This window comes from Nitratireductor basaltis, from assembly GCF_000733725.1.
GTDB lineage: Bacteria > Pseudomonadota > Alphaproteobacteria > Rhizobiales > Rhizobiaceae > Chelativorans > Chelativorans basaltis.
The window spans coordinates 682117-739326 of the sequence record NZ_JMQM01000001.1; the positions used below are offsets into that span (position 1 = coordinate 682117).

Below are 57210 nucleotides of genomic sequence, written 5' to 3' on the forward strand. Positions count from 1 at the left end.
CTTCACGGTCATCATGCTGCAGTTTCCCTGGCTTCTGACGGGCGTGGTCATAGTGGAAGTGATGTTCCGCTACCAGGGCTTCGGCTTCACGCTGGTGGAGGCCGCAGGCAACAATGATATCGACCTCTTGTTGAGCTGCTCGCTGGTCTCGGTCTTCGTCGTGCTTTCCACGCAGCTCATATCGGATGTCGGATATGCTCTGCTCAATCCGCGCATCCGCGTTCAGTGAGGGAGGGACATCATGATCGAGTTCATCTCCCCGCTTGAAATCGTGATGGGCGTGTTGTGGCGCTTCTGGCCGGTGTGGCTGTCGCTGGCGCTCGTGCTTTTCCTCAGCCTGCGTTTCAGGGACAGGCTCGGGCTTTATGGTCACCTGTTCGATACGGGCGTTGGTGTGGCCGGTGTCATGATCTGCCTGTTCTGGCTGTTCACGGCGATATTCGCCGACATCGTGGCACCCTTCGATCCGTTGAAGCAGATCGCGGTACTGAAGAGCGCGCTTCCCGGTGCCATCGATCCGGAGAGCGGGCAGGCCTTTCTGTTCGGCGGTGACCGGCTTGCGCGCGACGTGTTCTCGCGCATGATCTATGGCAGCCAGATCGTGCTGGTCATTGCGCCTGCCGCGACCATGTTCGCGCTAATGGTTGGCACCACGCTCGGGCTTCCGGCTGGCTATTATGGCGGACGGGTCGATGCGGTCCTGTCGTTTCTGGCAAACCTGGTGCTGGCCTTCCCGGTCATTCTGCTTTTCTATCTTCTGGTGACGCCGGGCATCCGCGAGACCTCGATACCGCAATGGCTGGCCGGGTTCTTCTTCATCTTCCCGATCATCCTGTTCTGCACGCTTTTCTATACGCGCTTCAATGAGAGGCGCGGGCTTCTGGCGCTGCAGATCGGGCTGACGCTTCTGATCGGCGGCTGGATCTATATTGGCCTCGTATTCAATGCCGATCCCTTCGGCATCATCTCGATCACGCCCAACCAGTTGAACATATTCGTGGCAGTGGTGTTCGCCTCTGCACCGGGTGTCTTCCGTATCGTGCGTGGCCTCGTCATGGACATCAAGACGCGCGACTATGTTGCCGCAGCCCAGACCCGTGGCGAAGGCCCGTGGTACATCATGCTCTGGGAAGTGCTGCCGAATGCCCGCGGGCCGCTCATCGTGGATGCGTGTCTGCGCATTGGCTATACGACCATCCTCCTTGGGACACTTGGCTATTTCGGCCTCGGCCTTGCGCCTGAGAGCCCCGACTGGGGGACGGGCATCAAGGAATCGAGCCGCCTCTTGCGCGCCTATATCCATCCCGCATTGCCACCGGTCTTCGCGCTCATGAGCTTTGTTTTGGGGCTCAATCTGCTGGCTGATGCGCTGCGCGAGCAGTCCCTGAAGGATTGAGGCGATGACGCGCCATGCTCCACTCCGACCATCCAGGCAATTCACCCACAAGGGGGAAGATCTGCCTGGAGCAAGCGTTGGGCCAAGACTACCGAACCTGAAAGCTACGCCATGAACGAAGCCATCAGTACGACCCAAGGCAATCAGCCGATCCTGGAAATCGAGAACCTCTCGGTCTCCTTCTTCACGCGTGCCGGCGAAGTGCCGGCGGTGATGGATTTTTCGGCAAAGGTCATGCCGGGCGAGGCCATGGGCATTGTCGGTGAATCGGGCTGCGGCAAGTCCACCGTCTCCCTCGCCATCATGCGCGACCTTTCCAATGTCGGGAAGATCGTCGGCGGGCGGATCAAGTTCATGGGCCGCGACATGGCGGAGATGAGCGAGGAGGAGCTTCGCCAGATCCGCGGCAACAAGATTGCCATGATCTATCAGGAGCCGATGGCCAGCCTCAATCCGGCGATGAAGATCGGTCGCCAGCTCATGGAAGTCCCGCTTCTGCACGAGAGTGTTTCGAAGGAAGAGGCGTGGAACCGGGCGCTGGAGATGGTGGAATCGGTGCGCCTGCCGGACCCCGAGCGCATCATGAAATCCTATCCGCACCAGCTTTCGGGCGGACAGCAGCAGCGTATCGTCATTGCGATGGCGCTGTTGTCGAAGCCTGCATTGCTGCTGCTGGACGAGCCCACGACGGCACTCGACGTGACAGTTGAAGCGGGCATTGTCGAACTGGTGAAGGGACTGGGCAAGAAATACGGCACGTCGATGATCTTCGTGTCGCACAATCTCGGTCTCATCCTGGAAACCTGCGACCGCATTACCGTGATGTATTCCGGCGAGGCAGTGGAGACAGGGCGTATAAAGGACGTGTTCGACCGGATGCGCCATCCCTATACGCAGGGGCTTTTCCGCTCCATCCCGCTGCCGGGAGCCGACAAGAACTCGCGGCCCCTGATTGCCATTCCCGGCCAGCTTCCGCTGCCGCATGAGCGCCCGGAGGGCTGCAATTTCGGGCCACGCTGCCAACATTTCGTGCCGGGCGTGTGTGATGCGGCAGAGATACCTATGGTGGATGTCAGCGGACATGAAGGCCACCGCTCTCGCTGCGTGCGCTTCGACGAGATCGACTGGGATGCGCTGCCGGAAGGGGCGATGGCTGAGAAGGAACCCGTCCAGCCCGGCAAGCCGGTGCTCAAGATTGACAGCCTGAAGAAGCACTACGAAGTCGCGGCCAATGCCATTTTCGGCGGAGCCGAGACGCGGGTGGTGAAGGCCAACGAGCATATCAGCTTCGAGGCACGCGAGTCCGAAACCGTTGCGATTGTAGGCGAGTCCGGTTGCGGAAAGTCGACGCTCGCCAAGGTGTTGTTGGGTCTGGAGACCGCAACAGACGGCAAGGTGGTCTTCACGGACGAGCCTATCCAGGATCTTGCCGTGGAAGAGCGGGACACGGAAACGGTTTCTGGCATCCAGATGGTGTTCCAGAACCCGTTCGACACGCTCAACCCCAGCCATTCGGTTGGTTCGCAGATCATGCGAACGCTGGAGAAGTTCAAGATCGGCAAAACGGTCGAAGACCGCAAGACGCGGATGCTTGAGCTGCTGGATCTGGTGAAGCTGCCACGCGCCTTTGCCGACCGCATGCCGCGTCAGCTTTCGGGTGGGCAGAAACAGCGCATCGGTGTTGCGCGTGCGTTTGCGGGCAATGCGAAGGTTGTGGTGGCGGACGAGCCGGTTTCCGCGCTCGATGTTTCGGTGCAGGCTGCCGTCACCGAGCTTCTGATGGACATTCAGCGCAAGAACAAGACGACGCTGCTTTTCATCAGCCATGACCTGTCGGTGGTGCGGTACCTCGCGGATCGCGTGGTGGTCATGTATCTCGGCCATATCGTGGAGCAGGGCACGACCGACCAGATCTTCGCGCCGCCCTATCACCCGTATACTGAAGCGCTTCTGTCCGCGATCCCGATCGCCGATACCTCGGTGCGCAAGAAGCATATCGTTCTGGAGGGCGATATCCCTTCGGCCATGAATCCGCCCACGGGCTGCCCGTTCCAGACGCGCTGCCCCTACAAGCATCTGGTGCCGGACAAGCTCTGCGAGAAAGAACTTCCGCCATTCAAGACGCTTGGCGGCGGACATCGCAGTCTGTGCTGGCTGGAGGACGATGTGCTGGATGCGATGGAACCGGTCATCAGCTTCGATGCCAAGTCACCCTTGAATGATGATGCGGGACGCAGCCGGGAAAGTGGGGCAGCGGGTGAAGTTGCGCCAGACGGAGGAGTCGTTGAACCTGAGAAAGCGGCAGGCGAAGTGCCGGGCGCTGCAAGTGCGGTGCCGGGCACCTCTTCGCCGAAGGTCGTGCAGAAAGAAGCCGGTGAGGGGCGCGGAGCTGCCTCGACAGAGGTCCCTCCGGGCACGATCGCCAAGAAAAAGCGCGGTGGAGGTGCCGGTGCAAAGGCGCGCAGGAGCGCGCAGAACCGACCACTCGAGCGCGCAAGCACCCCTGAAGAAGCTCGACGCGCCATTGGCGCAAGGCCTGACAAGGAGGCGGGCGACGAGGGCAAGATGCCTTCCGGTATCGCAAAGCCTGCTGACCCTGATGACCTGAAGCGAATTTCGGGCATCGGGCCGAAGATCGAGGCGATGCTCAATGATCTGGGTATCTATCGCTACGCGCAGATAGCCGAATGGGGTGCGCAGGAGCGTGACTGGGTCGACAGCTATCTGCGCTTCAAGGGACGCATCGACCGAGAGGGATGGGTGGAACAGGCGCGGCGACTGGATGGCCAGCGGAGCGCTGATTGAGTGATACCGAAATGCGGCAGAATGGCCCGGCCCGTGGCCATCTTGCTGCCACGTGAATCAGTCTAGCTTCTTCTTTTAAAGAAGGAGCATTTCAGCATGTCTGTAAAAGCAGGCGCATTATTCATTTCACTCAGCGCCATCATCCTCTCGCTTGTAAACACGCTGCCTACCGCCGCACAGGAACCCGTCGAAGCAACGCGCACGGTCAATCTGCGGAACGGCCCGGGCCTGCGTTTTGACGTGATCGACCGTGTCGGGCGCGGCGACAGAATGCAGCGTTTTCGCTGCTCCCGGGATGGGCAATGGTGTGTTGTCCGCTACCGACGTCAGCAGGGATGGGTCTCTTCGCGCTTCATAAGGCAGGCTTCTGCCGGCGGTGCACGCCGTGGCGAGGTCTGTTTTTTCGAGCATGCGCAGTTCAAGGGCCGGTCCCATTGCGCAGGCGTTGGCGAAGAGGCTGGCGCGCTCCGCGGCTTTCTGAACAACAGGATTTCATCGATCCGCATCCGGGGCAACGCCAAGGCCACGGTATGCACAAGGCGAAACTGGGGTGGACGCTGCAGAACCTTCGACGCCAGTGTTTCGCAACTTCCCCGCGGTCAGGCTGACCGCATTTCCTCCTTTCGCGTGACACGCGCCGGGGGACAGCAGGGCGGCAACCGACCCAACCCCGGCTTCGGCTCGGGCGGGCAACATGGGGACAACAAGCCCGGCCCCGGCTTCGGCTCGGGCGGCCAGCATGGAGGCAACGAGCCCGGCCCCGGCTTCGGCTCGGGCGGTCAGCATGGTGGCAACAAGCCCGGCCCCGGTTTTGGCTCGGGCGGGCAACATGGCGGCAACCAGCAGAGACAGGTCTGCTTCTACGAGCACATCAATTATGGCGGCGACCAGTTTTGCATGAGGCGTGGCCAGAAAACGGCCGAACTCGACCGCCGCTGGAATGACCGCATCTCCTCAATCCGGGTGCCGCGTGGTTCGCGAGTACGGGTGTGCCAGCACAAGAATTTCGGTGGTTGGTGCGATACCTATACGGGCAATGTGCCGGTCATCGGCCAAGGCCTCCCGCTTGGCGGCGGGCGAAATGACAATGTCACCTCCATCGAGGTGCTGCGCTGACCAGTTTCAGCACGGATGCCTGATTGTCCGGCGGCACTTTCTCCGGCAGTTCCTTGCACTATCTTCAAGGAACTGCCGGAGGAATGGCGTTGGACAGTTTCGATAAAACAGATGTGGCGGTAGTGGTTGGCGCCTCGGGTGCCATAGGCGCAGCAATCTCCGAAAGGCTTGAAGGGCATTTTAAGACGGTTCTTCGGCTGTCGCGCAGCTCACGACCTCAACTCGATCTCGCTGACGAAGCTACGATAGCGGAAGCTGCCGATCATGCTGCCGGATACGGGGACCTCCGTCTCGTGGTCGACGCCACCGGCTTTCTTCATCAGGGCGAGATCAAGCCGGAAAAGAGCCTGCGCGCCCTGTCGGTGGAGGGTATGGAGGCGAATTTCAGAGTCAATGCAATGGGTCCGGCGCTTTTGATGAAGCACTTCCTCAGGCGCATGCCGCGGGAGGGAAAGGTCGTCTTTGCCACGCTGTCGGCCAAGGTCGGCTCGATCGGCGACAACCGGCTGGGCGGCTGGTACAGCTATCGCGCATCGAAAGCCGCGCTGAACCAGTTCGTGCGCACGGCAGCAATCGAGTGGAGCCGAACGCACCGGCAGAGCATTTGCGTGGCGCTGCATCCGGGCACCGTGGAGAGTGGGTTATCCGGCCCCTTCGCCAAGAGCGGATTGACTATACAACAGCCCGACGAAAGCGCGGCGGCGATACTTGCGCTGATCGATCGGTTAACCCCGGAAGATACAGGCAGTTTCCTCGACCGCAGTGGTGAGCGCCTGCCCTGGTAGGAGAGGCGCCCGTTGCCGGGTCAGGCTTCCAGTTCTGCCGTCTCCAGCACCGAATGCAAGAGCACGTCAGCGCCTGCCTGCGCCCATTCCTTGTCGATCTCCTCGGCCTCGTTGTGGGACAGGCCGCCGACACAGGGGCACATGATCATTGCGGTGGGAGCGACGCGGTTTATGTAGCAGGCATCGTGTCCCGCCCCGGAGACGATATCCATGTGGCTGTAGCTCAGGCGCTTTGCAGCCTTGCGTACCGTTTCCACCAGCTTCTCGTCGAAGGCGACAGGATCGAAATGATTGACCATCTCGATCTCGTGGTCGATTCCCAGCGCATCGCAGATCGTTTCCGTGCCGGCACGGATGCGCTTGTCCATCTGGTCGAGGATGCGCTTGTCGGGAGATCGGATGTCGATGGTGCAGACCGTGCGGCCGGGGATGATGTTCGGCGAGTTTGGATAGACTTCCACATGGCCGATGGCGCCGACGGCGTCCGGCTGGAAATCCATTGCGATCTCGTGGACCAGCTCGGTCAGACGGGCAAGGCCCAGACCCGCATTGCGGCGCTTGTACATGGGCGTGGAGCCCGTGTGGCTTTCACGGCCCGTCAGCGTGACCTTCAGCCATTTCAGGCCCTGACCATGAGTGACGACGCCGATATCGGTGAACTCGTCTTCAAGGATCGGGCCCTGCTCGATGTGAAGTTCGTAATAGGCATGCATCTTGCGCTCGCCGGTCTTTTCCTCACCTTTCCAGCCGATGCGCTCAAGCTCGTCGCCGAAGCGCTTGCCTTGCGCATCGGTGCGGTCATAGGCCCATTCCCGGTCGTGAAGGCCGGCGAAGACGCCGGAGGAGAGCATTGCGGGTGCGAAGCGAGAGCCTTCCTCATTGGTCCAGTTGACGACGACAATGGGGTGCTTCGTCTTCACGCCGAGATCATTCAGCGTGCGGACCACTTCAAGGCCGCCCAAGACGCCCAGAACGCCGTCATATTTTCCACCGGTCGGCTGGGTGTCGAGATGTGAGCCGACATAGACGGGCAGGGCGTCGGGATCTGTACCCTCGCGGCGGGCGATCATGTTGCCCATGTCATCCACGCTCATTGAAAGGCCGGCTTCCTCGCACCACTTTGCGAAGAGCGCGCGGCCTTCCGCATCCTCATCGGTAAGGGTCTGGCGGTTGTTGCCGCCCGCGATGCCGGGTCCGATCTTTGCCATCTCCATGAGAGAGTCCCACAGACGGTCGGCATTGATCTTCATGTTCTCGCCCGGTGCGGCCATGCTGTTGTCCAATCCTATTTCAGTTCCACTTCGACGAAGGTCATCGGTGCATCGCCCGCATTTATGACGTTATGCTCCACGCCTTCAGCCCTGCGATAACTGAAGCCTGCCTCCATATCCACACGGTTCGTGTTCCCACCGGGCAGTTCCAGAAGAAGAGAGCAGGGTGTGACGGTCGTGATGACGTAATCCATGCCATGGACATGCCATCCCGTTTCCGCGCCTGGCTCGAAGTCCCAGCGGGTGACGCGCACCCGCTCGTCATCAACCTCGACCCGGTGCGTTGCCTTCGGCCGCTCCATCAATCGATTTCCGCCAGAACGGAACGGATGCAGTCCACTATGCGGTCGATCTGCTCGTGCTCGACGATGAGCGGCGGGGAAAGCGCGATGATGTCGCCGGTGGTGCGGATGAGTACGCCTTCTTCAAATGCCTTCAGGAAAGCGGTGAAGGCGCGCTTGGTGGGCTGACCGGCCATCGGCTCCAGTTCGATCGCGCCGACAAGACCGATGTTGCGAATGTCGATGACGTGGCGCGCGTCTTTCAAGGAATGCAGGGCATCTTCCCAGTAGTGCGCCAGTTCCGCGCCGCGGGTGAGAAGACCTTCTTCCTGATAGGTTTCAAGCGTGGCAATGCCCGCTGCACAGGCAATCGGATTGCCTGAATAGGTGTAGCCGTGGAAGAACTCGATCAGATGCTCGGGTCCTTTCATGAAGGCATCGTGGATCTCCTTCTTCACGAAAACCGCCCCCATCGGGATGACGCCGTTCGTCACGCCCTTGGCTGTGGTCATGATATCCGGGATCACGTCGAAATAATCGGCGGCGAAGGGCGTTCCGAGGCGGCCGAAGCCGGTGATGACCTCGTCGAAGATCAGGAGAATGCCGTGCTTGTCGCATATATTGCGCAGGCGCTTCAAATAACCCTTGGGCGGGATCAGCACACCGGTTGAACCTGCCACCGGCTCGACAATGACGGCTGCGATCGTCGAGGCGTCGTGGAGCGTGACGATACGCTCAAGCGCGTCTGCCAGATCTTCGCCCGTTTCCGGTTCACCGCGGGTGAAGGAGTTATGCTCCGGCAGGTGGGTGTGGGGCAGATGATCGACGCCTGTCAGAAGCGTGCCGAACATCTTGCGGTTGGCGACAATGCCGCCAACCGAAATGCCGCCGAAATTGACGCCGTGATAGCCGCGTTCGCGACCGATCAGGCGGAAGCGGGAGCCATCACCTTTCGCGCGATGATAGGCAAGCGCGATCTTGAGAGCGGTCTCGACCGATTCCGAGCCGGAATTGGTGTAAAAGACATGGTCCATGCCTTGCGGTGCGATTGCTGCAAGTTTGGATGCGAATTCGAAGGCGATGGGGTGGCCCATCTGAAAGGCCGGCGCGTAGTCGAGCTCGGCGGCCTGGCGCTGGATGGCTTCCGTGATCTTCGGTCGGCAGTGGCCGGCATTGACGCACCACAGGCCCGAAGTCGCATCGAGCACCTCGCGACCGTCATCGGTCGTATAGTGCATGTCCTTCGCCGAGACGAACATGCGTGGTGCCTGCTTGAACTGCCGATTGGCCGTAAACGGCATCCAGAATGCATTGAGGTCGTTCGGCTTGGAGGCTGGCCGGTTCAGCATCGTATGACTCCCATCATGTTCCCCACGGGACTTCAGGCGCTTGTGTGCGCTGCCTTTAAGTCCGTTGTGCCAGTTTGGCTATGGGGTGCACCTTAGGCAATGGGAAAGAATGCTTCGCGCGCCAATCTGGACCTGTAAATTGGTCCAGTGATTTTGGCCAATCCGTTCGGTTCGAGCAGTGAGAGCCTACAGCCGGTATAGGGGTGACAGGCGGCAGGCATGGGGACCTGCCGCCTGCAATTGGTGATGGGGCCGGATTAGCGTGCACGGTAGAAAGTCGGCTCCGGGCGATCATTGCTGTCGCTGACGGCAAAACCGCTGGCCGCAGAAAAGCCAACCGGAGCGCGGCGGCTGGTACCGACGCTGGCCGTGTTGATGGAGCGGTCGACCATCATGATGCCAATGGCACGGTTAGAACCCGGACCGGAATTCGGCTCGCTCGGCTGGAAGCTGTGAGCGGATGCTGCCTGAATTACGGCCATGGCGAAGAGCGTGGTGAGTGCGATCTTTTTCACTGAAAAATCTCCTGAAAAATCAGTATTTTATCTAAAAATATATACATCTATTACGCGGTGATAATCCGCAGGGCGCAACTTACCTATGCCCACAGTAATGGCAACTCACAATCCATCACGAGAAGTTGTGTTACGCGATTAAATTGTCGCAGTACCGCGTGAGAGCATGGGCATGTGCAGGGCCATCAACGGAGAAAACGACAGAGAGAAAAATCGTGATGCCGCCTGCCACTGTCGTGTCACTTGGCTCGGGTAGGTTCAGCCCATGAACCAAAAACTATCGAAGCTTAAATCGCCCAATATGGGCGTTTCCATCGCGCTCGGCGTCGCGCTGGGCGCGCTGCTCGGAATAATCCTCGAAAATACGCCGGTTGGTATCGCCATCGGCATTGCCGTCGGCGCTGCGAGCGGCGCGGTCTTTTCAAGCCGACGCAACTGATGTTGCGGGGCACAAGCCCCGCACTGGCTTCCCGCTCAACGCTTCTCGCGTATATCGGTGAGGGTCTTCACCGGTGTGATCGCTTCCGGATCAAGCTGGATCTCGATGATCGCAGGCTTGCCGCTTTCGCGTGCGCGCTTGAATGCATCCGGGAACTGCGCGGTCTCTGTCACGGTCTCGCCATGCCCGCCATAAGCGCGAGCAAGGGCGGCGAAGTCCGGGTTCCTGAGATCCGTCCCTGACACGCGGCCGGGATATTCGCGCTCCTGATGCATGCGGATCGTGCCATAGATGCCGTTGTTGACCACAAATACGATGATCGGCAGGTCGTATTGCACGGCAGTGGCGAACTCCTGGCCGTTCATCATGAAGCAGCCGTCGCCGGCGAACGCGATCACGTCACGCTCGGGAAAGCGCAGCTTGGCGGAGACCGCGGCCGGCACTCCATAACCCATCGAACCAGAGGTGGGTGCGCCCTGGGTTGCGAAGCGGCGGAAGCGGTGGAAGCGGTGAATCCAGGTGGCGTAGTTGCCCGCACCATTGGTGAAGATCGCGTCATCCGAAAGCACGTCTTCAAGATGCTGCATGATGGGTCCCATCTGGACCGCACCTGGGCCGGAGGCTGGCGGCGTGGACCAGTCGAGATAATTCGCGTGCAATTCTTCCGTGCGCGGCTCCCAAGAGGGCACTGCGTGCGGTTTCGTCCTGGCGAATTCGGTCGCGAAGGCCGCGGGCGTTGAGTGGATCGCCAGATCGGGTCTGTAGACGCGGCCAAGCTCCTCGGCATCGGCATGGACATGCACGAGCGTCTGGTCCGGATAAGGGCTTTTGAGAAGCGTGTAGTCGGAGGACGGCATTTCGCCGAAGCGTCCACCGATCAGCAGCACGAGATCGCTTTCCTTGATCGCTGTGGCGAGCTTCGGGTTCGGACCGATGCCCACATCGCCCGCATAGCAGGGGTGGAGATGGTCAAAGAGCATCTGTCGGCGGAAGGAGCAGCCGACGGGCAGGGCCCATTCTTCGGCTGCGCGTTGAAATGCGGAGACGGAGGCCTCATCCCAGCGCGTGCCGCCGAGAATGGCGAAGGGGCGTTTCGCATTGTTCAGAAGTTCTGAGAGCTTTTCCATCTCCACGTGGCCCGGCCGGGTTGTCACTGGCGTGAAGCGGCGCGGAGCCGGCGCATCTGCTTCAGCTGTGAGCATGTCTTCCGGCAGGGAAATGACGACCGGTCCGGGTCGGCCTGAGGTTGCCACGGCAAAGGCGCGTGTGACGATTTCGGGCACCCGCGCCGGGTCATCGATCTCCGTCGCCCACTTGGCGATGGGACCGAAAAAAGCGCGGTAATCGACTTCCTGGAAGGCTTCGCGCTCGCGGGCGTGACTTGCGACCTGTCCGATGAACAGGATCATCGGGATGGAATCCTGCATCGCGATGTGGACGCCTGCAGAAGCGTTGGTGGCACCAGGGCCGCGTGTGACGAAGCAGATGCCGGGCTTGCCGGTCAGGCGGCCCTCGCAATCGGCCATCATGGCAGCGCCACCTTCCTGGCGGCAGACAACCGTCTTGATTTCAGAATCATGCAGCGCGTCAAGCACTGCGAGATAGCTTTCGCCGGGCACGCAGAAGATGCGGTCAATGCCATTGGCCTCCAACGCATCAACAATCAGCTGACCACCGGTCCTCATTCGCTTGCCTCCCCGATTTCGCGCAGGATTTCTTCCGTGTGCTCGCCCAGGCGCGGGCTTGGCCGTTCATAGGAAAGCGGCGTGCCGGACATGACCATCGGCGCGCGAACCGAAGGCAGCTTGTTGCCGTGCCCATCATCAAGCTCTAGCTTCATGCCGCGCGCCTTGGCCTGCGGATCATCGAAGGCTTCGGCAATGGTGTTGATGGGGCTTGCGGGCACCGCATTCACTTCAAGCTCTGCCAACAGCTTCTTCTTTTCCCAGGCTGCCAGGCGCTTTTCGATGACCTTGCGCAGAGCCTCGCGATTGGTGACGCGGGCGGGATTGGTTGAAAAACGGGGATCGTTGGCGAGATCCGAAAGATCCACCACCTTGCAGAAACGCTGGAACTGGCCGTCATTGCCGACCGCCAAAATGATATGGCCGTCCTTCACGGGAAGTACTTCATAGGGCGCGATGTTCAGGTGGGCATTGCCCATCTGCGCCGGTGCCTCGCCCGAGACCAGATAGTTCAGGTTCTGATTGCCCAGGGCCGCGATCTGCGAATCCAGAAGCGCCATGTCGATATGCTGGCCTTCGCCCGTCTTTTCCGCATGGCGAAGTGCTGCCTGTATGGCGATGACCGAATAAAGGCCCGTGAAGATGTCGCTGACGGCCACACCGACCTTCTGCGGCTCGCCGCCCGGGGCGCCGGTGATCGACATGAGGCCGGACATACCCTGGATGATGAAGTCGTAGCCCGCACGCGCAGCATAGGGGCCGGTCTGGCCGAAGCCGGTGATCGAGCAATAGACGAGCTTCGGATTGATCGCCTTCAGGCTCTCATAGTCGAGGCCGTATTTCTTCAATCCGTCGAGCTTGAAGTTCTCGATCAGGATATCGGCGGTTGCGATCAGCTTTTTCAGACGCGCACAATCCTTCTCACGGGAAAAGTCGAGCGTGATGGAGCGCTTGCCTCGATTGGCGGCGTGATAGTAGGCGGCGGAAAGGTTCTCGCCGTCCTGTCCCATGACGAAGGGAGGTCCCCATTTGCGGGTGTCGTCGCCACCAGCCGGGTTTTCCACCTTGATGACATCTGCGCCGAGATCGGCAAGGAGCTGGCCGGCCCATGGGCCTGCCAGAATGCGTGCGAGTTCGATAACGCGAACGCCTTTCAGTGGTGCTTCTGCCATTTCTGTCTGTTGAACCTGTAGAGACATGATCTGGATGGCTGGGGTAGCAGATGCGTGGTTGCCTCGCCAGTGCGCAGGCGGTTGGGCTGTTGCGCCTCAGCGGCAGGCTTGCTTGGCCCAGGCAATGAAATCTCCGGTCGCCTCGTCGCGGTTGATCTCGTTCAGCGTCTCGTGGCGGGTGTCGGGATAGAAACGAGATTCGATGTTGGAGAAGCCTTCGTCTTGAAGTCTTGCCGCAAGCTTGCGGGTAACCTTCGCATTGGAGGTGGAAGGGTCGGCCTCGCCGCCTATGATCTGGAGCGGCAGATCGCGTGGAACACTCTCAAAGGCATCTTTGTCGGCGATGGCCAGGTTGATGTCGAAAATGTCGCGCCACATGGAGACGCTTGGAAGCCAGCCGGACAGCGGATCCATGATGTATTTGTCAACTTCTTCCCGGTCGCGTGACAGCCAGTCCGATGCAGTGCGGTTCTCATCCGTTGCGCGCGACCAGCTCGCGAATGTAAGGGCAGGCATGAGGCGCGAAGGAACATCGCTGCCCAGCCGGAAACGCTCCCAGCCAAGCACCAGTTTCGCCACTCGTGCTGCAAGATGGGGCACGATGGGCGCATTCCAGATCGCGGCCGCTTTCACCGAGCTGGGGAAGCGGGTGAGGTGGTAGAGGGCGAGTTGCCCGCCCATCGAATGGCCGAACATAATGACCGGGAGGCTCGGATGCTCCTTCTTGATGTGTTGATGTACCGCACGCATGTCGTCGCTGACTTTTAACGGTCCATCTTCGGCTGCAAACACGCCCTGCTCGGCATCGGGTGCGGTTGTGTGGCCGTGACCGCGATGGTCATGTGCGTAAACATGAAAGCCCGCATCGGCGAGACTGGCGGCGAAACGGGCGTAACGGCCAGAATGCTCGGAAAGCCCGTGATTGACGTGGACAACAGCCAGTTCAGCACTTCTTGCATTCATGATGTTCAGATGCAGCCTGGCGCCCGTCGGAGAGGGAAGGGTGGTCTCGGTGTCGAAGGCCAATCGAACTCTCCTGTGAACCTATAGCTTGCGCATTGCTCCGCCGGCGCCTTTCGCCTACATACGCGGGCAATCTTTCCCACGATCATGGAGTGCGACGAGCCACATGGCACGCCAATTCATCTACCACATGGCCGGACTGAACAAGGCCTATGGCGCCAAGAAGGTGCTGGATAACATCCATCTGTCCTTCTACCCGGATGCGAAGATCGGCATTCTGGGCCCCAATGGTGCGGGCAAGTCGACCGTGCTGCGCATCATGGCGGGTCTCGACAAGGAATATACGGGCGAGGCGTGGCTCGCGGAGGGTGCGACCTGTGGCTATCTTCCACAGGAGCCGCAGCTCGATGAATCGCTCGACGTGATGGGCAATGTGATGGAAGGCGTGGCTGACAAGAAGACCATTCTCGACCGTTACAACGAGCTCATGATGAACTACTCCGACGAGACCGCGGAGGAGGCGAGTGCGCTTCAGGACAAGATCGACAGCCAGAATCTGTGGGATCTGGACAGCCAGGTCGAAATGGCGATGGAAGCCCTGCGCTGCCCCCCGGCAGATGCGGATGTCACGAAGCTTTCGGGTGGTGAGAAGCGCCGTGTCGCGCTCTGCCAGCTTCTGCTGCGCCAGCCCGACCTTCTGCTTCTCGATGAGCCCACCAACCATCTTGATGCCGAGACCACCGCATGGCTTGAGAAGCATCTGCGGGAATATCCCGGCGCGGTGATGATCATCACCCATGATCGCTACTTCCTCGACAATGTCACAGGCTGGATCCTCGAACTCGATCGCGGCCGCGGCATTCCTTATGAGGGGAACTACACCGCCTATCTGGAGAAGAAGGCCAAGCGCATGGAGCAGGAAGGCCGGGAGGAGGCATCGCGCCTCAAGGCTCTTTCACGCGAGCGCGAATGGATTTCGGCGAGCCCGAAGGCGCGCCAGGCCAAGTCGAAAGCGCGTATCCGCGCCTATGACGAGCTGGTGCAGGCAGCAAGCGACCGCCGCCCGGGCGACGCGCAGATCATCATTCCGGCTGGCGAACGACTTGGCAATGTGGTGATCGAGGCCGAAGGTCTGACCAAGGGTTATGGCGACCGCCTGCTGGTCGACGATTTGACCTTCAAGCTCCCTCCAGGCGGCATTGTCGGCGTGATCGGTGCCAACGGTGCGGGCAAGACCACCCTGTTCCGGATGATCACGGGACAGGAAAAGCCCGATGGCGGAGAGATCCGCATCGGCGAAACGGTCAAACTCGGCTATGTGGACCAGAGCCGCGATTCGCTCGACCCGAACAAGACGGTCTGGGAAGAGATTTCCGGGGGCAATGACGTTCTCAAGCTCGGCAAGCACGAGGTGAACTCGCGCGCCTACTGCTCTTCCTTCAACTTCAAGGGCGGGGACCAGCAGCAGAAGGTGGGCACACTTTCTGGCGGCCAGCGCAACCGTGTTCACATGGCCAAGCTGCTAAAAGAAGGCTCCAACGTTCTTCTGCTCGACGAACCGACCAACGACCTCGATACCGAAACGCTGGCAGCACTCGAAGACGCGCTGGAGAACTATGCCGGTTGCGCCGTTATCATCTCGCACGATCGCATGTTCCTCGACCGTCTAGCCACGCATATGCTTGCCTTCGAAGGTGACAGCCACGTTGAATGGTTCGAGGGCAATTTCGAGGATTACGAGAAAGACAAGATCCGCCGCCTGGGGCCGGAAAGCGTCAATCCGAAACGAGTGACCTACAAGCCACTCACGCGGTGACAATCTTCAGCCGGCAATTTTTTGTTGCCGGCTGAAACCTTTCGCGCGGCAGTGCGTTCAGGCTCAGTTGGGGCGAAAGTTATGTGGGGAACCAAGTGACGGTAGATTTCGAGCTTCTGTTTCAGGAGCTCTCCAGTCCATACATGGTTCTTGATAGGCAGCTGTGCTTTGTCACGGCGAACAAAGCTTATGAGCGTGCCACCAACCGAAGCTGTGACGAGCTCGTGGGCCGTAATGTTTTCGACCTCTTCCCCAACGAAGGCGAAAGCGGCCAGCGGCTGAAAGCTTCCTTCAAACGTGTGTTAGAGACAGGCGAGCAGGATACGCTTGCCTATATTCCCTATGACATTCCCCGTCCTGAAAGCGAGGGCGGCGGGATGGAGCAACGCTACTGGACGGCCGTGCACACGCCGCTTGCAGATGACAACGGAGCTGTCGAGTTCATCGTGCAGAACACGGTGGATGTGACGGATCTGGTCCGGTTGCGGCAAGCGGCACATCTCCCCTTCCGCCTGGATGAAGTGCGTCTTCTGGAACGCGCGCGCGAGGCGGAACGGCAGCACCAGGACCTCCATGCCGAGAGCGAGAATTTCCGCCGTCTGTTCCAGCAAGCGCCGAGCCTGATTGCGGTGCTCTCGGGACCCGACCATGTGTTCACCTTCGCAAATGACGCCTATATGCGGCTCATCGGTGAGCGGGCCATCCTCGGCAAGCCGCTGACCGAAGCCCTTCCCGAAATCGAGGGACAGGGATATGTCGAACTCCTGGACAAGGTCTACCGGACGGGAAAAGCCGTAAGTGGCGAAGCTGGCAGGGCGCTTCTCCAGACCGAGGACGAGGAGAAGCCGCGCGAAGTTTTCTTCGATTTCACCTACGATCCGATCCGCGACGAAGACGGCAATATCTCGGGCGTTTTTGTCCAGGGCATGGACCGCACGGAAGCGGTGCGCACGCAGAAACGCCAGCGGCTCTTGCTGGATGAACTCAATCATCGTGTGAAGAACACGCTCGCCACCGTGCAGTCCATAGCTTCCCAGACCATGCGCACCGCGCGCGACCTGACTTCCGCGCGTGAGGATCTCGAATCCCGTATCATCGCACTCTCCAACGCCCACAACATCCTGAGCGTTCAGGAATGGGCCAATGCCGAGCTAAGCGCGCTGGTGAATCAGGAACTGATTGCCTATGGACCCGAGCGCTATGTCTGCAAGGGGAGTTGGGTCGTTCTTAACCCAAAAACGGCAATCGCTCTTGCACTCGTCTTGCACGAGATCACGACCAATGCTGCCAAATACGGAGCCCTTAGCACGGCGGAAGGCTGTGTCAGGATCGAGTGGAAAGTCGATCTCAAGAGCGGGCAACTTGTCATAACCTGGCAGGAGGAAAGCGGGCCTGTCGTGAAGCAGCCCGACTACAAGGGTTTCGGCAGCCGTATGATCCACCGCGTCGTGGAGGGTGAACTGGATGGTGAATTCCAGGCGCAATTCGATAGTGGCGGCTATTCCTGTCGCATAGCAATTCCATATGAGGTGGCCGTTCAATGATCGTCGTCAATGCTGAGACAGCCCCGCAGGACCTGAATGATATCCGAGTGCTCGTCGTGGAAGACGAGGCGCTGGTGGCCATGAATCTGGAAATGATGCTTGAAGACTTCGGCTGTGCAGTGATTGGCCCTGCCATGCGCTTCGACAAGGCCAAGGAGCTTCTGGAGAATGGCGTTGATGCGGATGTCGCCATACTCGACGTGAATGTCGGTGGCACTCCGGTCTTCCCGCTGGCCGAACTTCTGGTGCAGCAGAACATTCCGATGGTCTTTGCCACGGGTTACGACCGGTCGGGCATTCCAGAGGAATGGCATCACCGCCCCATTCTGCAGAAGCCATATACGGCTGATGACGTTCAGCGGGGGATCAGCCAGGCACTGGCAAACGCTGCTGCTGCCAAATAATCACGAATATGCACAGGCTGACGCAAAACTGTTACCAATTGAGACGCGACAAGTAGCCTCTTCGCATTTTCATTGGCGGTAAGGCATAGTATTCCGTTGATACAAGCAGAATTGGCTGCCACGGCAGTCCAGTGCAACCAATCATCGGAAAAGTGCAATGTTACGTCGACCAGGTGACAGCGATATGAGCATACCCGCTGTGTCGTCCCGGTCGGACGTCCGGACGCGCACCGCCATTGCCGGTATTGGCGTCTCAATCCCGCAAACCGCGATCAGCAATGATGAGCTTGTTGCCAGCTACAATGCCTGGGCGGGGAAGGAAAATGCCCGCCGTGCGGCACGCGGTGAGGAACCGGTGCGCGAGTCCAGCAGTGACTTCATCCAGCACGCTTCCGGCATCCTCAACAGACATGTCTATGAGCGCGACGGCATTCTGGACCCGGAGCGGATGGCCCCCTACATTCCCGCTCGCAGCGACGAGGAATTGTCGGTGCTGGCAGAGTTCGGTCTATCGGCAGCAAGGCGCGCACTGGGTGATGCCGGCACGAAGGCCGAGGATATCGACCTCATCATCTGCTCGAATTCACATCCGCAGCGGCCCTATCCGGCGCTGGCCATCGAGATCCAGCAGGCGCTCGGTGCGCGTGGTGCGGCCTTTGACATGGGGCTTGGCTGTTCATCCGCGCTGGCCGCCTTGCATGTGGCAACCAATCTCGTGCGCTCTGGCGCACATCGGCGCATCCTCGTCGTGGTGCCCGAGCTCGTCACCAGCCATCTCGACTTCCGCGACCGACAGACCCATTTCATTTTTGGCGATGCGGCTGTTGCATTCATGGTGGAAGCTCTTGGCGAACGTGAAGAGCGCGCAGGGCGTTTCGAGATCATAGGCACCAGTCTCTGGACGCAATTCTCAAGCAATATCCGCACCAATTTCGGTCATCTCAGTCGGCTGGCGCAGGATGATCCTTCCGTGCTCAACATGGAAGGCAATCTGATCAAGCAGGTAGGCAACAAGGTCTTCAAGGAAGTCACCGTTGCCGGACATCAGTTCATCGTCGATTTTCTTGCCGGTTTCGATCATACGCCCCAGACCATGCGCCGTTTCTGGCTGCATCAGGCGAATGCACGGATGAATGCGATGATCCTGAAGCTCGCCTTCGGCGAAGAGGTCGGTTCCGACCGTGCGCCAATGGTTCTCGATCGCCTGGGCAACACGGCTGCGGCAGGTGCGGTCATCGCGCTTGAAGAAAATCACCGCGACATGAAGACAGGCGAATACGGCCTGCTGTGCGCATTCGGTGCAGGTTATTCCATCGGTGGCGCGCTCTTGCGCATGATGTGAGGGCGGATCAGTCCACCTCTTCCTCTGCTTCCAGAAGACGTGTCGCGCGCCAGCGGGTGAGCACCTCGTTGATGTCATCTATGACAAAGAAGCGGGCCGCGTCGCGGTCGTAGCCTTCCGACAGCAGGGCGTCATAGTCGGTGTGGTTGTGGCGAATATGCGTGACCGCAGCGAGCCAGACGGCAATTGATGGCGGCAGAGTGCGCAGCTTCCTGTCATTCGCGGCAGCGCGTATCTGTTCCATGTCCGCGAAGGGACCCTGCGGGAGCAGGGCGGTCAGCGCCTTCGCCACCGCGCGCTGTCGTCCGGTCGTTGGTGGCATGGGCATCTCCTCGGGGTTTATGGGCAATCCAAGGCTGCCATTGGAAGTGTGGCTTGCCAAGCTCCTCCATTCGATATAAACATATCTTTATATCTTTCTTGGAGAGGCTGATGCTTTCACGCCCCACGATACAGTTCGAGACGATGGTTGAGACGTTGAAGGCTGCTGCGGAGCCAAGCCGCCTGCGCATCCTCGTGCTCCTGTCGCATACCGACCTGACCGTATCCGATCTCACCGAGATCCTGAATCAGTCGCAGCCGCGTGTCTCACGCCATCTGAAGCTGCTGCTCGAAGCCGATATGATCCTGCGTTACCAGGAAGGGTCGTGGGCCTTCTTTCGCCTGTCCGAGAGTGAAGCAGCACGCGATTTCATCGAGGCGGTGGTTGGCAAGGTCGATCAGGCGGATGCGGTCATCGAGCGCGATCTGGAGCGTCTGGAAGCCATCAAGCGGCGCAGGCAGGAGCGTGCGGCAGAGTATTTTGCCCATAATGCGGCCAGTTGGGACGAAATCCGATCGCTGCATGTGCCCGATGTGGCGGTAGAGCAGGCGCTTCTTGAACTGATCGGTGACGAGCCCTTCCAGTCCATGGCCGATCTGGGTACCGGTACCGGTCGCTTGCTGGAGCTTTTTGCACCTCTATATCGGCGCGGCGTGGGCGTTGACCTTTCACGGGAAATGCTGGCAGTGGCGCGCGCCAATCTGGAAAAGGCCGACATACTTCATGCACAGGTGCGGCTGGGCGACGTTTATGCGCCACCGGTGGAGCGCGACGCCCATGATCTCGTGACCCTCCACCAGGTTCTGCATTATCTCGACGATCCGGCACAGGTGGTCGGCGAGGCGGCCAAGCTGCTGCGTCCGGCCGGACGGCTCGTGATCGTGGATTTTGCTACGCATGACCTTGAATTTCTTCGCGAGGAACACGCGCATCTGCGCCTTGGCTTCTCCGACCGCCAGATCCGCGACTGGGTGGAGGAAGCGGGCCTTGTGCTGACGGAGACGCGCAGCTTCGCACCTGAAACGAATGGAGACGCAGGTCTGACGGTCAAATTGTGGATCGCGCAGGACCAGCGTCTTCTCATTGCCGATACTGAACTGTCCGCTGCGGCGGGAACGGAGATTGCCTGATGGCTCAACATGCCAAGCCCCTTGATCCGGAGCATCGCGCTCCGCTCAAAGTTTCTTTCGAATTCTTCCCGCCGAAGTCGGAAGAGATGGAGCGACGCCTGTGGGACACGGTGCAGAAGCTGGTGCCGCTTCGGCCACACTTCGTTTCCGTCACCTACGGTGCGGGTGGCTCCACGCGCGAGCGTACCTCGCGCGCAATCGAGCGCATTCTCGATGAAACCCCGCTGACACCTGCAGCACATCTGACATGTGTGGATGCCAGCCGCGAGGAAGTGGATGCCGTCATCCGGGACTTCCTGTCCATGGGTGTGAAGCGTTTCGTTTCGCTGCGTGGCGACCCGGCAGCGGGTATCGGATCGGCTTACGAGCCGCACCCCGACGGTTACGCGAATGGGGCTGAACTCGCAGGTGCGCTGGCGCGGCTGGGGGCAGAGGATATCTCCGTCTCGGCCTATCCGGAAAAACATCCCGAAAGTGCCGATTGGGATGCCGATATCGATATGCTGAAGCGCAAGGTGGACAACGGTGCCACGCGCGCGATCACGCAGTTCTTTTTCGATAATGACCTGTTTGAGGCCTATCTGGAGCGGGTTCGCGCCGCTGGCATACAGATTCCGGTGGTGCCGGGCATTCTTCCCGTACACAATTTCACGCAGATGACCCGGTTTGCGGGGCAGTGCGGTGCGAGTGTGCCCAATTGGCTGGCCGACCGGTTTGCCGGGCTCGACAAGGACCCGGTTACGCATCAGCTGGTGGCGGCTGCAGTGGCAGCGGAACAGGTGCTCGATCTCGTGCAGCGCGGGGTGCAGGACTTCCACTTCTACACGATGAACCGCGCTGATCTTCCCTTCGCCATCTGCCATCTGCTTGGCATTCGTGCAGAAGCGCAGCCTGCAGCAGCTTAGGGAATATCGGGAGACGGGAACGAAAAAGGCCGGGGTCGCCATGCCCCGGCCTTCCGTTTGTCTGGTGCTGGTTGTTGTTTCTTCTTCTCTCAGCAGATCAGGGAAGAACACCGATCACGAGTGCCCCGATGACTGCGAATGCAGCACATACGGCAAGCGCGTTCAGTGGTCGTATCAGTCCCATGGCATAGCCTCCTCTGCAGACTGGCTACGGATTCTATGGGCTTTGACGAAAATGAAAAGCGGATTTTATGCTGCGGTGCGACAGGTTTGTGAAAAAACTGTTACCGTTTGAAGGCTTCCACGTTGATTTTATTGGTAGAGTTTTTTCTCGTTCACAAACCGTAAATCCTGGTCGCGGGTTCTAGAAGCCGAACTTTCGGGCAAGCCTTCCGTCAATGGTGAGCAAGCCCAGAACAATGACGGCCATGCCGACGATCTCGAAGCTCTCGAGCCGCTCGCCGAGGAATATCGCGCCGAGAAGAATCGCCGTGGCAGGAACTATGAGGGTCACGAGGGACGTGTTTGTTGCGCCCGCCGAAGCCAGCACCTGAAAGTAGATGATATACGCGAATGCGGTCGCGACTACGGCCAGCATGAAGATGGCAGCCCATGCGCCTGCGCTTGCGCTGAACATGCCGTCGATATCGAAGAAGATCAGCACCAGCGGGATGGTGACGAGGCTTGAACCGGTCAACTGGCCGGTTGCGACGACGGGCGCGGGGATGTCCTTGAAGCGGCGGGCGAAGATGAAGCCGAGCCCATAGGAGATCGCTGCGGCTATGAGGCACAGCTTGGCCCAGATCGGGCCGCCGAGGCCGGCGAAGAGGCCGGGGCCGATCATGAAAGCCGTGCCCGTGATGCCAAGCATGATGCCCACAAGGCGCAGGCCACCAAGCTTTTCGTCGCTGGTCAGCATGTTTGCCAGAATGGCAGTCCAAAAAGGGGTGGTCGCGTTGAGGACTGCCGAAAGCCCGGCGCCAAGCTCCGTCTGGCCAAGAAATATCAGCGTGAACGGGATCACATTGTTCAGTATCGAAAGCGTCAGAAAGCTGCCGGCGCGATCAAGGGCCGGTCGAAAGCTGATATTGCGCATCAGCAGATAGAACTGCAGCAGTGTGGCCGCGATCACGACCCGGAACATCACCAGCACGAGCGGCGGCACTTCCTGTACGGCGATGCGCGCGCAGAAGAATGACCCTCCCCAGATGATACCGAGCATGAGGATCAGGGACCAATCCCTGAACGAGATCTGTCGCGAAAGTGCTGCTTGCGCGGGCTGCATGAATATCGGCTCCTGAACGAAACCAACACATAGGCTTGAGCCTTCAAGCCTTCCACCCGAAAAGAATTCTGGCCCAACAGGCTGTTTCCGGTGAACGATCACGCCACTTGCTGTTTCTTCCCGGGACAAGGCGCATTAGCCTTGCGGAAACTCTGGAGGATACTTCATGCAGCGATTCGCCACTGCCCGGGACGCAGCACTTGAGATGCGGCCTGACGAGCCAGTGTACTGCTTTCGCCCGGACGTCTTGAAGCGGGATGCGCAGAATTTCGTTTCAATGTTCCCCGGCAAGACGGCCTACGCGGTCAAGACCAATGGCGAGAGGCTGGTGCTCAAGACATTGGCGGAAGCGGGCATTGACGCCTTTGACGTCGCTTCGCCTGCGGAATTCGCAGCCGTACGCGATGTCGCACCCAATGCCGAGATGCTCTACATGCATCCGATCAAGGCGCAGTCGGACATACGTCTGGCCCTGGAGGAATACGGCATTCGCGTGATCGCGGTCGATCATGAAGACGAGATCACCAAGCTGACCCGCGTTGTCCGCGCGCTCGACATCGATCCGGGGACGCTGACGATCTATGTGCGCATCCAGACCAAGGGCCATGCCGCCTACGAGCTCTCCAAGAAGTTCGGTGCCGGGCCCGCCAATGCCGTTGAACTGATCAAGCGGCTGTCGCGCTATGGCTTCAAGGTGGGGCTGTGCTTCCATGTCGGCAGCCAGATCGAGGATCCCGATACCTATGAACGCGCGCTCGCCTCTGCTGATTGGGTGAGGAGCAGGGCAGGGGTGGAACTGGCGGGGCTCGATGTCGGTGGCGGATTTCCTGCCGAATATGGTCACGATCCGAACCGCAAGAAACCTGAGATGCCCTCGCTGGACGAACTGATGGCACGGCTGCGCGGCGATATCGAGGAATGGGGCTTCAACGAACTGCCGCTGGTCGCCGAACCCGGCCGTGTCATTGTCGCGCGTGCCTTTTCGCTCATCGTGCGCGTCTTGCTTCGCAAGGGTCGCCGCATCTACATCAATGACGGCATCTGGGCGTCGCTTTCGGATTCCTGGACCGGCAAGATCACGCTTCCCGCGCGCTTCATTCCCGACCCGGCCATTCGCAACCGCAATGGCAGCCAGGACAAGCTTCTACCATTCAAGGTGTGCGGAGCGACCTGCGATTCCGTCGATATCCTGTCGCGTCCATTCTGGCTTCCGGAGACCGTGGATACGGGTGACTGGATCGAGATCGGCCATATCGGCGCCTATTCGCTTTCGCTGCGCACGCGCTTCAACGGTTTTTATCCCGATACCTTTGTCGAGGTGGACACGCCATTCGATGCCGGAACGGCGCCGGAAAGTTTCGCCAGCCTCGAGACGATGGCGGACTGAGGAAGAGTGCAGGGCGCACCGGATGCTCGATGCGCCCGATCTCGAGATCAAAGATTGGACAGAAGCGTCGGGGTCGGCCAGCCATCGGCGGGCAACCCGAGGCGAAGCTGCTCCTCGCGCACTGCGGTGCGCGTTCCAAGGCCCAGAATGCCGTCGATTTCGCCGACATCGTGGCCGCGGTCGGCAAGCTTGCGCTGGAGAAGTTTCATGGCCTCCGGGGCCAGGCCTTCTTCAGGGTTGCCTGCATCGAAATCCGGGGCGCCTGAATAGCGCGTTGCCAGATGTGCCGCGGTCAGCGTGTAGACGAGCGACTTGTTCCATTCGAGATAGATGTCGAAATTGTCGTAGACCATGAAGGCCACGCCCTTGTGCCCCATGGGCAAGAGGATCGAGGCCTGGAGACCGTCGGCGGGGAGAGGGCTTCCGTCCCGCTGGGTGACGCCCATTGCCGCCCACTCCGAGCGTGGCAGCTTGGTGTTGCGGCCCGTCTGCGCCCAGGGCAGGTCGGCAGGCAGCTTCACCTCTTCAAGCCATGGCTCGCCTGCCTTCCAGCCAAGCTCGCTGATCGCGCGGGCGGCTGTGAGAATGGCGTCGGGAGATGAGGCCTTCAGGTCGACCTTGCCATCGCCGTCGCCGTCCATGCCCTTGTGCAGATAGTCGCTTGGCAGCATCTGCATCTGGCCGATCTCGCCTGCCCATGCGCCCTGTACATCAGGGGAAACGGTGCCCTGGTCGATGAGCTGGAGAAGCGCGATCAATTCCGGGCGGAACAGCTCGGGCCTGCGGCAGTCATGGGAAAGTGTTGCCAGTGCATCCAGCGTGTTGAAGTCGCCCTGCACGGCGCCGAAATCGGTTTCCAGCGCCCAAAAGGCTGCGATGACCGGACCCGGTACGCCGAATTCGCTTTCGCCGCGGGCGAACACGTCTGCGTATTTTTCGAGATTGCGCTTGCCGTTCTGCAGGCGGTTTTCGCTGATCAGGCGGTTGGCGAAATCGCGGAATGTCATGTTGAAGACGCTCTGCGAGCGGTCACGGTCGAGCACACGCTGGGAGATGGAGGCGCCTGAGAGAGCGGAAAGACCTTCCTGGCCGACGCCCATGCTTGCAGCCTCCTGTGCCACGCCCTCGCGCCATGCGGCGAAGTCGCCACCGCAGGCTTGGGCAAATGCCGTTGAAGGAATGGCTGCAGTGAGCGCGATGGCTGCAATCGTCGTCTTCATTCTCATACGTACATCCTTTTCTTCAGACTTCAGCTCGCGTGAGCCTTCAGCCAATCCCGCCAGGCTTTCGCACTGCCGTTGAACACATTGATATCGGCATCACCCCTGATGCCCGGCAGGATGCCGGTGCCGGTATATTGCCAGAAGACGAAGGGATGCCCGCCATATTTGTCATCAGGATGACCGGCTACCGAGCGCAGCCAGAAAGGATAGCCCTTGAAGCGCCAGAGGCCGTTGTCATCGAAGAAATCAACCGAGGTATAGATGATCGGCCGCTTGCCGTAATGGCGTTCGATGGCGTCGAGGAAGATCTTCATCTCGGAGCGGACGGTGTCGGCCGGGGGTCTGAGCTTGCAGGTGGGAGAGGTGTGGTTCCACTCCATGTCGAGAACGGGCGGCAGGGCGGAACGGTCCTTGGGCACATGGCGGATGAACCATTGCGCCTGTTCGATTGCCGGACGGCAGAAATAGTAGAAGTGATAGGCACCGCGGGGAATGCCTGCGCGCGCTGCACCTGACCAATGGTCGCGGAACTTGTCATCGACGCGGTCACCGCCCTCGGTCGCCTTGATGAAGGCGAAGGAAATGCCGGCATTGCGCAATTGGGCCCAGTCGACTTCCGGCTGGTATTTGGAAACATCCGTACCATGAACCGGATAACTGGCAGGCGTGCGGCCGTTCCATTCATGGGGATCGCGGTCTCCGTAGCGGAGGCCCTGGCTGGTGGGAGTAGTTGCGGCTTGTGGCGCGATGTCGGCCAGATCGTAGCTGATGCTGGAGCAGCCTGTGACAAGGGCGAGCATTGTCGAGAGGAAAAGAATGCGCATTGATGCTCCAAAGGACTTGGCGAATCATCATCAGGATTTCACGCGACATGGATAGGCTATGCCTGCGCCGTCGTCACGGGTAGGTTGTGCGGCAGGGTGCTGCGGGATGAAGGATATTTGATGCGATTTATTTTGCGCGCGCTGAAGTGGATTGCGCTTCTTATTGTCGTTGCCGCGCTGGGCGGCGCTTTCTGGCTTTATCTTTATCCACCCGCATTAATCCGTATGGGCTCCAATTATGCAGCCAAGATCGTCTGCTCCAATGTCTTTCTTGGCGGTCGCGAGCCGCAGGAGGTTCTGCGCACGGATGTGCAGGCGCCCGGCCATCCTTTGCTCGAGCTCATGCAGGTGCAGGTCTATCCGCAGGATGCGACGGTGCGAACAGGTCTTTATGGCGTGATCGGTGATGGACTTGCAGTGTACCGCGGCGGGACGGGCTGTGCTGCTGCACCAGACGGTCTTTCATCAATACCTGAAACGGTATCGCCCCACAGCCCGGCATCGCGCAACACGCTGGAGCTTTGGCCGGACGGTCTGCGCATTGATGTTTCGCAGAATCAGGATCTGGCGAAGATTCTCGACGACATCAAGCTTACCGGGCCCGGCATGAGAGCGGTGGTCGTGGTGAAGGACGGGCGCATCATCGGCGAGCGGTATGGTCCCGGTGTGGTGAATTTCGAACAGCCTCTGCTCGGCTGGTCCATGACCAAGACGGTGACGGCTGCGATTATCGGTGCTGCCGTTGGCGAGGGGTTGCTGTCGGTCGATGACCGCAACCTGTTGCCGGAATGGTCGAAGGACGATCGTGCGAATATCACGGTCGCTGATCTTCTCGGCATGGAGAGCGGTCTGGAGTTCAACGAGGACTATGGCGACGTAACCGATGTCACGCGCATGATGTATCTCGAAGGGGACATGGCCGCATATGCCGCAGCCAAGCCCTTGCAAGCCATGCCCGGTGAGCGCTTTTCCTATTCGAGTGGTACAACGGTGCTTCTTTCGCGCATCTGGCAAAACAGCTTCGATGACGAGAAGACGGCGCTGGAGTTCCCTCGCAAGGTCTTGTTCGATCCTCTCGGAATGGACAGTGCTGTTCTTGAAACCGATCTTTCCGGCACATTTGCCGGCTCGTCCTATCTCTATGCCAATGCGCGAGACTGGGCGCGGTTCGGGCTGCTGCTTGCCCAGGAAGGTGAATGGCAGGGGCAGCGCATTTTGCCGGAGGGCTGGGTGGACTATATGCGCACACCCACCGAAGCGTCGGGCGGCGAATATGGCCGTCACGTCTGGCTGCACGGGCCGCGGGCAAACCTGCCTCCCACGGCGGATCCCGACCAAGGCTTCGATCTGCCTGAGGATGCGTTCTGGCTGCTTGGGCATGACGGTCAGACGATGACCATCATTCCCTCGGAGGGGCTCGTCATATTGCGGATGGGGCTGACGCCGTCGAAACTTGGCTATCGTCCGCAGGCGCTGGTTGAAGCGATTGTGAAGGCTGTCAGGCAGACGGAAGAGTGATGCGGGCCAGTACGGCGTAGCCGCGGAAAAGTGATTCAAATGAGAGTCTTGCGCCGCGGCTCTCGCATTCCGATTCAAGAAATTCACGCAGCGATTCACGCGGGGTGACGTGGAACGCAGACAGCCAGCGGTGAAGCAGCCAGCGGAAGGCGCGGGGCAGGTGTTCCTGAGAGCCGAAATCCACGATGTGCAGTGTGCCGCCGGGTTCAAGAACGTCCAACCCTTGGGTGACAGCCTGCTTCCAGGGCGGGATCATCGAGATGGCGTAGGAAAGGAAAACGCAGTCGAATCTGGCGCGACCGAACAGCGCCTGCGGGTCAAAATGCGTGGCATCACCTTCGGCCAGCTGGACGATGTCGTCGATGTGATCGCGTGCCAGTCTTCTGGCTGCCGTCTCCAGCATGGCCTTCGAGATGTCCAGGCCATGGAAACGGGCGCCGGGATAGCGGGCAGCCGCCAATGCCAGGTTGCGGCCCGTTCCGCAGCCAAGTTCCAGCACTGCAGAGCCGTTCGGCAGTGCCAGTTCCCGGATCAACCTGTCGCGGCCCAAGAGGTAGAATTTGCGGGTCGCGTCGTAGATGTGACGCTGACGGCCGTAGACGCCGTCCATCAGACGCTGATGTGTGGCGCTCTCCCCAACGAGGCTCATGCGTCTTTCTTCACGTAAAGATGGAAGCCGCCATAGATGGCGGAGCGGTCGCGCGCGGAGAATTCGCGTGAGCGAACGAAATCATAATGCCACTGGTCGAGCAGGGCAGGTGAGACGCGGCCGGGCAACAGGGTTGGCTGCGCGGCGGTGCGGAATATGACGCGAGCGCCGGGTGCCGCGGTGCGTGTGATCTGAAACCAGAGAGCATTCAGCTGTTCGTCGCTCATCCAGTCCTGCGCGTCGAGAAGGACGAAACGGTCGACACTTGCATCTGCCTTGTTCGTCAACAGGTCGACGAAGTTGACGTGATGGATGCGAGCGCAATCGGCATTGGCGCGGATAGTCGCGAAATTTTCAGGCTCGAGATAGGCGGGTAGCGCTGCTTCACCGGTTTTGGGATAGCGGCGCGCGAAGGCCTGCCAAGCGAAGTAGTTCTCACGCAGCGGGAAGTGGCAGGCAAGCTTTTCCAGCCGCGTGCACAAAACTTCCGCCATGCTGGCACCATCGCTGACAAGCGCATCATATTGCGCCGGTGGAATGCCAAGGCCGAAAAGCGACGCCTTGCGCGAGGTGGCCCAGCGTATGAGCGGCTTGTCGAAGAGCGGGCGCAGATTGTCCTCGAAGAAGCGCCGCTGTTCGCGCAGGCTTCTGGTCTGCATGATGCCCGCGGGATCGACACCGTGCAGCTTGGCCAAGCGGTGGCCGCTGGCGATAAAGAAGCCAAGCAGCCCCTTGTGGTAGAAATTGCGGGTGAAGGCATCGACGCGGCGACGGCCAAACAGGTCACGCTTTTCCCAATAGCGGCGCGATTTCGCATCCAGAACGGGCGCAATGAAGCGGTCATAGGCTGCCGCGTTGGATTTGTGGCCATCTTCACCAAAGAAGCGCTGTATATCGGCCGGCGATGGCAGGGTGCGGAATGCTGCAAGTTTTAGGCGGTTCAGCGCCACATGGGCGGCGTTGAGGTCGACAACATCCACCTGGCCCGGCATGCGGGTCAGATAGGCCAGCATGTTGCAGCCACCGGATGCGATCGTGACCACGCGGTGGCCTTGCGCCAGCTCCATCGCATCCATGTCCACATCCGGATCTTCCCAGATCTGCGGATAGACGAGGCCGGAGAATAGGAGGGCGAATAGCCGTTCGGAGATGCCGGCCTTGGAAAGAGCGCGGTTCTGGTAGACCGCCTTCTTGATATGCCTGTGCGACGACAGGCCGATATCGGCTGAAAGATCCGTCATGGCTCACGCTCCCATGCTTTTCATGAAGCAGTAGCGTGGCTGCGTGACAGGCCTTTGAACGCTATGTGACCATGTGTGACGGTTCTGTGGAGGGCAATGCCAAGCTATCCACATTGACAAAAATTGCCAATGCGCTTTTGATGTTTGCAATGACGTAGCAGGTGAAGCCATGGCGACTATGAATGTGAGTCTTCCCAGCGAGATGGCCGAGTTTGTTGAGCACGAGGTTTCGCGTGGCGGATACAGCTCGTCCAGCGAAGTCGTTCGCGAGGCGTTGCGGTTGTTGCAGCATGATAAAGCCCAGCAGGCGGAAAAGCTGGCCATTTTGCGACGTGAGCTCGGAGCCGGTGTTGAGGCCGCGCGGGAAGGGCGGCTGTCTGAAAAATCGGTGGGAGAGGTTCTGGACGATGTGCTGCGTGAAGCCTCCGAAGGATGAGGGCTGAACTCACCGATCTCGCGGAACGCGATATCCGGCATATTCTGCGCAGCACGATCAAGCTCTTTGGTCCGAAACAGGTTCGCGCCTATGCGGCTGTGATCGAGCGCGGCATCGCAATGGTCGCGGAAGAGCCGGAACGACCGGTCTCTGCCGCATGCGACGAGCTTGTGCCGGGTGTTCGCCGATTGAACCTTGAACACGCCGCAAAGCGTCGTGGTGGCGCTTCACACTGCCTCTACTATATCAGAGGCCGGCTAAAGGATGGTTCAGAAGGAATCATCGTTGTCAGGGTGCTGCATGAGCGCATGGAGCCGCGTCATCGACTCGTTCGACGGCTCTAGTCTCGGAAGCAGCAGAGACCGATACTTTTGCGTCATCGCACTCTCTTGACGAATAAGGGCGACCCGTGGGCCGCCCTCCTCGAAACTCATCTTTCAGTGCATCAGGCCTTGCCGTAGCCGCCGGCCGTTGGTGTTGTCACGATCACGGCCTCGCCTGCGTCGATTACCGTCTGGTCGCAACCCTTCAGCGTTTCGACCTTGCCGTCCTTGCGACGCACTTCCGTTTTGCCGAACTGGCCGTCGCCACCGCCTTCCACGCCGCGCGGGGGCACCGTGCGGTGGGAGGAGAGGATGGCGCATTCCATCTTTTCCAGAAAGCGAATGGTGCGCTTCGTGCCGTCGCCCGCACTCCATTTGCCCTTGCCGCCGGAGCCTTTGCGAATGTGAAAGTCTTCGAGCAGGACCGGGAAACGCAGTTCCAGAATTTCAGGGTCCGTCAGGCGGGAATTCGTCATGTGGACATGAACGCCGGACGTGCCGTTGAAGCCGTGGCCATCATTCATCACGCCTGCAGGCGAGCCTGAGCACAGCGTTTCGTAATACTGGTAGGTCTCGTTGCCGAAGGTCAGATTGTTCATCGTGCCCTGGCTGTTGGACAGCGCCTTCATGGCGCCGAACAGCGCGTTGGTGACGTGCTGCGAGGTTTCCACGTTACCGGCAACAACGGCTGCCGGATAGGAGGGACGCAGCATGCAATCCTCGGGGATGATGATGTTGATGGGCCGCAGGCAGCCCGCATTCATCGGGATCGACCCTTCAACCATCACGCGGAAGGCATAAAGGACTGCCGCACGGGTGACGGGTTCGGGCGCGTTGAAGTTGTTCTTCATCACGGGCGAGGTGCCCGTGAAGTCGACGGTCGCCTCACCCTTCTGGTTGTCGACGGTGATCTTCACCTTGATGACCTGGCCGCTGTCGGTCGGATATTCATATTCCGACTGCTCGGGCAGGCGCTGGAGAACACGGCGAACGCTTTCGGCTGCATTGTCCTGCACATGGCCCATATAGGCCTGCACCACATCCAGTCCGAAATTCGTCACCATCTTGCGCAGCTCGGCGACGCCTTTCTCGTTGGCCGCGATCTGGGCCTTGAGGTCGGCGATGTTCTGATGCGGATTTCTGGCCGGGTAGGGGTGGTTGGTCAGAAGCTCGTGAAGCTCCTTCTCGCGGAAGCGGCCGCGCTCGACGAGCCGGAAGTTGTCAAACAGAACACCTTCCTCATCGACATTGGTCGCCAGCGGCGTCATGGAGCCGGGTGCCGTGCCGCCGACATCGGCATGATGGCCGCGTGAGGCGGTGTAGAAGAGGATCTCCTTGCCTTCATCGTCGAAGACCGGTGTCACGATCGTGATGTCGGGCAGATGGGTTCCGCCGTTGTAAGGAGCGTTCAGCGCGAACACGTCGCCGGGGTGGATGTCACCCTCGTTCAGGCGGATGATGGTTTCTACCGAGCGGTCCATGGAGCCCAGATGCACCGGCATGTGTGGCGCATTGGCGACCAGGGCACCATCCTTGTCGAAGACGGCACAGGAGAAGTCGAGGCGCTCCTTGATGTTCACCGAATAGGCGGTGTTTTGCAGCGTCACGCCCATTTGCTCGGCGATGGACATGAAGAGGTTGTTGAAGACCTCCAGCATGACCGGGTCGGCTTCGGTGCCAAGTGCTGCCTGGCGCGGCTTCTTTTCCACGCGGCGCAGGAGGACATGGTCACGTTCGGTGATCTCGGCCTGCCAGCCCGGTTCCACGACGATGGTCTGGTTCTTCTCGATCACGAGAGCCGGGCCTTTCATCCGGTCGCCCGGCTTCAGGTCATCGCGGCGATAGACGCTCGCGTCATGCCACTTGCCCTCGCAAAACATCCTGCGTGTTTGGGAAGCGTCAGCCTCATTGTCATTGATGGCGAGCTTCGGCTCCTCCGGTCCTGCTTCACGGGCATCCACGCCTTCGACATTGACGGCTTCCACCACCATCGGCTTGTCGTCGTAGACAAATCCGAACTGTGCCCTGTGCGCCTGTTCGAATGCCTTCTTCGTGTTTGCGACCGATTTGTCGTCAAAGGGCACTGAAAGGGTTGTGTCCGTGCCGTCGTAGCGGACTTCCAGGCGCACGCGCCACTCCGTGGCATCTTCCGCGATGCCCTGATCGGCCAGTTCCTGCATGACTTCGGCGCGCAGGTCCTCGACCTGTGCTTCGATGGCGCCGACTGTTTCATCGGCCAGCGGCTTGATGAGGGCTTTCTGACGCGATGCGGAGACGGTGGCCAGGCCGATGCCATAGGCGGAAAGCAGGCCGGAGAGCGGGTGGATCAACACCGACTCCATGCCGAGTGCATCGGCAACGAGGCAGGCATGCTGGCCGCCCGCACCGCCGAAGCAGTTGAGTAGATAGCGGGTGACGTCATAGCCGCGCTGCACGGATATCTTCTTGACCGCGTTAGCCATGTTCTCCACCGCAATGGTGATGAAACCCTCGGCGACATCCTCCGCGCTGCGGCCAACCTTGGCTGCAAGCTCCTCGAAGCGCTGGCGCACCGTGTCGACATCAAGCGACTGGTCCTGGTCGGGACCAAAGATGGATGGGAAGAAATCCGGCTGGAGCTTGCCCAGCATCACGTTGGCGTCGGTCACGGCAAGCGGGCCACCACGGCGATAGCAGGCGGGGCCGGGATTGGCACCGGCAGAATCCGGGCCGACCTTCAGGCGCCCGTCCTCGTAATGGAGGACGGAACCGCCACCGGCGGCGACCGTGTGAATGCGCATCATGGGCGCGCGGATGCGAACACCGGCAACCTCGGTGTCGAAGGCGCGCTCATATTCGCTTTCGTAATGGGCCACATCGGTGGAGGTGCCGCCCATGTCAAAGCCGATCACCTTGTCGAAGCCCGCGAGGCGGGCCGTCTCCACCATGCCGACAACACCGCCGGCCGGACCGGAGAGGATCGCATCCTTGCCCTGGAACTTGTCGGCTGCCGTCAATCCGCCCGAGGACATCATGAATTTCAGCTTGGTCCCCTCTTTGGCATCGGGCGTGATACCCAGTTCGCCAGCGACGCGCTGCACGTAGCGTGAGAGGATGGGTGAGAGATAAGCATCGACAACGGCCGTGTCGCCGCGACCCACAAGCTTGATGAGGGGTGAGGTCTCGTGGCTGGCGGAAATCTGCCCGAAGCCCAGTTCGCGGCAGAGTTCGGCTGCCTTCTTCTCATGCTCGGGATGCTTCCACGCATGCATGAAAACCACCGCAACAGCATCGATACCATCGGCCTTGGCCGCTTCTATGTCGCCGCGGACGGTGTCGAGGTCGAGTTCCGTCTCGACGGTTCCGTCCACGCGCACACGCTCCGGAACCTCGATGACACGCTCATAAAGCTGTTCGGGAAGGATGATCTCCTTGGCGAAGATGTCTGGTCGCGCCTGATAGGCAATCTTGAGAGCGTCGCGAAAACCCTTTGTGATCAAAAGCGCTACCCGGTCACCCTTGCGCTCCAGAAGCGCGTTGGTGGCGACCGTCGTGCCCATCTTGACCTCGCCGATGCGCTCGGAAGGCATGGGTTCACCCTTCTTTGCGCCGAGCAGGTCCCGTATTCCCTGAATGCCCGCATCCTTGTAGGCTTCAGGGTTCTCGGAGAGGAGTTTGCGCGCATGCAGCGCACCATCGGGGTCGCGACCGATCACATCGGTAAATGTGCCGCCGCGGTCGATCCAGAAATCCCACTTGGTGTTGCTCATAATCGTGCTCCCTCGAATTGTCTTTGCCAAATGGAAATCACGCCTTCTGCAAAACGTCAATAATTTGTTGACATTTTATCGAGGTGTGAAAAAGTACAACTATAGCGACGAGAACAGATAACGGCCGTCGCAGAACGAAAATGGGAGAATTCAATGAAGCATATCACTGCATCAGCCATTCTTGCTGCCGCCATCGGCATGGCCAGCTCAGCGCATGCCCAGACCAAGTGGGACATGCCGGTGCCCTACGGAGACACGAATTTCCACACGATGAACGTGATGGAGTTCGCGGAGGATGTGAAGGAAGCGACAGGCGGCGAGTTGGACATTACCGTTCACTCAAACGGTTCCCTGTTCAAGCATCCCGATATCAAGAACGCGGTTCGTCAGGGTTTGGCACAGGCCGGTGAGGTTCTGGCCTCGCGTCTGTCCAACGAAAGCCCGATTTACGAGATCGATTCCGTACCCTTCCTTGCTACCAGCTATGAGGATGCAAAGAAGCTCTATGATGCGTCCAAGGATGCACTGGCTTCCAAGCTGGAAGAGCAGGGGCTTGTCCTGCTTTATTCCGTGCCGTGGCCGCCGCAGGGCCTTTACGTCAACAAGGAAGTCAATTCCGTTGACGACCTGAAGGGCATGAAGATGCGTGCCTATAATGCGTCGACCGAGCGGCTTGCACAGCTTGCTGGCGGCCTGCCCACACAGGTTGAGGTGCCGGACCTTCCAACTGCATTCGCAACCGGTCGTGTGGAAGCGATGATGACGTCCCCATCGACGGGCGCGAACACGCAGGTCTGGGATTTCCTCAGCCACTATTATGATGTGCAGGCATGGTTGCCGCGCAACATTGTCTTTGTGAACAAGCGCGCCTTTGATGCGCTTTCGCCGGAAGCACAGGACGCGGTGATGAAGGCCGCTGCCGAGGCGGAAACGCGTGGCTGGGAAGCTTCGGAGAAGGAAACTGCCGAAAAGACCCAGGTCCTGAAGGACAATGGCGTGACTGTCGCTCCGCCCAGCGATGAGCTGCGGTCCGGACTTGTTGCCATCGGTGAAACGCTTGCCGACGAATGGGCCGAAAATGCCGGTGACGAGGGCAAGAAGATCCTCGACGCCTACAAGAACTGATCGTTCAAACTGGACCCGGCTGCGGTTCCCGCTTCATTGCTGAAGTAGGGTGTCTCGTGGCCGGGCCATTGCCCGCCCGATGGCGGACTGTCGGCAGCTTTCTCACCGGATATTTCGATGCGTCACTTTCTTGATGGCCTCTATCGTGTGGCCGAATGGATGGCCATGGGCGCCTTGTGCGCCGTCGCGCTCCTCGTCTTCGCCCAGGTCGGCGGGCGGGTGTTCGACAGCCTTCTCACCTTTGCCGGAGGCAGCCCTTACGGCTTCCTCGTTCCCTCGCTTGCCGAAATCGCCGGGTTCCTGCTGGTGGGTGCCTCCTTCCTGGCATTGGCAGGATCGTTCAGAGCGGGCTCCCATATCAGGGTGACGCTGGCCCTCATGAATTTGCCCGAGCCGGTGCGCCGGGCAAGTGAAACCGCGGCACTTGCTGCAGCCACTTTCCTTGCGGGCCTGCTCGCCTGGTACACGACGATGCTCGCCTGGGACTCCTATGTCTATGGCGAGAAATCCTTCGGGATCATTGCCGTGCCGCTCAGCCTGCCTCAGGGGGTGATGGCGCTGGGCGCGATCATATTCGCCGTTGCTACCGCCGACGACCTGATCGCTACGCTGCGCGGCGGGCGACCCACAAGCATTGCGAAGGAAGAAGAAGGCGCGGGGGAAGTGGCATGAATGAGCTGGCAACAACCGCGACACTGCTCGGTGTCTTCGTCCTTGTTCTTCTTGCTGGCGGACTTTGGGTCGCGCTGGCACTGATGGCCGTGGGCCTCGCGACCATCTTCCTGATGGTTTCCGTTCCGCCCGGTGCGGTCATGGCGACCACGATCTGGGGATCGGTGAATTCATGGGATCTGGCCGCTCTGCCCATGTTCATCTGGATGGGCGAAATACTCTTTCGCACGAAGCTTGCCGAAGACATGTTCACCGGCCTTGCGCCATGGATGCGCCGCGTGCCGGGCAGGCTGTTCCATGTGAATGTTCTGGGTTGCGCCATCTTTGCGGCCGTCTCCGGCTCTTCTGCAGCAACGACTGCCACGATCGGGCGCATGTCGCTGCCCGAATTGAAGCGGCGCGGCTATGACGAGCGGATGGCGATCGGAACGCTGGCCGGATCGGGAACGCTGGGCCTGCTCATTCCTCCGTCAATCATCCTGATCGTCTATGGAGCTGCGACCGAGCAGTCCATTGCCCGGCTATTCATCGCCGGCATCATGCCCGGCATCATGCTGGCCGTGCTCTTCATGGGCTATTGTGCGATCTGGGCGCTGGTGCAGCGTGACCGCATGCCCGTACCCGATGAACGGGTCCCGTATATGACGCGGCTCTGGCAGACGCGACGGCTGTTCCCGATCCTGGCGCTGATTGCCGGCGTGATCGGGTCCATCTATGGCGGCTTTGCCTCGCCGACAGAGGCCGCGGTTGTCGGTGTGGTACTTTCGCTGGTGCTTTCGGCCTTCAGTGGCACATTGACCCGAGAAAGTTTCATGGATGCGCTGCGGCAGGCCACGCGCACATCCTGCATGATCGTGCTCATCCTTGCAGGTGCGGCAGTCCTGACGGTGGCCATGGGCTATACGGGGATCCCGCGCGAGCTGGCAGCCTATATCGGCAGTCTCGAGCTTTCGCCCTATGCGCTGCTGGCAGCCCTTACCTTGTTTTTCGTGGTGCTTGGCTGCTTCCTGGATGGCATCTCCATCGTTGTGCTGACGACTTCGGTCATCCTGCCCATGATCGAGGCTGCAGGGCTCGACATCATCTGGTTTGGCATCTATCTCGTCCTGGTGGTGGAGATGAGCCAGATTACACCGCCGGTCGGCTTCAATCTGTTCGTCCTGCAGGGGATGACCGGCTACAACATTCTCAAGATCGCGCGGATGACGCTGCCGTTCTTCATCCTGATGATCTTTGCGGTGGTGCTTGTTGTGGCGTTCCCGCAGATCGCGCTATGGCTGCCTCAGACGATGCTTTCGCGCTGAGGGCGGAAAATGAGGTGATGCATGGCCGGTGAGGCGAAAAACGGGGATGACGAGATAGGGCCAGTGGTGAGCGCGGCGCATCTGGCTTCCGGTGCCATGCCGGCCTTGTCGGAAATCGAGTTCGCCATGACGCTCATGCATCACTCCTTCGAGCGCTGGATGGTGCGGTGCATGGCTGCGGCCGGCGTGCCGGGGCTGCAACCCATCGCCGTCCATCTGTTGCATGCCGTTGCCCATCGCGGACGGGAGAAGACGCTGTCCGAGCTTTGCATGATGTTCAATATCGAGGACACCCATGTGGTGACCTATGCCATCAAGAAGCTCGATGCCCTGGGGCTCGTCAAATCGTCACGCCGCGGCAAGGAGAAGACGGTACAGGCCACGCAGGCGGGGCTGGACGCCTGTGCGCGCTATCACCGGGTGCGCGAAAAGCTGCTTGTGGCTTCGATGAAGCGGCTCAATCTCAATGAGAACGCGCTTTCGGGCATTGCCGACATGATGCGCACCATCTCGGGGCAATATGACCAGGCCGCACGCAGCGCGTCGAGCCTCTGATCTCCTCGCGCCCGGCCCCCGGTTTATGACTCAGCGTCATTCTTTGTTACGCAACTTCTTTTGCGAGTGGGCATTCCTCTGACGCAACCCGCAAGCAGCGGGTAACGTGTTCTACAAGAGGAGACTTGTCATGAAGAAAGTTCTGGTTGGTGCAGTCGCTTCCATTGGTCTGCTTGGTCTTGCAGCATGCAGCGACACCGATGATACGACGACCCAGAGCGTTGATCCTGCAGCCGAAGAGCAGGTCGTGCCGGTAGAGCCTGATGCCACCGACAACACCACGACCCAGAGCATCGAGCCTGAGGCTGATGCCGAGGCGGAGATGGACGGCGAAGCCGAAACCATGCAGTAAGTTTTTCAACAAAAGCGAGAGGAGTAATCCTCTCGCTTTTTTGTTTCTGTCCGAAGCTGGCAGGAGAGGGTTGTCTCCTTCTCGCATTCGTCATCAAATCGCTTTATTGAGGTTGCGATGACGATATTCGAACGCATTTACCGTTTTGCCGCACGCAGTTCCGGAAGCGTGCTTGCCTCCCTGATCGAAGCCATCAAGACCGCGTTCTCGGGCGACCCCGAGTTGCGCCGTCGCGTGGCTTTTTCTGTCGCCATCATTGCGTTGTCCGCGAAGATGGCAAAGGCGGACGGGATCGTTACGCAAGACGAGGTGCGCGCCTTTCAGGAGATTTTCTCCGTTCCGCCCGAAGAGCAGCGCAATGTAGCGCGGCTTTATGATCTGGCGCGCCAGGATGTGGCAGGGTTTGAAGCCTATGCGCAGCAAATGGCAGGCCTGTGCGGTTCAGGGGCGCGCAATTGCCAGATCCTCGAAGACATTCTCGATGCTCTCTTCCACATCGCCAAGGCTGACGGCGTCCTTCATGAGGATGAGCAGACTTTTCTGCAGCGTGTCGCCGAGATTTTCGACGTCGACCAGTCTCACTATGCCCGTATCGAAGCGCGTCATGTACTCGGTGCGAATGCCAATCCCTACACCGTTTTGGGTGTTAGCGAAAATGCAACTCTTGCGGATATAAAAAAATCATATCGACTTTTAGTTGTAGAAAACCACCCCGACCGTATGATTGCTCGCGGGGTGCCCGAAGAGTTTGTTTCGATCGCGAATACGCGCCTTGCGGCGCTGAACGCGGCATATGAGCAGATTGAGAAAGACAGGCGTTTGTTATGAGTTTCAAACCTGATTTCAGCGGATGTGACGAAGTTAGACCATCACCCAATTTCAACAACCGGAAACGCAGCCCTAATATTCTTCTTCAGCACTACACCGGAATGGATACTGGCGATGCCGCGCTTGAGCGTCTGATCGCGGAGGAGTTCAAGGTCTCTGCCCATTATCTTGTCTACGAGGACGGCAAGATCGTGCAGATGGTGCCGGAGGACAAGCGCGCCTGGCACGCGGGCAAGGGGTCGTGGGCCGATGCGCCAGACGTCAATGGCGTTTCCATCGGCATCGAGATTGCCAATGGCGGTCACTATAACGGTGCGCCCGAATATCCCGAGGCGCAGATTGCTTCGGTCATCAAGCTTTCGCAGGACATCGTCAAGCGTCACAAGATTCCGCCCGAACGGGTGCTTGGACACTCGGATACGGCGCCTGGACGCAAGATTGACCCAGGTGAATGGTTTCCCTGGAAGCGGCTGTCGGAAAATGGCGTCGGACTATGGGTCGAGCCCGAGCCGGTCATCGAAGGAGCCTGCATCGCCTCCGGCGCCAAGGATGCGGATGTCGCGAAACTGCAAGCTGATCTGGCAGAATATGGCTATGGTGTGAACAAGACCGGTGTCTATGACAAGCAAACCGCGACCGTGGTGAAAGCATTTCAGAGACATTATCGGCCGGAAAAGGTCGATGGTGTCGCAGATGTTTCCACTATCAAGACATTGGAAAAGCTCATTTCTGCGTGGAAAGGCAGCCATAGCAGCTAAAGCTTTGTATCACGGAATATTTCATCGTTTTTTACTTTTTTATGAAACTCGCCCTTTTTGGTCCAACAAGTCCAGTAAAACCCCTGTCGAGCCGGGGGCGCACATAACTGTCAGTGCTTCAGCCCTCGAGATAACAAACAACGGGCGGGCTTCGGCCCTTCGCTGAAAAAGACAGGTAACGATGAAAATTCACGTGTTTCTCGCGGCGGCGCTTGCTGCCGGTACGATCAGCTTTGCCGCAAATGCAAAGGACGGGCCTGCTGCGCCGCAGACGCAGCAGGCTGCTTCCCAGAACCAGAAGACCTTTGGCGATCTGATGAAGGATGTTCTGCGTGCCGGCCAGAAGCCCAAAGGCGCTGCCGCGGCATCGGCGCAGGCGAAGTCGAAGAAGCTGAATATCGACAATACGACGACCGCTTCGGTACGCACGCCGAAGAAGACTGCTGCCAAGACCGCTGCAGTGAAGGCACAGCGGGCTTCCGGTTCGAGGCCATACCACAGCATCGTTGCCAAATATGCATCGCAGTACGGTGTGCCCGTATCGCTGGCGCATGCGGTCATCTCGGTCGAGAGCAATTATCGCCCGTCGGCTCGTGGTGCCGCAGGCGAGGTCGGCCTGATGCAGATCAAGCCGGCGACCGCGCGCATGATGGGCTATTCGGGTTCGGTGAAGGCGCTGTACAACCCTGAGACCAATATCAAATACGGCCTGAAATATCTGGCCAAAGCACACAAGCTGGGCGGCGGAACGACATGCGGCACGATCCTGAAATACAACGCAGGTCACGGTGCGAAGCGCATGAATCCGATCTCTTCGGCCTATTGCAAGAAAGTTCAGCGCATCCTCGCCAAGGGATAATCGAGGAAAGGGTTTGCGTTTGACGCGCAAACTCCCTTTATACGCACTGCCAGTCGGTCGGGCGGCCGCATGTGCAAATGCCGAAAGGCTGCATGTGAGGAAAGTCCGGGCTCCATGGAACAACGGTGCCGGGTAACGCCCGGCGGGGGTGACCCCAGGGACAGTGCCACAGAAAGCAAACCGCCCGCGGGCCTTCGGGCTGGCGGGCAAGGGTGAAAGGGTGGTGTAAGAGACCACCGCGTTGCCTGGTAACAGGCGCGGCAAGGTAAACCCCACCGGGAGCAAAACCGAGTAGGGACGGGACGAGGGAAACCCTCAAGGCGGTTCCAGCCTGCCCGTCCGGGTTGGTTGCTTCAGGCCGGCAGCAATGCCGGCCGCAGATGAATGGCCGTCACGTCGCAGCTTCGGCTGTGGCCATACAGAACCCGGCTTACAGACCGGCTGGCGCTCTTCCGAATGCTGATCGGGGCTGGTTCGAAAGAACCGGCCCTTTTCTTTGTGACCGGCTTCCAAGCGTTTCAATCATAACGGTTCATTAGGCTTAACGAGATATTTTCACACGCCCGACACTGCGCTTTCCGGCTGCTTTGACGGTTATAAGTGAATGCTAATCCCGTTGACGCCCATGGCCACCCATGCTATCCCGTAAACCTAACAGATCAATCGTTTCAGTACAGCGTTCGGGTGCGTCGCCACTGCCAAACATGGCAGGGCGTGGGGCGCGTTTTGCGCCCGGAAAATGGGGCGGGGACTTTTCCCTTCAGAAGCGCCGGAGCGCTGAACGGACAGGTATGGAGAGCTGGGCACCCTGCGTGGCCGCAATGGAAGATGGATCGATTTTTATCCAATGCGGTCAACAAGATAGACGCGAAGGGTCGTGTGTCGGTTCCTGCACATTTTCGCAGTGTGGTTCAGCGCAAGGGGTTTGGGGATCTCTATGCGCTGAGGGGGCTGGATGTTCCTGCGATGGATGTCGGAGGCGTCGATCTCCTGGAGCGCTACGAACAGCGCATCGCACAGGAAGACCCGTTTCTCCAGACGGCAGACGACATGTCCTTCTTCGTTCATGGCGACGGCAGCTATGTGAAGATGGATCAGGATGGCCGGATAACGGTCAGCGACTTCATCCGCGAGCATACGGGGATTTCGGACGAGGTCGCATTTGTGGGGCGGGGGTTCTTCTTCCAGATGTGGGAGCCAAAGCGTTTGCGCGAGCACGGGGAGCAGGTGCGCGAGCGGTTGCGGAATCTCAGGCAACAGGCCGTGAAAGCGGCTTCAACAGGAGTATCGGAATGATGGCGGGCCCCGGCGACGAGGAAGCCGGTGGCGGACCGGCCCGGCACATTCCGGTTCTTCTGGAGCCTGTACTGAATGCGCTGCAGCCTTCTGCAGGCAAGCGCATTCTGGATGGTACATTTGGCGCCGGCGGATATACGACGGCCATTCTGGAACGCGGCGCGGATGTCGTGGCGATCGATCAGGATCCGGATGCAATCGCGGCCGGAAAGGCGCTGGTCGAGCGCTTTGCGGGCCGGTTGAGGCTTGAACACGGCCGTTTCTCGAGGCTTGACGAGTTTGCTGGCGCCGCGCTGGATGGCGTGGTGCTGGACGTGGGCGTGTCATCCATGCAGCTCGATCAGGCCGAGCGCGGCTTCTCCTTCCGCTTCGAGGGACCGCTGGACATGCGCATGGGGCAGGTGGGGCCGAGCGCTGCCGATGTCGTGAACGGTTACAAGGTTCAGGACCTTACCCGCATATTCGGCCTGCTTGGCGAGGAGCGTCATGCCGGACGTATCGCGCGCGCAATCGAGAAGCGCCGGGAGCAACGTGCCTTCGAGACGACAGCCGACCTTGCCAGCCTTGTCGAGAAGACTATCGGCAGAAAGCCCGGCGACAAGATCCATCCGGCAACACGCGTCTTTCAGGGGCTGCGCATCTTCGTCAATGACGAGTTGGGTGAGTTGGCGCGGGCGCTTTTTGCTGCCGAGCGTGCGCTGAAACCCGGTGGCGTCCTGGCTGTGGTGTCCTTCCATTCGCTCGAAGATCGCATGGTGAAGCGCTTCATGACGGCGCGATCGGGCGGACAGGGCGGGTCACGCCATCTGCCAGCGCAACATGAAATCGCCACGCAGTTCGAGAAACCGGCCAAGCCGGTTGCGCCGACGGAGGAGGAGATCTCCTTAAATCCGCGGGCCCGCTCGGCACACCTTCGTCATGCGGTTCGCACGACTGCCGCGGCGGCAGAAGAAGATTTTGGTTTGTTTGGCATGCCGGCATTGGGGCTGACTGTCCCCGCGGCACGGAAAGCAGGGTGAGGCGACGTGTTCAGGACGAGCGATATCGTATTGATCGGGGTCATGCTTTCGGCGGCAGCCTTCACATACAAATCCAAGCACGACACGGAGGCGATGCTGGAGCGGATTTCCAGGCTTGAGAGCCAGATCGAGTTCGAGAAGGACCAGATCGATGTTCTCAAGGCAGACTGGAGTCTTCTGACCCAGCCGAACCATCTGCAGAAGCTTGTCGACATCTACGGCGACGAGCTCGGGCTTGAGCCGCTTGATCCCAAGCAGATCATCGACGTCAATGGACTCGCCACCATACCGTTCCCGCAGCCAGCAGTGGCAGAGGAGATGGATGGAATGGAGCCGGATCAGACGATTACCGGAGGGGTGGCCCAATGAGCATGATGAGGCTTCTGGGCCGCAAGCGGGTGGCTGACAGCGCTTCGCCGGAGACAATTGTCCTGGAGGGAAGTCGCGGGCGCAGTGGAGGCTCCCACGGGCGCGTCGTCATGGCGATGGGCGTGGTTTTTGCCATCTACGCTGCCATCGGCGTGCGCCTCGTCCATCTGGGCATGGAAGAAGAGCCCGGTGTCAATCTTCCCAGCAACCAGGCTTCCGCGTCTCGCCCCGACCTTGTCGATCGCAATGGCGAAGTTCTCGCGACAGACATCAAGACGGCATCGTTGTTTGCCGAGCCGCGCCGCATTGTCGACGTGGATGAAGCCATCGAAAAACTCCTGACGGTGCTGCCCGATCTCGATTACGAGCAGGCCTATCGGCGTCTGGACAGTGATGCGGGCTTTGTCTGGCTGAAGCGCCAGCTTTCACCACGTCAGCAGGCCGACATTCTCGCTCTTGGCATTCCGGGTCTCGGCTTCCGTACGGAAAAGCGTCGCTTCTATCCTGGAGGCCCGACGGCTTCGCATATTCTCGGTCTCGTCAATGTCGACAACAAGGGCATTGCGGGCATGGAAAAATATGTCGATGAGCAGGGTCTTGCAGATCTTCAGGCGCTTGGCCTGGCAGCTCGCGACACGCTCGAGCCGGTGCAGCTTTCCATAGATCTGCGCGTGCAATATCTGCTGCGCGAGGAGCTTGTCAGCGCCGTGGATCGCTACAAGGCCGTGGCCGCCGGTGGCGTTGTGCTTAATGCGCGGACCGGCGAAGTGGTCGCAATGGCTTCCGTGCCGGATTTCGATCCGAACAATCCGCACAACGCGCTCGACAAGGACCGGCTTAACCGCATGAGCGCCGGCGTTTTCGAGATGGGGTCGACATTCAAGGTCTTCACCACCGCAATGGCATTGGATTCGGGCCTGGTATCCATCAATGACAGCTTCGATGCGACGCGTCCGTTGCGTTTCGGTCGCTTCACCATCAACGATTTTCATGGCAAGCGGCGTGTCCTGAGCGTGCCGGAGGTGTTCATCTACTCCTCCAATATCGGTACCGCCAAAATGGCTGACGTTGTCGGGATCGAGGGGCACCGCGAATTCCTCAAGCGTATCGGTCTCCTGGACAAGATGGACACCGAGCTTCCCGAAGTCGCACGTCCGACGGAACCGGCTGAATGGAAGAAGCTGAATTCCGTCACCATCTCCTATGGTCACGGCATGGCCACGACACCGTTGCAGACAGCGGTTGCCGGTGCGGCGATGATCAATGGCGGCAAGCTCATTCCACCAACCTTCCTCAAGCGTTCGGAAGAAGAGGCCATGGCGGTGGCAACGCAGGTTATCTCCGAGCGCACGAGCCAGCAGATGCGCTATCTCTTCCGCCTGAACGCGGAAAAAGGCTCCGGACGTCGCGCGGATGTCGAAGGCTACTATGTGGGGGGCAAGACCGGAACGGCCGAGAAGGTCGTCAATGGACGCTATTCCAACAATGTGCGCTTCAATGCGTTCATCGCCGGATTTCCGATCAATGATCCGGATTATCTCGTGCTCGTCATCATCGATGAGCCAAAGCCGGAACGTGAGGGACTTAGTGCGACCGCTGGCCTCAACTCAGCACCGATGGTCCACAACATAATCCGTCGTGCAGCGCCCTTACTTGGCGTAAAGCCCGATTTCGGTCATGAAGCGGAGGCTTTGCTGGTCTCGACACAGTGATTCCAACGTGGCAGAGCAGGGCCGGGGGGCTAGATTATGAAATTGTTGGGACGCGATGAAACTGCGTGAGCTTGCCGATATCCTGCCTCTGGATGCCAGGTCCGAAGGTCTGACCATTTCCGGAATAGCTGCCGACTCCCGAAAAGTGGCCAAGGGCGACCTGTTCTTCGCGCTTGCCGGCGTCAAAGCCGACGGCGCGCAGTTTGCCCGCGATGCCACTCAGCGCGGTGCGGCAGCAGTCGTCGCTGCTGCTGGCGCGTTACGTGACGTGCTCGATGTGCCTGTCCTCGAGGTCGATGACCCGCGCCGCGCCCTTGCCCTTGCAGCAGCGCGGTTCCATGCGGGGCAACCTGCCACAATGGTGGCCGTGACCGGTACCAGCGGCAAGACGTCCGTCGCCTCTTTCACGCGTCAGATCTGGGAGCAGGCGGGCCTCAAGGCGGCGAGTATCGGCACGACCGGCGTGGTGGCGCCGGGGCGCGACGAATATGGCGAACTGACCACGCCGGACCCCGTCTCGCTGCACAAATTGCTGAGCGCGCTTTGCGCAGAAGGCGTCACCCATGGCGCCATGGAAGCGTCCAGCCACGGCCTGTCCCAACGTCGATTGGACGGAGTGCGTCTAGCAGCCGCCGGATTCACCAATCTGGGTCGGGATCACATGGATTATCATCCGACCGTCGAACATTACCACCGCACGAAAATGCGCCTCTTCGACACGCTGATGGAGAAGAATGCACCCGCGATCATCTTCGCCGACGATGTGTGGAGTGAGCCGACCATTAAGGCTGCAAGGGATGCCGGTCTTCAGGTTCTGACCGTTGGCCGCAAGGGCGATTTCCTCGCGCTCAAACGCGTTGAACATGAACGCCACCGCCAGCGGGCCGAAGTCCAGCATGCCGGAGAGATTCACGAGATCGAACTGCCGCTAGCCGGTGATTTCCAGATTGCGAATGCGCTCGTGGCCGCAGGCATGGCCATCGCCACGGGTCTTGATGCATCAACGGCACTCAAGGCGCTGGAGCATCTGAAAGGGGCTTCGGGTCGTCTTGAACTGGTTGGGACCGCTGCCAATGGTGCGCAGGTCTATGTTGACTACGCGCACAAGCCGGAAGCGCTCGAGAATGTCCTGAAGTCGGTGCGCCCCTTCACCACGGGGCGGGTCGTGGTCGTCTTCGGTTGCGGCGGAGACCGGGATGCGGGCAAGCGCCCGATCATGGGCGAGATCGCCGGGCGACTGGCGGATATTGCAATCGTCACGGACGACAATCCGCGTTCGGAAGATCCGGCAACGATACGCGCTGCCATCATGGAAGCCATTCCGCAGGCACGAGAGATCGGCGATCGGCGCGAAGCCATAAACACTGCCGTCGGACTTCTCGAGGAAGGTGATACGTTGATCGTCGCCGGCAAGGGTCACGAGGTCGGGCAGGAGATTGCCGGGCAGAAGCATCATTTCTCCGACCATGAAGAGGTACGGCGCGCGCTCGGGGAGAATGTGGATTGAGCTATCTCTGGACGGCACAGGAACTGATCGACGCCACCGGCGGACGGCCCTGGGGCACCATGCCCGAAGGCGTGACGGGAATTTCCATCGATACCCGCACCCTGCAACGCGGTGAAGCCTTCTTTGCAATCAAGGGCGAGCAGTTCGACGGCCATGACTTTGCGACCGCAGCCATGGCTGCCGGCGCGGGACTGCTTGTCGTATCGGAAGAGAAAGTGCCGGCACTCGGTCGGCTTTCGGTTCCCAAGCTGGTCGTTCCCGACGTCCTGAAGGCGCTGGAAGATCTGGGTGCCGCCGCACGCAAGCGTTCGAGCGCGCGCGTGATCGCGGTGACCGGTTCGGCAGGCAAGACGACGACGAAGGAGATGCTGCGTCATATCCTGTCGAGCGTCGGTACGGTGCATGCTGCGGACAAGTCGTTCAACAATCATTGGGGTGTGCCGCTCACGCTGGCACGCATGCCGGCTGACTGTGACTATGGCATCTTCGAGATCGGGATGAACCATCCCGGCGAGATCACACCGCTGGTCAAGCTGGTGCGTCCGGAAATCGCCATTGTGACGCTGGTTGCGGCTGCGCATCTGGGACACTTCAAGAGCCTCGACGAGATCGCGCGCGCCAAGGGGGAGATATTCTCTGGTGTCGTCCCCGGCGGGCATGCGGTCATCAATCGCGACGATCAGCGCTGGGCTCTCCTGTCGCAGATGGCCAATGATGCGGGGATCGAGAATATCTGGGGCTTCGGCGAGCATCAGCGCGCGCAGTTCAAGCTGTTGCGCCATGTCGGCGAAGGCGATCGCTCCGTTGTCGAGATGAAAGCTGCAGGCCAGGAGGCGCTGCTGCGCATCGGTGCGCCGGGCCGTCATATGGTGCAGAATGCTCTTGCTGCCATCGGTGCAGCCCATCTGGCCGGTGCGGATCTGACAACAGTTGCCAATGCCATGGCAGGTTTTTCTGCCGAGGAGGGACGCGGGCGGCGGCATGAACTGCGGAAGGGTGCGGGCACCTTCACTCTGATCGACGAAAGCTACAATGCCAACCCGGCTTCCATGCGCGCTGCGATGCAGGTGCTTGGGAGCGCGCCGAAGGACAATGGCGGGCGCCGCATTGCGGTTCTCGGTGACATGCTGGAGCTGGGCAGCCATTCCGCCAAGCTGCATGAAGCGCTATCAGGGATCATTGCGGAGAGCGGCGTTGACCTCCTGCTTTTGGCAGGAAATGAAATGAAGGCACTGGCTGACAGTGCACCTGAGGGGGTGACAGTGGAATACCGTGAAAGCGCGGACGAACTCGAGCCGCTGCTTCTCGAAACGGTACGGCCAGGGGATACAGTCATGATGAAAGCTTCCAAGAGCATCGGATTTGCCAGGCTCGTGAACGTGCTTCTGAAGCACTTCTCATCGGCATCAGCCGAAAAGCCGGCGCAGTAGAAAGCACGAGAGGAACACAAGACATGCTGATGCTTCTCGTGCAGTTCGCCGATGAATTCACGGCCTTCAACATTTTCCGCTACATCACCTTCCGCACCGGCGGCGCGCTGATCACCTCGGCGCTGCTCGTTTTCCTGTTCGGACCGATGATCATCAATTCGCTGAGGATCCGCCAGGGCAAGGGCCAGCCGATCCGCGCGGATGGACCTCAGACGCATTTCAAGAAGGCGGGAACGCCGACGATGGGCGGCCTGATGATCCTGATCGGCATCATCGGCTCGTCACTGCTTTGGGCCAATCTCGGCAGTGTCTATGTCTGGGTCACCCTGATGGTCACCCTGGGCTTCGGTGCCATCGGTTTCTATGACGATTATCTGAAGGTCACCAAGCAGTCGCATCTGGGCTTTTCCGGCAAGGTTCGACTGCTGCTTGAGTTCCTTATTGCCGGTGTCGCCGCCTATGCGATCATGAATGCAGGGCAGGAACCGTTTTCCTCGTCGCTAACCTTTCCGTTCCTCAAGGAACTGATCCTCAATCTCGGCCTTTTCTTCATCCCCTTCGCCGCATTCGTGATCGTGGGCGCAGGCAATGCCGTCAATCTGACCGATGGTCTTGATGGGCTGGCGACCGTTCCGGTGATGGTTGCTGCGGCTTCTTTCGGTGTGATCGCCTATCTTTCCGGTAATGCGATCTTTGCAGACTATTTGCAGATCCATTTCGTACCGGGCACTGGCGAACTGGCGGTCATTCTTGGTGCCGTAATCGGCGCCGGGCTTGGATTTCTCTGGTTCAATGCTCCACCTGCTGCCATCTTCATGGGCGATACCGGTTCACTCGCGCTTGGCGGTCTTATCGGCACGGTTGCTGTGGCGACCAAGCACGAGATCGTTCTCGCCATTATCGGCGGCCTGTTCGTCATCGAGATCTTCTCGGTCATCATCCAGGTTGCCGTCTTCAAGATGACCGGAAAGCGCGTGTTCCTCATGGCGCCGATCCATCACCACTTCGAGAAGCTCGGCTGGACGGAAAGCCAGGTAGTGATCCGCTTCTGGATCATATCCGTGGTGCTGGCCCTGATTGGCCTCTCCACGCTGAAGCTGCGTTAGGCTTGCCGCAATGATCCCTGCGTCCACCTTTGAAGGCAAAACGCTCGCTCTGTTCGGGTTGGGCGGCTCCGGCATTGCCACAGCACTTGCTCTGGGCGCGGGTGGGGCGCGGGTCGTCGCTTGGGACGACAATCCGGAAAATGTCGACAAAGCATATGGGGAAGGCATCACGACAGTCGACCTGCGTGAGTTCGACTGGGCGGGTGCCGATGCTTTCGTGCTTTCGCCGGGAGTGCCGCTGACCCATCCGCATCCTCACTGGAGCGTTGACCTGGCTAGAGCTGCCGATGTGCCGATCATAGGTGATGTCGAGCTGTTTTCGCTTGAGCGTGCTGCCCGCGCACCCGATGCTCCGCTGGTTGCGATCACAGGCACAAATGGCAAGTCCACCACGACCGCGCTGGTGTCTCACGTCCTGCAGGCTGCCGGACGGGACACTCAGATGGGCGGTAATATCGGTCGGGCGGTCATGACACTCGACGTGCCGGCGCCCGAGCGTCACTACGTGGTCGAGTGCTCCTCCTACCAGATCGATCTGGCACCAACGCTCAGACCGTCGGCCGGTGTGCTTCTCAATCTGTCTCCCGATCATCTTGACCGGCATGGGACGATGGAGAACTACGCGGCCATCAAGGAGCGGCTTGTTGCGGGAAGCGACTGCGCCATCATTGGTGTCGACGATGAATGGTGCGCTCAGATTGCCGACCGGCTCGAGGCGAAGGGGCAGCAGGTGGTGCGTATCTCTGCTGCGGGCGCGTTGGATGAGGGCTATTTCGCTCAAGGTTCGGCTTTGTTCGAGGCGAAGAACGGGGAAACGCGTCCTGTCATTTCGCTTTCCGGCATTGGGTCATTGCGCGGCCGGCACAATGCGCAGAACGCATTGGCAGCGCTTGCCGCCTGCATCCAGTGCGGACTTTCGCATGAGGAGATCCAAACCGGCTTCTCGACATTTCCGGGGCTGGCGCACCGCATGGAGCAGGTCGGTCGCCGGGGGCACGTGCTCTTCGTCAACGATTCCAAAGCCACGAATGCGGAAGCTGCCGCTCCGGCATTGTCCAGTTTCGAACGCATCTACTGGATCGTGGGTGGCCTTCCGAAACAGGGTGGGATCGAGAGTTTGCGACCGCTTTTTCCGCGCGTTGCAAAAGCCTATCTGGTCGGTGAGGCCGCGCCGGCGTTTTCGGCAACTCTGGGCGAGGCGACGCCTTATGAGATTTCCGGTACCATAGAAGCTGCCGTCGCAAACGCGACTCGCGATGCAGCTGAAGACGGCGCTGGTGAGGTTGTTGTTCTGTTATCGCCAGCTTGTGCGAGTTTCGACCAGTTCAGAAATTTCGAAGTCCGGGGCGATGCCTTCCGCAATGCGGTTCTGGCGCAGCCCGGAATTCAGCTCATCGGGGAGAGCGGGACATGATCAGCCGCACAGACCGCAGCCTTGTTGCCAATTGGTGGTGGACGGTGGACCGGTGGTTTCTGGCCGCCTTCCTGATGCTCATGGGGCTGGGCGTGGTGCTTTCCTTCGCCGCAAGCCCTGCTGTTGCAGAGCGCATCGGACTGGACAGCTTCCACTTCGTGACACGCCAGGTGATCTTCATGGTGCCGGCGCTGATTGCGCTCATAGGCATTTCGTTCCTTGATGCCCGCTATGTGCGCCGCTTCGCGCTTCTCATGTTCGCCGGTGCGCTGGTCATGATGGTGGCGACGCTCTTCATCGGCATGGAGGTCAAGGGATCACGCCGCTGGCTGTATCTCTTCGGCATCTCGATCCAGCCTTCCGAATATCTCAAGCCGGCATTCGTGGTCATTTGTGCCTGGCTCTTTGCCGAACATGCACGGCAGCCTGAAATTCCGGGCAACCTGTTCGCGATGATCCTGCTTGGTCTCGTCGTCTCGCTTCTTGTCGCACAGCCCGACCTTGGTCAGACCATGCTGGTGCTCGGCACGTGGGGCGCAATGTTCTTCATTGCCGGCATGCCGTGGCTGTGGATCCTGCTTCTTGGCGCGGTCGGCATTGGCGGCGCATTCGCGGCCTATGCGACGTTCCCGCATGTGGCGGACCGCATCGACCGCTTTGTCACCGGCGAGGGCGACACCTACCAGGTCGATATGAGTCTGGAAGCGTTGACGCGGGGTGGTTGGCTCGGAAAAGGTCCGGGCGAAGGCTCCGTTAAACGCATCCTGCCGGACAGCCACACGGACTTCGTCTTCGCGGTGGCCGGTGAGGAATTCGGCCTGATCATGTGTCTGGTGATCGTTTCCCTTTTCGCATTTGTCGTTCTGCGCGGGCTCTATCTTGCGCGGCGCGAAACGGATGACTTCACGCGCTATGCTATGAGCGGTCTGGTAATCCTCTTCGGCTTCCAGTCCATCATCAACATGGCGGTGAATGTGCGCATGATGCCGGCGAAGGGAATGACGCTGCCCTTCATCTCATATGGCGGCTCCTCGCTTATCGCCATGGCCATCTCCATGGGGTTCGTTCTCGCTCTTTCCCGGCGCAAGCCGCAAAGGCGCGTGGCTTCGGGTATGGGTGGTCTTGGATCAAGAGCGGCAGCGGCGGGCTGACATGCAGAACAAGACAGCTTTGCTTTGCGCCGGTGGGACCGGCGGTCACCTCTTTCCGGCCGAAGCGCTGGCACATGAGTTGAAGGGCCGCGGCTGGTCCGTACAACTCGTGACGGATATGCGGGCAGCCCGCTTCGCGGCCGACTTTCCAGCCGAAGAAATCCATCGCGTGGAAGCTGCGACCTTCGGTTCGAAAAATCCGGTTGTGATCCTCCGCAGCCTGATGACGATCTGGCGCGGCTATCGGCAGGCATCCGCACTGCTTGAACGGGTGAAGCCGGGTGTGGTTGTCGGCTTTGGAGGTTACCCCACCATCCCGCCGCTTTTTGCCGCCGCTCGGAAAAACATCCCTTCCATGATTCATGAGCAAAACGCGGTCATGGGGCGGGCGAACAAGGCACTTGCCGCGAAAGTGGACGCGATCGCAGGCGGCTTCCTGCCGGAAGGCGGCGGGCCATTTCCGCAAAAGACGGTGGTTACAGGCAACCCCGTGCGTCCTGCGGTCCTGAAGGCGATGGAGCAGGAATACATAGCGCCAGGTCCTGATGAGCCATTCCACCTCCTGGTCTTTGGCGGGAGCCAGGGTGCACGGTTCTTCTCCGAAGCGGTTCCGGAAGCCGTCGCGCAGCTTGATGATGCCATGCGTCAACGGCTGAAGATTGTTCAGCAGGCGCGAAAGGAAGACGAAGAGGAAGTGCGCGCTCGCTATGTTCAGCTTGGCGTGGACGCAGAGGTGTCGCCCTTTTTCAGCAATATGGCCGAGCATATTGCGCGAGCGCATCTCGTGATATCCCGTTCAGGCGCTTCGACCGTTTCGGAAATCTCTGCCATCGGCCGTCCGGCGCTTCTGGTGCCCTATCCATATGCGCTGGATCATGATCAGTCGGCGAATGCGGCTGCGCTTGCGCAAGCGGGAGGCGCCGAGATCGTGCCACAGGCGCAACTTGATGCACGGAGGCTGAGCGCCTTTCTTGCCGAAAAGATGCAGGAACCGCAGGCTTTGGCGCGCATTGCCGGTTTTGCACGCTCTTCGGGCAAGCCGGATGCGGCCAAAAGACTTGCGGACCTGGCCGAACAGGTGGCACAGGGGCGCGCAAGCGAAGAATTGAGGAAGGAAACCAGCTCATGAAAATGCCGCAGACCATCGGCGTCGTCCACTTTATCGGCATTGGCGGCATTGGAATGAGCGGCATTGCGGAAGCCTTGCATACGTTGGGCTACCAGGTGCAGGGTTCCGATCAGGCGGAAAACGCCAATGTGATCCGGCTGCGTGAAAAGGGCATACCGGTGATGGTGGGCCAGGCGGCGGAAAATATCGGCAACGCCGAAGTCGTCGTCGTATCAACGGCGATCAAGAAGACCAATCCGGAATATCAGGCGGCGCGCGAAAAGCTTCTTCCGATCGTGCGCCGCGCGGAGATGCTGGCAGAGCTCATGCGCTTCCGACAGGCCGTCGCAATCGGCGGCACGCATGGCAAGACCACGACCACATCCATGGTATCGGCCCTGCTTGATGCAGGCGGGCTTGATCCCACGGTCATCAATGGTGGGATCATCAATGCCTATGGCACCAATGCGCGCATGGGCAAGGGCGATTGGATGGTTGTGGAGGCCGACGAGAGCGACGGCACCTTCCTGAAGCTGCCGGCCGAAATTGCCGTGGTTACCAATATCGATCCCGAGCATCTCGATCACTATGGATCCTTCGACAAGGTTCGTGCAGCTTTCCGGCAGTTCGTCGAGAATGTTCCCTTCTATGGCTTCGGCGTCATGTGCATCGACCATCCGGAGGTTCAGGCACTGGTAAGCCATATCGAAGACCGTCGCGTCGTTACCTATGGCGAGAATCCGCAGGCTGCCGTGCGTTTCTCGAACCATCACATGGACGGTGCCACTTCCGTTTTCGATGTCGCCATTCGCGAGCGCCGTGGAGATGCGGTGACGCTTCTTGAGGGCTTGCGCCTTCCCATGCCTGGCCGGCACAATGTGTCCAATGCCGTCGCAGCTATCGCGGTCGCCCATGAGCTGGGCGTTTCCGCCGAGGATATTCGCAAGGGGCTGGCCGGCTTCGGGGGTGTGAAGCGGCGCTTTACCCATACGGGTTCCTGGAACGGGGTCGAGATCTTCGATGACTACGGCCATCACCCCGTAGAAATCAGGGCTGTTCTTAAGGCCGCGCGCGAGGCGACTTCGGGCCGCGTGATCGCCGTTGCGCAGCCGCACCGCTACACGCGTCTGCACGATCTCTTCAACGATTTCGCAGCCTGTTTCAACGATGCGGATACAGTGCTTGTCGCGCCGGTCTATACTGCGGGCGAAGAGCCCATAGAGGGCGCGGATTCTGCGTCTCTTGTTGCCAGCATTCGTGCAGGCGGCCATCGGGATGCGCGATATCTGGAAGGTGCGGAGGCGGTTGCGCCACTGGTTCGCGAGATTGCCAAGCCGGGCGACTTTGTCGTCTTTCTCGGCGCTGGCAATATTACCCAGTGGGCTTACGCACTGCCGGGAGAGCTCAACGGATGAGCGATCAGAACCTGATCGAACGTCTGGGGGATCGTCTGAAAGGTCTGCGTGGCAAGCTTGTTGCCAATGCGGGCATGGACAAGATCACCTGGTTCAGAACCGGCGGTGCTGCGGAAGCGCTTTTTCAGCCGCAGGACGAGGAAGACCTCGCCGAATTTCTGCGTGTCGTGCCGGAAGAAATCCCGATCACGCTGGTTGGTATCGGCTCAAATCTGCTCGTGCGCGATGGCGGTCTGGATGGCTTTGTCGTGCGTCTGTCCGCCAAGGGATTTGGCTGGGTCGAACAGAGGTCTGAGACGCAGCTTGAAGCGGGTGCTGCCCTGCCTGACAAGCGATTGGCTGCGAAGGCGCAGGAAGCAGGAATCGGTGGCTTTCACTTTTTCCACGGTATCCCGGGTGGACTTGGCGGTGCGCTGAGAATGAATGGTGGCGCCAATGGCGTGGAGACCTGTGAGCGTGTTGTGGAGGTGCGGGCGCTTGATCGCCAGGGAAACCGGCACGTCCTGACGCGCGAAGAGATGGGCTACTCCTACAGGAAATCGGAAGCGCCTGCGGATCTGATCTTCACCTCAGCGCTTCTGGAGGGATATCCCGAGGACGCGGAAACAATCCGAAAGGCAATGGACGAGGTGCAGCATCATCGCGAAACGGTGCAGCCGGTGCGCGAGAAGACGGGCGGTTCCACCTTCAAGAATCCCGAAGGCACCTCTGCATGGAAGGAAGTCGACAATGCAGGCTGCCGAGGGCTGATGATCGGCGGTGCGCAGATGTCGCCCATGCACTGCAATTTCATGATTAATACCGGCAATGCAACAGGTTACGATCTTGAGTATCTGGGCGAGACGGTGCGCGCAAAGGTGCTGGAGCACTCCGGCATAAAGCTACATTGGGAAATCAAGCGCATCGGCAAGTTTCAGACGGGCAGGGAGATCGAGCCGTTCCTGGGGCAAATGCTTTAATTGCATATAGCCGTTCATTCGTGCCCAGATGAACTTGATGGGCCACTTGTTTGATCACTTTTATTATTTTTTGAATCGTTCGGAATCCCCGGCTCTTGTCACGGAATCAAGTCTCTGATTCTTTAGGCATCAGCGTTAGCTGATTTGAGTCGGTTGTCGCCGGGGGCGGTTGCAGCGGCCAGTGCCGGTATCCGTTTATCGCCAGTTTCAGTGGGTCGAGCGTGGTGGCGTCTGCAAGGCAGGCGCAAGGTTGCGCGCGCTATAAATTGAGGACTTAAGCGGTGGGTTGCCGGGATATTACTTCAGGCTGGAGAGGGTGCTCCTAAATGGCGAAAAAGCATGTAGCCGTATTGATGGGCGGGTTCTCTTCCGAGCGGCCGGTCAGTCTGTCTTCAGGCAATGCCTGCGCTGATGCGCTTGAAGTTGAAGGTTATCGTGTTTCGCGGGTGGATGTCGGTCGTGATGTCGGTCAGGTGTTGACCGAGCTCTCGCCCGATGTCGCCTTCAATGCGCTTCACGGTCCCTTCGGTGAGGATGGCAAGATACAGGGCATCCTCGAATATCTGGGAATACCCTACACGCATTCAGGTGTGCTGGCTTCGGCGCTCGCCATGGACAAGGAATTGGCCAAGACGGTTGCGAAGGCTGCCGGTATTCCGGTTGCCGAATCGAAGATCATGAATCGTGAAGATGTGGTCAATACGCATCCGATGAAGCCGCCTTATGTGGTCAAGCCGGTGGCTGAAGGCTCCAGTTTCGGTGTCGTGATCGTGCGTGAGGGGCAGTCGCATCCGCCTCAGGCAATCAGCGCCGGTGACTGGTCTTATGGTGAGCGTGTAATGGTGGAGCGGTATGTCCACGGACGCGAGCTTACCTGCGCCATCGTGGGTGATGTGGCCTTGGCTGTGTGCGAAATCGTGCCCGTCGGTCACAGCTTCTACGATTACGACTCAAAGTATGTGCCTGGAGCATCAAAGCATGTGGTGCCGGCAGAAATTTCACCGAAAATTTACCAAAAGATACAAACACTGTCCCTCAAGGCACACAAGGCTCTTGGCTGCCGTGGGGTGAGTCGCTCCGACTTTCGCTACGATGATCGGTTTTCCGAAGACGGGGAGTTGATCTGGCTGGAAATCAACACGCAGCCGGGCATGACGCCCACCTCGCTCGTGCCCGATATCGCTGCCCAGGCAGGGCATAGCTTTGGTGAGTTGTTGAGTTGGATGGTGGAGGATGCGTCTTGTTCGCGCTGAGGTCGGCTAAGGGTGCACATGCCGTAGATGGCGGCTTCGTGCTGCCGCGCTGGTTGCGCAGGCCGGTGCGCATGGTTTCGCGTCTCCGCATCGATGAAATCAATCCGCCTCCCTTCGCGGCGACCATCGCAACAGCGATCCTGTTTTCGGCGACCGGTCTTTATGGCGGGCTTCAGGGTGGCCATCTTGATGAGGTTGTCCAGGCAACGACCTCGCGCGTCGGCTTTGCGATCAGTGATGTGCAGATAGCCGGAAATGTGGAGACATCCGAAATAGATGTTCTCCAGCAGATCGGTCTGGATGGCTGGACCTCCATGGTCGGTTTTAGCGCATCGAATGCGCGCGAGCGCATTGCCCAGCTTCCCTGGGTGGAAAGTGCGACCGTGCGCAAGGTTTATCCCGGTACCGTTGAGGTGTCGGTCGTGGAGCGTCAGGCCTATGCCCTTTGGCAGCGCGGGCAGACGGTCTCGGTCGTGGAAATGGATGGCGCAATCATCGCGCCCTATTCGCGCTCGCATCATGCAGTTCTGCCGCTGGTGATCGGCGAGGGTGCTAACGAAATCGCACCTGAAATCGTTTCGCTCGTTGAGGCGGTGCCGCAGCTGCAGGGGCGGGTGAAAGCCTTCATTCGCGTTGCTGATCGTCGTTGGGATCTGCGTCTCGACAATGATGTCACGATACAGTTGCCGGAGCATGGATATGCCGCGGCAGTCAGGGAAGTTGCCGAACTTGATGCACAGTATCAGCTCTTCTCACGCGCGGTTACCGCTGTGGACATGCGCGTTCCCGATCGCATCACGGTTGCCATGACGGCTGAGGCTGCGGAAGAGCGAAGCGATGCGTTCGAGGCAAAACTGAAGGCATTGAAGAAGGGAGCACGCATATGAGCTGGCTCTCTGGTTCCCGTAATTCCGCCCAGCGTTCCGGCATCATCACGGTCCTTGATGTCGGTTCCAGCAAGGTCTGCTGCATCATTGCCAAGCTGCTGCCGCTCGAAGGCAGCCGCGCTCTGCGTCACCGCACACACCGCATCAAGGTCATCGGTATCGGTCACCAGAAGTCGCAGGGCGTGAAATCCGGTGTCATTGTCGATCTTGAAAAAGCCGAAAACGCCATCCGTCTTGCCGTCGACGCTGCAGAACG

The 57210-nt window shown here is 59.8% G+C and carries 52 protein-coding genes, 1 other RNA gene and 1 pseudogene (2 of these 54 cut by a window edge); 40 read left to right on the top strand and 14 right to left on the bottom strand.

The genetic code is table 11. The features are described from left to right. From EL18_RS03260 to EL18_RS03280, 5 genes and pseudogenes are all read left to right on the top strand, one after another. On the top strand, window positions 1-229 hold the 3' portion of the coding sequence (locus EL18_RS03260) for an ABC transporter permease (protein WP_152552948.1). It extends 809 nt beyond the left edge of the window; the window shows 229 of its 1038 coding nt (coding positions 810-1038); its start codon lies off the left edge, out of view; the stop codon is at window positions 227-229. Between the two features lie 12 nt (window positions 230-241). After that, entirely contained in the window at window positions 242-1396 is a 1155-nt protein-coding gene (locus EL18_RS03265) for an ABC transporter permease (RefSeq protein ID WP_425277130.1), read from the top strand. 111 nt (window positions 1397-1507) lie between these two features. Further along, window positions 1508-3655: pseudogene (locus EL18_RS03270) on the top strand (dipeptide ABC transporter ATP-binding protein); the annotation flags it as partial. 642 nt (window positions 3656-4297) lie between these two features. Then, complete coding sequence (locus EL18_RS17220; protein ID WP_051913722.1) at window positions 4298-5317, top strand: peptidase inhibitor family I36 protein; 1020 nt, start codon at window positions 4298-4300, stop codon at window positions 5315-5317. A gap of 83 nt (window positions 5318-5400) precedes the next feature. Further along, window positions 5401-6102, top strand: coding sequence for an SDR family NAD(P)-dependent oxidoreductase (locus EL18_RS03280; protein WP_200875492.1), 702 nt, complete (start codon window positions 5401-5403; stop codon window positions 6100-6102). A 20-nt stretch (window positions 6103-6122) separates the two neighbouring features. On the opposite strand, the gene EL18_RS03285 is transcribed toward EL18_RS03280, so the two are convergent. The 4 genes from EL18_RS03285 to EL18_RS03300 form a co-directional block, all read right to left on the bottom strand. Beyond that, entirely contained in the window at window positions 6123-7373 is a 1251-nt protein-coding gene (locus EL18_RS03285; RefSeq protein WP_036483880.1) for a Zn-dependent hydrolase, read from the bottom strand. Between the two features lie 14 nt (window positions 7374-7387). Next, complete coding sequence (locus EL18_RS03290; protein WP_036479731.1) at window positions 7388-7675, bottom strand: cupin domain-containing protein; 288 nt, start codon at window positions 7673-7675, stop codon at window positions 7388-7390. Continuing rightward, window positions 7675-9003, bottom strand: a complete 1329-nt coding sequence (gene aptA / locus EL18_RS03295) for an omega-aminotransferase AptA (RefSeq protein ID WP_036479733.1) — start codon at window positions 9001-9003, stop codon at window positions 7675-7677. Before aptA ends, EL18_RS03290 begins: the two co-directional genes overlap by 1 nt. A gap of 257 nt (window positions 9004-9260) precedes the next feature. Next, the gene (locus tag EL18_RS03300; protein ID WP_036479736.1) at window positions 9261-9518 is read right to left on the bottom strand and encodes a hypothetical protein; all 258 of its coding nucleotides are present in this window, start codon (window positions 9516-9518) and stop codon (window positions 9261-9263) included. Window positions 9519-9783: 265 nt separating this feature from the next. On the opposite strand from EL18_RS03300, the gene EL18_RS18020 reads away from it, so the two are divergent. Continuing rightward, window positions 9784-9957 (top strand): glycine zipper domain-containing protein, encoded by a 174-nt coding sequence (locus tag EL18_RS18020; protein ID WP_200875493.1) that lies wholly within the window; start codon window positions 9784-9786, stop codon window positions 9955-9957. A 35-nt stretch (window positions 9958-9992) separates the two neighbouring features. Here EL18_RS18020 and EL18_RS03305 read toward each other — a convergent pair whose 3' ends face one another. From EL18_RS03305 to EL18_RS03315, 3 genes are all read right to left on the bottom strand, one after another. Continuing rightward, on the bottom strand, window positions 9993-11642 hold the full coding sequence (locus tag EL18_RS03305; RefSeq protein ID WP_036479739.1) for a thiamine pyrophosphate-binding protein: 1650 nt from the start codon (window positions 11640-11642) through the stop codon (window positions 9993-9995). After that, window positions 11639-12814, bottom strand: coding sequence for a CaiB/BaiF CoA transferase family protein (locus EL18_RS03310; protein WP_036479742.1), 1176 nt, complete (start codon window positions 12812-12814; stop codon window positions 11639-11641). The genes EL18_RS03305 and EL18_RS03310 overlap by 4 nt, the downstream gene beginning before the upstream one ends. 96 nt (window positions 12815-12910) lie before the next feature. Further along, window positions 12911-13840, bottom strand: a complete 930-nt coding sequence (locus EL18_RS03315; RefSeq protein WP_036479745.1) for an alpha/beta fold hydrolase — start codon at window positions 13838-13840, stop codon at window positions 12911-12913. Window positions 13841-13943: 103 nt separating this feature from the next. Here EL18_RS03315 and ettA point away from each other — a divergent pair, with 103 nt between their 5' ends. The 4 genes from ettA (at window position 13944) to EL18_RS03335 (ending at window position 18883) form a co-directional block, all read left to right on the top strand. Beyond that, window positions 13944-15593, top strand: a complete 1650-nt coding sequence (gene ettA, locus EL18_RS03320; RefSeq protein WP_036479747.1) for an energy-dependent translational throttle protein EttA — start codon at window positions 13944-13946, stop codon at window positions 15591-15593. A gap of 95 nt (window positions 15594-15688) precedes the next feature. Next, window positions 15689-17137 carry a PAS domain-containing protein gene (locus tag EL18_RS03325; protein WP_036479749.1) on the top strand — a complete coding sequence of 483 codons (1449 nt, stop codon included), beginning with the start codon at window positions 15689-15691 and terminating at the stop codon, window positions 17135-17137. Continuing rightward, window positions 17134-17541, top strand: a complete 408-nt coding sequence (locus EL18_RS03330; RefSeq protein WP_036479751.1) for a response regulator — start codon at window positions 17134-17136, stop codon at window positions 17539-17541. Before EL18_RS03325 ends, EL18_RS03330 begins: the two co-directional genes overlap by 4 nt. A gap of 184 nt (window positions 17542-17725) precedes the next feature. After that, window positions 17726-18883 carry a beta-ketoacyl-ACP synthase III gene (locus tag EL18_RS03335; RefSeq protein WP_051913724.1) on the top strand — a complete coding sequence of 386 codons (1158 nt, stop codon included), beginning with the start codon at window positions 17726-17728 and terminating at the stop codon, window positions 18881-18883. A 7-nt stretch (window positions 18884-18890) separates the two neighbouring features. Here EL18_RS03335 and EL18_RS03340 read toward each other — a convergent pair whose 3' ends face one another. After that, on the bottom strand, window positions 18891-19205 hold the full coding sequence (locus EL18_RS03340) for a DUF2293 domain-containing protein (protein WP_036479753.1): 315 nt from the start codon (window positions 19203-19205) through the stop codon (window positions 18891-18893). A gap of 110 nt (window positions 19206-19315) precedes the next feature. Between EL18_RS03340 and EL18_RS03345 the strand changes: the two genes are divergently transcribed. Beyond that, entirely contained in the window at window positions 19316-20335 is a 1020-nt protein-coding gene (locus EL18_RS03345) for an ArsR/SmtB family transcription factor (protein WP_036479755.1), read from the top strand. Then, a complete protein-coding gene (metF, locus tag EL18_RS03350; protein WP_051913727.1) occupies window positions 20335-21240 on the top strand; it encodes a methylenetetrahydrofolate reductase [NAD(P)H] in 906 nt (301 codons plus the stop codon). The genes EL18_RS03345 and metF overlap by 1 nt, the downstream gene beginning before the upstream one ends. Window positions 21241-21604: 364 nt before the next feature. Here metF and EL18_RS03355 read toward each other — a convergent pair whose 3' ends face one another. Further along, entirely contained in the window at window positions 21605-22525 is a 921-nt protein-coding gene (locus tag EL18_RS03355; RefSeq protein WP_036479758.1) for a DMT family transporter, read from the bottom strand. A 166-nt stretch (window positions 22526-22691) separates the two neighbouring features. Here EL18_RS03355 and EL18_RS03360 point away from each other — a divergent pair, with 166 nt between their 5' ends. Then, entirely contained in the window at window positions 22692-23912 is a 1221-nt protein-coding gene (locus EL18_RS03360) for an alanine racemase (RefSeq protein WP_036479760.1), read from the top strand. A gap of 47 nt (window positions 23913-23959) precedes the next feature. Here the strand turns inward: EL18_RS03360 and EL18_RS03365 are convergent, their stop codons facing one another. Then, window positions 23960-25138 carry a lytic murein transglycosylase gene (locus EL18_RS03365; RefSeq protein ID WP_036483887.1) on the bottom strand — a complete coding sequence of 393 codons (1179 nt, stop codon included), beginning with the start codon at window positions 25136-25138 and terminating at the stop codon, window positions 23960-23962. Window positions 25139-25161: 23 nt separating this feature from the next. After that, the gene (locus tag EL18_RS03370) at window positions 25162-25959 is read right to left on the bottom strand and encodes a glycoside hydrolase family 25 protein (RefSeq protein WP_036479762.1); all 798 of its coding nucleotides are present in this window, start codon (window positions 25957-25959) and stop codon (window positions 25162-25164) included. Between the two features lie 120 nt (window positions 25960-26079). Between EL18_RS03370 and EL18_RS03375 the strand changes: the two genes are divergently transcribed. Further along, a complete protein-coding gene (locus tag EL18_RS03375; RefSeq protein WP_036479763.1) occupies window positions 26080-27477 on the top strand; it encodes a serine hydrolase domain-containing protein in 1398 nt (465 codons plus the stop codon). On the opposite strand, the gene EL18_RS03380 is transcribed toward EL18_RS03375, so the two are convergent. Both EL18_RS03380 and EL18_RS03385 read right to left on the bottom strand, forming a co-directional pair. Then, a complete protein-coding gene (locus tag EL18_RS03380) occupies window positions 27458-28126 on the bottom strand; it encodes a class I SAM-dependent methyltransferase (RefSeq protein ID WP_036479765.1) in 669 nt (222 codons plus the stop codon). The two genes, EL18_RS03375 and EL18_RS03380, sit on opposite strands and share 20 nt — an antisense overlap. Then, the gene (locus EL18_RS03385) at window positions 28123-29367 is read right to left on the bottom strand and encodes a BtaA family protein (protein WP_036479767.1); all 1245 of its coding nucleotides are present in this window, start codon (window positions 29365-29367) and stop codon (window positions 28123-28125) included. Before EL18_RS03385 ends, EL18_RS03380 begins: the two co-directional genes overlap by 4 nt. 169 nt (window positions 29368-29536) lie before the next feature. Between EL18_RS03385 and EL18_RS03390 the strand changes: the two genes are divergently transcribed. Next, entirely contained in the window at window positions 29537-29803 is a 267-nt protein-coding gene (locus tag EL18_RS03390; RefSeq protein WP_051913728.1) for a type II toxin-antitoxin system ParD family antitoxin, read from the top strand. Further along, entirely contained in the window at window positions 29800-30147 is a 348-nt protein-coding gene (locus EL18_RS03395) for a type II toxin-antitoxin system RelE/ParE family toxin (RefSeq protein WP_036479770.1), read from the top strand. The genes EL18_RS03390 and EL18_RS03395 overlap by 4 nt, the downstream gene beginning before the upstream one ends. A 101-nt stretch (window positions 30148-30248) precedes the next feature. On the opposite strand, the gene EL18_RS03400 is transcribed toward EL18_RS03395, so the two are convergent. Then, complete coding sequence (locus EL18_RS03400; RefSeq protein WP_036479772.1) at window positions 30249-33875, bottom strand: hydantoinase B/oxoprolinase family protein; 3627 nt, start codon at window positions 33873-33875, stop codon at window positions 30249-30251. 153 nt (window positions 33876-34028) lie between these two features. Between EL18_RS03400 and EL18_RS03405 the strand changes: the two genes are divergently transcribed. The 24 genes from EL18_RS03405 to ftsA all read left to right on the top strand — a co-directional run. Beyond that, window positions 34029-35000 (top strand): TRAP transporter substrate-binding protein, encoded by a 972-nt coding sequence (locus EL18_RS03405; RefSeq protein WP_036479774.1) that lies wholly within the window; start codon window positions 34029-34031, stop codon window positions 34998-35000. A 117-nt stretch (window positions 35001-35117) separates the two neighbouring features. Beyond that, a complete protein-coding gene (locus tag EL18_RS03410) occupies window positions 35118-35672 on the top strand; it encodes a TRAP transporter small permease (RefSeq protein WP_036479775.1) in 555 nt (184 codons plus the stop codon). Then, complete coding sequence (locus tag EL18_RS03415) at window positions 35669-36976, top strand: TRAP transporter large permease (protein WP_036479777.1); 1308 nt, start codon at window positions 35669-35671, stop codon at window positions 36974-36976. Before EL18_RS03410 ends, EL18_RS03415 begins: the two co-directional genes overlap by 4 nt. 21 nt (window positions 36977-36997) lie before the next feature. Next, window positions 36998-37531, top strand: a complete 534-nt coding sequence (locus EL18_RS03420) for a winged helix DNA-binding protein (RefSeq protein ID WP_036479779.1) — start codon at window positions 36998-37000, stop codon at window positions 37529-37531. A gap of 130 nt (window positions 37532-37661) precedes the next feature. Beyond that, window positions 37662-37883 carry a hypothetical protein gene (locus EL18_RS18025; protein WP_036479781.1) on the top strand — a complete coding sequence of 74 codons (222 nt, stop codon included), beginning with the start codon at window positions 37662-37664 and terminating at the stop codon, window positions 37881-37883. Window positions 37884-38000: 117 nt separating this feature from the next. After that, a complete protein-coding gene (locus tag EL18_RS03430; protein WP_036479783.1) occupies window positions 38001-38711 on the top strand; it encodes a J domain-containing protein in 711 nt (236 codons plus the stop codon). Next, window positions 38708-39469, top strand: coding sequence for an N-acetylmuramoyl-L-alanine amidase (locus EL18_RS03435; protein ID WP_036479785.1), 762 nt, complete (start codon window positions 38708-38710; stop codon window positions 39467-39469). The genes EL18_RS03430 and EL18_RS03435 overlap by 4 nt, the downstream gene beginning before the upstream one ends. Window positions 39470-39650: 181 nt before the next feature. Then, a complete protein-coding gene (locus tag EL18_RS03440) occupies window positions 39651-40328 on the top strand; it encodes a lytic transglycosylase domain-containing protein (protein WP_036479787.1) in 678 nt (225 codons plus the stop codon). A gap of 49 nt (window positions 40329-40377) precedes the next feature. Then, window positions 40378-40777, top strand: an RNA gene (gene rnpB / locus EL18_RS17375) — RNase P RNA component class A. A gap of 379 nt (window positions 40778-41156) precedes the next feature. Continuing rightward, window positions 41157-41624, top strand: coding sequence for a division/cell wall cluster transcriptional repressor MraZ (gene mraZ, locus EL18_RS03445; RefSeq protein ID WP_036479789.1), 468 nt, complete (start codon window positions 41157-41159; stop codon window positions 41622-41624). Further along, on the top strand, window positions 41621-42643 hold the full coding sequence (rsmH, locus tag EL18_RS03450) for a 16S rRNA (cytosine(1402)-N(4))-methyltransferase RsmH (protein ID WP_036479791.1): 1023 nt from the start codon (window positions 41621-41623) through the stop codon (window positions 42641-42643). The genes mraZ and rsmH overlap by 4 nt, the downstream gene beginning before the upstream one ends. A 6-nt stretch (window positions 42644-42649) precedes the next feature. Next, window positions 42650-43012 carry a cell division protein FtsL gene (ftsL, locus tag EL18_RS03455; RefSeq protein WP_036479794.1) on the top strand — a complete coding sequence of 121 codons (363 nt, stop codon included), beginning with the start codon at window positions 42650-42652 and terminating at the stop codon, window positions 43010-43012. A gap of 5 nt (window positions 43013-43017) precedes the next feature. After that, window positions 43018-44724, top strand: a complete 1707-nt coding sequence (locus EL18_RS03460; protein WP_036483889.1) for a peptidoglycan D,D-transpeptidase FtsI family protein — start codon at window positions 43018-43020, stop codon at window positions 44722-44724. 55 nt (window positions 44725-44779) lie between these two features. Beyond that, window positions 44780-46231, top strand: a complete 1452-nt coding sequence (locus tag EL18_RS03465; protein ID WP_036479797.1) for a UDP-N-acetylmuramoyl-L-alanyl-D-glutamate--2,6-diaminopimelate ligase — start codon at window positions 44780-44782, stop codon at window positions 46229-46231. Continuing rightward, a complete protein-coding gene (locus EL18_RS03470; RefSeq protein ID WP_036479800.1) occupies window positions 46228-47661 on the top strand; it encodes a UDP-N-acetylmuramoylalanyl-D-glutamyl-2,6-diaminopimelate--D-alanyl-D-alanine ligase in 1434 nt (477 codons plus the stop codon). The genes EL18_RS03465 and EL18_RS03470 overlap by 4 nt, the downstream gene beginning before the upstream one ends. Window positions 47662-47684: 23 nt before the next feature. Next, on the top strand, window positions 47685-48767 hold the full coding sequence (gene mraY, locus EL18_RS03475) for a phospho-N-acetylmuramoyl-pentapeptide-transferase (RefSeq protein WP_036479802.1): 1083 nt from the start codon (window positions 47685-47687) through the stop codon (window positions 48765-48767). A gap of 10 nt (window positions 48768-48777) precedes the next feature. Continuing rightward, complete coding sequence (gene murD, locus EL18_RS03480) at window positions 48778-50181, top strand: UDP-N-acetylmuramoyl-L-alanine--D-glutamate ligase (protein WP_036479804.1); 1404 nt, start codon at window positions 48778-48780, stop codon at window positions 50179-50181. After that, a complete protein-coding gene (gene ftsW, locus EL18_RS03485) occupies window positions 50178-51332 on the top strand; it encodes a putative lipid II flippase FtsW (protein ID WP_036479807.1) in 1155 nt (384 codons plus the stop codon). The genes murD and ftsW overlap by 4 nt, the downstream gene beginning before the upstream one ends. Before the next feature lies 1 nt (window position 51333). Then, on the top strand, window positions 51334-52461 hold the full coding sequence (gene murG / locus EL18_RS03490) for an undecaprenyldiphospho-muramoylpentapeptide beta-N-acetylglucosaminyltransferase (RefSeq protein WP_036479810.1): 1128 nt from the start codon (window positions 51334-51336) through the stop codon (window positions 52459-52461). Continuing rightward, window positions 52458-53855 carry a UDP-N-acetylmuramate--L-alanine ligase gene (murC, locus tag EL18_RS03495; RefSeq protein WP_036479813.1) on the top strand — a complete coding sequence of 466 codons (1398 nt, stop codon included), beginning with the start codon at window positions 52458-52460 and terminating at the stop codon, window positions 53853-53855. Before murG ends, murC begins: the two co-directional genes overlap by 4 nt. Continuing rightward, window positions 53852-54814: a UDP-N-acetylmuramate dehydrogenase gene (gene murB / locus EL18_RS03500; RefSeq protein ID WP_036479816.1), complete on the top strand. Its 963-nt coding sequence runs from the start codon at window positions 53852-53854 to the stop codon at window positions 54812-54814. Before murC ends, murB begins: the two co-directional genes overlap by 4 nt. Before the next feature lie 326 nt (window positions 54815-55140). Then, window positions 55141-56067, top strand: a complete 927-nt coding sequence (locus EL18_RS03505) for a D-alanine--D-alanine ligase (protein ID WP_036479818.1) — start codon at window positions 55141-55143, stop codon at window positions 56065-56067. Beyond that, entirely contained in the window at window positions 56055-56954 is a 900-nt protein-coding gene (locus EL18_RS03510) for a cell division protein FtsQ/DivIB (RefSeq protein WP_051913730.1), read from the top strand. Before EL18_RS03505 ends, EL18_RS03510 begins: the two co-directional genes overlap by 13 nt. Continuing rightward, a protein-coding gene (gene ftsA / locus EL18_RS03515; RefSeq protein ID WP_036479820.1) for a cell division protein FtsA crosses the window boundary here: on the top strand, window positions 56951-57210 show its 5' portion. Its footprint extends 1048 nt past the window's final position; only the first 260 of its 1308 coding nucleotides appear in the window; it begins with the start codon at window positions 56951-56953; its stop codon lies off the right edge, out of view. The genes EL18_RS03510 and ftsA overlap by 4 nt, the downstream gene beginning before the upstream one ends.

Bases quoted from the DNA above. Each gene is read 5' to 3' on its own strand.
- EL18_RS03370 (WP_036479762.1), bottom strand. From the start codon at position 25,959: ATGCGCATTCTTTTCCTCTCGACAATGCTCGCCCTTGTCACAGGCTGC.
- EL18_RS03395 (WP_036479770.1), top strand. From the start codon at position 29,800: ATGAGGGCTGAACTCACCGATCTCGCGGAACGCGATATCCGGCATATT.
- EL18_RS18020 (WP_200875493.1), top strand. From the start codon at position 9,784: ATGAACCAAAAACTATCGAAGCTTAAATCGCCCAATATGGGCGTTTCC.
- EL18_RS03400 (WP_036479772.1), bottom strand. From the start codon at position 33,875: ATGAGCAACACCAAGTGGGATTTCTGGATCGACCGCGGCGGCACATTT.
- murG (WP_036479810.1), top strand. From the start codon at position 51,334: ATGCAGAACAAGACAGCTTTGCTTTGCGCCGGTGGGACCGGCGGTCAC.
- EL18_RS03440 (WP_036479787.1), top strand. From the start codon at position 39,651: ATGAAAATTCACGTGTTTCTCGCGGCGGCGCTTGCTGCCGGTACGATC.
- EL18_RS03385 (WP_036479767.1), bottom strand. From the start codon at position 29,367: ATGACGGATCTTTCAGCCGATATCGGCCTGTCGTCGCACAGGCATATC.
- EL18_RS03340 (WP_036479753.1), bottom strand. From the start codon at position 19,205: ATGCCACCAACGACCGGACGACAGCGCGCGGTGGCGAAGGCGCTGACC.
- EL18_RS03465 (WP_036479797.1), top strand. From the start codon at position 44,780: ATGAAACTGCGTGAGCTTGCCGATATCCTGCCTCTGGATGCCAGGTCC.
- EL18_RS03430 (WP_036479783.1), top strand. From the start codon at position 38,001: ATGACGATATTCGAACGCATTTACCGTTTTGCCGCACGCAGTTCCGGA.
- metF (WP_051913727.1), top strand. From the start codon at position 20,335: ATGGCTCAACATGCCAAGCCCCTTGATCCGGAGCATCGCGCTCCGCTC.
- EL18_RS03380 (WP_036479765.1), bottom strand. From the start codon at position 28,126: ATGAGCCTCGTTGGGGAGAGCGCCACACATCAGCGTCTGATGGACGGC.
- EL18_RS17220 (WP_051913722.1), top strand. From the start codon at position 4,298: ATGTCTGTAAAAGCAGGCGCATTATTCATTTCACTCAGCGCCATCATC.
- EL18_RS03505 (WP_036479818.1), top strand. From the start codon at position 55,141: ATGGCGAAAAAGCATGTAGCCGTATTGATGGGCGGGTTCTCTTCCGAG.
- EL18_RS03285 (WP_036483880.1), bottom strand. From the start codon at position 7,373: ATGGCCGCACCGGGCGAGAACATGAAGATCAATGCCGACCGTCTGTGG.
- EL18_RS03405 (WP_036479774.1), top strand. From the start codon at position 34,029: ATGAAGCATATCACTGCATCAGCCATTCTTGCTGCCGCCATCGGCATG.
- ftsW (WP_036479807.1), top strand. From the start codon at position 50,178: ATGATCAGCCGCACAGACCGCAGCCTTGTTGCCAATTGGTGGTGGACG.
- EL18_RS03360 (WP_036479760.1), top strand. From the start codon at position 22,692: ATGCAGCGATTCGCCACTGCCCGGGACGCAGCACTTGAGATGCGGCCT.
- EL18_RS03330 (WP_036479751.1), top strand. From the start codon at position 17,134: ATGATCGTCGTCAATGCTGAGACAGCCCCGCAGGACCTGAATGATATC.
- EL18_RS03355 (WP_036479758.1), bottom strand. From the start codon at position 22,525: ATGCAGCCCGCGCAAGCAGCACTTTCGCGACAGATCTCGTTCAGGGAT.
- EL18_RS03345 (WP_036479755.1), top strand. From the start codon at position 19,316: ATGCTTTCACGCCCCACGATACAGTTCGAGACGATGGTTGAGACGTTG.
- EL18_RS03365 (WP_036483887.1), bottom strand. From the start codon at position 25,138: ATGAGAATGAAGACGACGATTGCAGCCATCGCGCTCACTGCAGCCATT.
- mraY (WP_036479802.1), top strand. From the start codon at position 47,685: ATGCTGATGCTTCTCGTGCAGTTCGCCGATGAATTCACGGCCTTCAAC.
- EL18_RS18025 (WP_036479781.1), top strand. From the start codon at position 37,662: ATGAAGAAAGTTCTGGTTGGTGCAGTCGCTTCCATTGGTCTGCTTGGT.
- EL18_RS03390 (WP_051913728.1), top strand. From the start codon at position 29,537: ATGGCGACTATGAATGTGAGTCTTCCCAGCGAGATGGCCGAGTTTGTT.
- EL18_RS03280 (WP_200875492.1), top strand. From the start codon at position 5,401: ATGGCGTTGGACAGTTTCGATAAAACAGATGTGGCGGTAGTGGTTGGC.
- aptA (WP_036479733.1), bottom strand. From the start codon at position 9,003: ATGCTGAACCGGCCAGCCTCCAAGCCGAACGACCTCAATGCATTCTGG.
- EL18_RS03375 (WP_036479763.1), top strand. From the start codon at position 26,080: ATGCGATTTATTTTGCGCGCGCTGAAGTGGATTGCGCTTCTTATTGTC.
- EL18_RS03420 (WP_036479779.1), top strand. From the start codon at position 36,998: ATGGCCGGTGAGGCGAAAAACGGGGATGACGAGATAGGGCCAGTGGTG.
- rsmH (WP_036479791.1), top strand. From the start codon at position 41,621: ATGATGGCGGGCCCCGGCGACGAGGAAGCCGGTGGCGGACCGGCCCGG.
- EL18_RS03415 (WP_036479777.1), top strand. From the start codon at position 35,669: ATGAATGAGCTGGCAACAACCGCGACACTGCTCGGTGTCTTCGTCCTT.
- EL18_RS03460 (WP_036483889.1), top strand. From the start codon at position 43,018: ATGAGGCTTCTGGGCCGCAAGCGGGTGGCTGACAGCGCTTCGCCGGAG.
- murB (WP_036479816.1), top strand. From the start codon at position 53,852: ATGAGCGATCAGAACCTGATCGAACGTCTGGGGGATCGTCTGAAAGGT.
- EL18_RS03335 (WP_051913724.1), top strand. From the start codon at position 17,726: ATGAGCATACCCGCTGTGTCGTCCCGGTCGGACGTCCGGACGCGCACC.
- EL18_RS03435 (WP_036479785.1), top strand. From the start codon at position 38,708: ATGAGTTTCAAACCTGATTTCAGCGGATGTGACGAAGTTAGACCATCA.
- ettA (WP_036479747.1), top strand. From the start codon at position 13,944: ATGGCACGCCAATTCATCTACCACATGGCCGGACTGAACAAGGCCTAT.
- murC (WP_036479813.1), top strand. From the start codon at position 52,458: ATGAAAATGCCGCAGACCATCGGCGTCGTCCACTTTATCGGCATTGGC.
- EL18_RS03410 (WP_036479775.1), top strand. From the start codon at position 35,118: ATGCGTCACTTTCTTGATGGCCTCTATCGTGTGGCCGAATGGATGGCC.
- EL18_RS03290 (WP_036479731.1), bottom strand. From the start codon at position 7,675: ATGGAGCGGCCGAAGGCAACGCACCGGGTCGAGGTTGATGACGAGCGG.
- murD (WP_036479804.1), top strand. From the start codon at position 48,778: ATGATCCCTGCGTCCACCTTTGAAGGCAAAACGCTCGCTCTGTTCGGG.
- EL18_RS03265 (WP_425277130.1), top strand. From the start codon at position 242: ATGATCGAGTTCATCTCCCCGCTTGAAATCGTGATGGGCGTGTTGTGG.
- EL18_RS03305 (WP_036479739.1), bottom strand. From the start codon at position 11,642: ATGAGGACCGGTGGTCAGCTGATTGTTGATGCGTTGGAGGCCAATGGC.
- EL18_RS03310 (WP_036479742.1), bottom strand. From the start codon at position 12,814: ATGGCAGAAGCACCACTGAAAGGCGTTCGCGTTATCGAACTCGCACGC.
- mraZ (WP_036479789.1), top strand. From the start codon at position 41,157: ATGGATCGATTTTTATCCAATGCGGTCAACAAGATAGACGCGAAGGGT.